Here is a 57671-nt window from a genome sequence, read left to right on the forward strand (position 1 = left end):
ATCGCGCCGCGCAGCGACCTGCGGCAGGCCGAACAGATCTTGGAAACCGCCCGCGGCGACGTCGCCGAGCAGACCGCCGCCCTTGCACAGGACGTCAACGCAATCCGCCTGCTGGTCGGCAGCAGTTTCGATCAGTCGCTCCTTCCAGCGAGCATCGCGGAAGCAGTGAGTTCGCTCGCGCCTCTGCCTGCCGGCACAAGCTCGCAAGTACTCCTGCGTCGTCCGGACGTTGTTCAGGCGGAGTACCAGCTCCGCGCTGCGAACGCCGATATTGGAGTGGCCCGGGCCCAGCTGTTTCCTTCCATAACTCTGACCGGCTTGTTCGGCTTCGCAAGCGATGCGCTGTCGAGCCTGTTCAGCGGAGATCACTTCCGCTGGTCTGCCGGTGGCAATACTTCCTGGCAGGTCTTCAATGCCGGAGGCCGCCGCGCGAATGTCGATGTCAGTGAGGCGCAGCGCAATGCTGCGCTCGCCAACTATGAACGCGCGGTGCAGATCGCATTTCGCGAGGTGTCGGATGCCCTGGCGCAGCAAGGTACGCTGGGAGAGCGTCTGCGCGCCGCCGATGCGGGCAGCAACGCTGCGGCCGATACCGCCCGACTGACAGAGGCCCGCTATCGTTTCGGCGTCGAAAACTTCCTGTCCAGTCTCGACGCCCAGCGCAGCCTCTATGCCGCCCGGCGTGCGCAAATTGCCGCGCAGTTTGCGGTCGCGAGCAATCGCGTGACTCTCTATCGTGTTCTCGGAGGGGATCAGGCGACCGCGACAGCCGCCCTGCCCCTCCCTTCCTCATCGGACTGAGCGCAAACGCGCTCGTTCTTCAGTCTCAGGAGAACGTAGGGATGATCTGCGGCAGGTCCGACGTCGTCCTGATCCCCGGTTCGGCCGCACACACGACGGGAATCGCATTCACAGGCCGGTGAGCCGTCAAACCCGGCGTGAAGGCGGCATAGTCTTCCTCGGGCACCGGGAAATGCACGTCGACCAACAAGGGCGTGTCACCCTCGGTCCGAACACGCCAGCCGGAATCGCGCAGCTGCCAGTCATCTTCGATGTCCGTCGTGACGTACCAGTTCGCACGGAAGCGAAGAACTTCGCGGCCTTTGTGCTTGCACGTGATCGTAGTGCGCATGGCACCGACCGTACCGGCCTCAATGACGCCTGCAGCAATCTCAAGCCGATTTCTTGCAGCCGACAGCTCCCCCTGCGCGTCGATTTCGTCGATCGGCAGCCCGATCGCCTCGCCGAGTTGCGACAGCGAGCTGCCGAAGTCCCCCTTCAGATGCTCCGCACGGCGCTGATCGAACGGCGCCATCGGCTGCCCGAAACCCATGATCCGAAACAGCATGTCGGGCGAATTGCGGCTTGAGCAATCCGCGTACTCATCGATGGTAAGCAGGTCGTGGCGCCGCGCTATCGAGAGAAGAGGAACGACGAAAGCCTCGGTGATGAAGCCAGGGCTCGACCCGGTGCTGTAGATCGAGGTGCTTCCAGTGCGGCAGGCTTCTTCCACGCGAGCGCGATTGCCGGCGTCCATCATCGCCGGGTAGTGAAACTCGCCCCGCGTGGTGACGATGTTCTTGCCCGAGGCGAGCAGTGCGCAGACCTCGTCCCAGTCGATCCCCTGGCGCATGTAGAGGACGCAGTCCGCATCAAGCGCGATCAACTCCTGCGCCGAATTGGTTGCTTTCACGCCGACAGGATCGGCACCGCACAACTCACCCGCGTCCTTGCCAGCCTTGGCCTCTGAGCTGACATACAGCCCCACCAGGTCCATGTCGGGGTGCTCGATCACTGCGCGCAGTGCGCGACTTCCGATGTTCCCTGTGGCCCACTGGATGACCCGGTACTTGCGCCGATCCGACATGTCTCTCTCCCTTGCTCTACGCCATGCGCATGAGGCGCCGGAGAGCCATGCCTCCGGCGCCTCATGCCTTAAGTGGAGTACAGCGTACCGGAAAGTACCCGTCTGGTAACGCCGTTCCCGTTTAGAAATTCACGCCGAGTTCGACCCCGTACGTGATCGGCTTGCTCCAGTTCGCGCCCAAGCCGAAGTTGGAATACTGGACCTGCGTCAGGTACCGGCTGTTGGTCACGTTGTCGCCGTAAGCCGCAACGTACCATCTCTCGTTGGGCTCGGTCCATTGCGCACGAAGCGAGAGAGTTTCATAGCCGCCCTGGCGAAACTGGATGCCGGATGGACCGAAGTAGAAGCTCGAAGAATAGGACAGGTTGCCCGAGAGCGAGAATCCGCCGCCACCCAGCTGCGTCGCATACCGTGCGCCAACGAAGCCGGTGAACTCCGGTGTGCGCTGCATGGTGACGTTGTCGAGATCCTGACCCAGAACCAGGAACGATATGCCGTTCGCTGCGCAGGTAGCCTGCACGGCTGGAGGCAACTGCGAGCAAGGCGTATAGATCGGCGCGTTATTGAAGTCCTTGTAACGCGCATGAACCCACGACGCACCGGCCGAAAGGTCCAGGCCCGTAACGGGACGATAACGCAGCGACCCTTCCAGTCCGTAGATCTCAGACTGAGCTGCGTTGACGATGCGCGCAGTCCCCGCCTCATAAATCGAGACCTGCAAGTCCTGGTAATCGTAGTAGAAACCGGCGCCCTCCACGGAGAAGCCGGGCGCCTCATACTTGAAGCCGATTTCATAGGCGTCGACGCTCTCCGGCCTCACCCTTGTGCAGACATAAGGCGGGTTCTGGCAGGAGCCTCCAACGTCCAGGAGCGCAGCCTTGTAACCGCGCGTGAACGAGGCGTAGATGCTGGAACGGCTGCTGGGCTTGTACCGAACGACAAGGCGGGGCGTGAAGCGGTCATCGTTGGCGAACTCGACGGCGCTGGGATCGCAAGCCCCCACATAGACTCGCCCGTTCTCAGAACTGCAGACGGTTCCATCGGGCAAAGTGAACGTGAGTGGCGCGAGGAAACGCGTGTTCCAGTACGGGTCACCGACCTTGTCATAGGCATAGCGAAGGCCCGCCGTGACGAAGAGTTGCGGCGTGACTTCGTAGGTGGCGTCCACGAATGCCGCGTAGCTCTTCACCGTGGTGCTGGAGCCACCGAAACGCAGCCGCTGGTTGGGCCCGTTACCCGCGTTGTCGAGCAACGTGATGTACTGGTCAGTGTTCTCGAAATAGAACAACCCGGCAGTCCACTGCAGGGGCGTTCCTGCCTTGGAGGACAGCAGGAATTCCTGACTCCAGGTCTCATTGTTGTTGGGCAAGCCAAGCTGGAAGCCGAGCGAGGTGGTAGGCGGAATTCCGTACGCAGCGCGCTGGGCCGGCGTCGCGACCTCGACACCTGAGTAATCCAGATCCTGCGAGGCGTTGACCTTCTCGTTTCGGTATTGCGAGTAAGAGGTGAAGTCCGCGAAACCGAGGTCGGCTGTCACCGTCGCCTGCAGGACGTCGGAGTTCGAGCGGAAGAACTCCTGGACAGTTCCGGACGCTATACGGTTCCTGGCGGTAGTATACGTTCCTGGAATGCCCCCGAACGGTGCGCCAAGGCCAATATCGTCGTCCACATATGTCGCGGCCAGCAGCGGTGAGGGGTCGTCGACGCTGCTATGTTTGTAGCGCAACAGGACGCTGACGCTGTCCGTCAATTCGCCCTTCAAGCTGACGCGGCCCGACCAGTTCTCGAACTCGCCCACACGCCGATTTCCGTTGTTGATGTCGCGCTGCCAGCCGTCACCGCGACTGTACAGACCTTCCACGCTTATACCGACGCGGTCGGACACAACGATGTTCGCGATCCCCTCGGCTCGCGCCTCGTTGAAGCGGCCGTAGCGGACTCGCCCTTCGAAGCTGTTGCGCTCTGTATTTGGCTCTCGCGTGGAGACGAGGATCGCGCCGCCCGTGGTGTTCCGGCCGAAAAGCGTCCCCTGCGGCCCCTTCAGCACCTGGATCCCCTCGACGCTGATCAGGTCGAAATCTGCCGCAAGCGGGTTGGGCGAGTAAAAGCCATCGATGTAGATGCCGACGTTGCCGCCGCCGCCAGACGTCGTCACGGCCGTTCCGATGCCGCGGATCGTGGGCTGGAAGAAGCCGCCCGCAAAGTCGAAGCGCAAAGCAGGCGTAATCTTGCCGATGTCCGCCAAGCCTTGGACATTAGCCGTTTCGAGAGTCTCCGTGCTCAAGCTGGTGATTGAGATGGGTACATCGACCTGGGCTTCTGCCCGGCGCTGCGCGGTGACGATGATGATGTCGTCATCGGCTCGCGCAGACGGCCCCGCAACCTCCTGCGCGAACGCGGCACTACTTGCGAGAGTTGTTGCGCCTGCCAGTGCTACCAAAGACGCAGACGCACGTAGTCCTTTCCTGACCATGATATCCTCCCCTAATTGTTTGCCGATATTTTATGTTATTCGGACGGCAAATCCAGCAGCTTTCTGTACACTTGTCAAATGTGCTGAATGGGAGGGTAGCTGTGCTTTTGCGCCAAGCCCTTACGGACCCATGTATCCGATCGTCTCCTGCTTCGGATCGTACGATTCCGCCTTCCAGCGAACCGATCCGAAGGGCCGTTCAAGCCTGCGCGTGACCCGCCGACCACTCCGCCCCCGATTGAAGCTGTCGGCATCCGCCTGGATCTGAAAATCGGCCTGGCTGTAACGATCGCGCATGCGCAAGTAGTCACCCCAAGTCGGGCAATGGTAGCGCTCGGTCCAGATGGCGGGATTCTCGATATCGCGGGCAAGCGACCAGTCGAAGCCGCCGATGCGCTTCCGCACGCGCTGGAGCCTCATCATCGTCGCATAGAACTCACGCGCGCGGTCGGGATCGACGTCGTATTCCACTTCGACAACGATAGGTCCGGAACGCAATGTCAGCCCGAGAGCCGCTTCGGGCTCGTAGCCGATCTCGACAATCGATGTATCGCCATCATCGTTACTGAGCGGCAGAAGAAAGCCTAGCAAGGCCGTCGCTGCAGTCGCAAAGCCGGACGCGATGAACGCCGAGGAGACATCGAACGCACCGGCGAACTCTCCCCAGGCCCAGGCGCCCACACCGATGCCAACCGTAATCGCCGAGGAGTAGAGCGAGAGGGCCCGCGCGGCGACCCAGCGCGGCGCGGAGAGCTGCACGCTCACATTCAGGATGGCCACAGTCAGGATGTTGCAGGCGCCGATTACGAAGAAGGCTGCGCAGGTGAGCACAAGATTGTAGCTCAGCCCAATCACCACGAGAGCCGCGCCCGTGCCGATGGCAAATAGCCGTACCGCCACCTCAGTGGATATCCGCCGTGTGATGTCCGAGACGAACAGCGCTCCCAGCACTGCGCCGACACCTTGTGAACCGAGCAGAATACCGAAGATGGCCGCGTCACCTTGAAGCATGTTCTTGGCGACCAGAGGCGCCAAGGCCACTGCCGTTGCAGTGCTCAGCCCGAAGATCAGAATACGGGTCAGAGCCGTGCGAATACCGGGTGAATGCAGCGCATATCGCGCGCCGCCGATCATCGCCCGGTCGATCCGCTCCGGAGGAAGGCGCGAGGGCATGTGACGCCTTCTCCAAAGGAAAAAGGCGAACAACAAGGGAAGATAAAGGAGGGAAGTCAGGCCAAACACGGCCTTGGCGCCCGCCGCCAGTACGATGACGCCGCCCAAGGCAGGACCGAAGCTGCGCGCCACGTTGTAGCTGATCGTGCCCAGCGCCACGGCCGCCGGCAAGTTCTCTCGGGAGACCTGCTCAGGGATCGAGGCTTGCCAGGAGGGCGAATACAGCGCCACTCCCGCTCCGATCAGAGCGCAGAACAACAGCAAGATCCAGGGCGTGACGAGACCGAAGTACGAGATCGCTGTGAGAGCGGCTGCAGCAATTGAGGCGAAGCCGAGACCCGACATCGCGATCTTGCGACGGTCGAACATGTCGGCGATCGCTCCTGCAGGAAGCGTCACAAACATCAGCGGTACCATCAGGGCCGTCTGAACCAGAGCGACCATCGTAGGCGAGTCGCTCAGCCGAGTCATTTCCCAAGCTGCGCCCACGCCCAGGAACAACTGGCCGAAATTGGACAGCAGGCTTGCGGTCCAGATGCGCCGGAATACCGGCTCGCGCAAAGGGGCGAATGCACCGCCGGGTGCCGCCTGCTCTCCCGCTGCCATGCTTGCCTTCCTCCCTGACTGTCTTCCCGTCTTCACGGGATAATTTCTTCCGTCAAGCTCGCTACCGAGCCTCAGCCAAAAGACAGGGGACCGAGGATGTTGCGCGAACATACTAACCTTTGAAAGCAATCGCCGAGGCGATGCCTAGCCGATTGCATTTTCACCCCCCTCCCCGCATGACCGCGACAACGAACCAAGCGCAGGAGATCCGCCATGGCAGATGCTTACATCATCGATGCCGTCCGCACGCCCAGAGGCATCGGCAAGATGGGCAAAGGCGCACTTTCGCAGATGCATCCGGAGCACCTTGCGGCAACCGTCCTGGCGGCGATCAAGGAACGCAACAACCTCAACACAGCTGACGTTGACGACGTGATCTGGGGCACATCCGGTACAATTGGCCTTCAAGGCGGCGACATCGGCCGCATGGCCGCGCTGGACGCCGGTTACGACGTTCGCGCCAGCGGTGTGAGCCTCAATCGCTTCTGCGGTTCGGGACTTACGGCAACGAACCTTGCTGCGGCCCAGATCATGTCCGGTATGGAAGACCTGGTCGTCGCCGGGGGCTCGGAACAGCTGTCTTACGTCAACCACTTCGGAATGAAGCTGCGTGAAGCAGGACTTAGCTCGGGTGGAATGGGCGTGGGCAATCCACGCCTTCAGGCCAAGCACCCGCAGACAAACCAAGGCGTTGCGGCAGACGCGATTGCCGCCCTGGAAGGCATAACACGCGAGGAACTGGAAGAGCTTGGCGCTGAGAGCCAGCGCCGGGCCGCGATCGCGCTGAAGGAAGATCGCTTCGCGAAGTCGACGATCCCGGTGAAAGATGACGACGGCAATGTCGTTCTCGATCACGAGGAGTACCCCCGTCCTGAGACGACGAAGGAAAGCCTCGCCCAGCTCAAGCCTGCATTCGAAATGTTCTTCAACATGCCGAGTGAGAAGGATGGGCCGACTTACGCCGAGCTCGTCAAAAAGAAATATCCCGACCTCGACTTCAAGCCCATTCATCATGTCGGCATCTCGTCTGGCGTCGTCGACGGAGCAGCGGCGATCCTGCTTGCATCCAAGGACTACGCGGAAAAGCATGGGCTGAAGGCACGCGCTCGCGTCGTCGCGACGGCCAATGTCGGAGACGATCCGACGCTGATGCTGAACGCGCCCGTGCCTGCAGCGCGCAAGGTCTTGGAAAAAGCCGGCCTGACCAAGGATGACATCGACGTCTTCGAGGTCAATGAAGCATTTGCGGTCGTGGTGGAGAAGTTCATCCGGGATCTCGATATTGACCGTTCCAAGGTAAACCCGAACGGCGGCGCGATTGCGCTCGGCCATCCGATCGGAGCGACCGGTGCCATCCTCATCGGCACTGCACTCGACGAACTGGAGCGGACAGGCGGTCGTTATGCGCTGATCACCATGTGTGCGGCAGGCGGCATGGCCCCGGCTATGATTATCGAGAGAGTTTGATGTTGACCAACGAGACGCCACCGGCCGATGGGAGCGCAGACGCGGAAGGGCACACATCCGGCGGGCCCTGTTCCGTCCCTCCCTCTGAGACTCGGCGGCACATTGGCCTGCGCTTCACCGTCCTAGCCCGCCTGCTGCGCAACAACTTCGATCGTGAAGTGATCAGCCTGAACGTCACACGCTCGCAGTGGGCGATGATAGCGGTCGTGTCTCGTGCGCCAGGCGCCACCCAGCGCACAATCGCCGAGGCACTGGAGATGTCGGAGGCGAGCGCTGGACGCCTGATAGACCGCCTTTGTGCAGAAGGATTGCTTGAGCGCAGGGATCGTGCGGACGACCGACGGGCACGGGCTGTTTATCTTACGCCTGCAGCTGAGCCGCTGCTAGAGAAGCTCGCATCGATTGCCCGCGAAAGCGAGCAGCGCATGTTCAAGGGCTTTAGCGACGACGAACTCTCCGCCTTGGGCGATTATCTCGACCGCATCTATGATAATGTCAGCCGAGGCTGATTGAGAACGCATCTAGAGCGTTTCCACTATGAGCGGAGACGCTCTAGATCTTCGATGCCGCATTTTCCGAGCCATTGACCCTAAACGGTCAACTTGAAAATGCTCTAGCACAGCGGATACGCCTCCGCGTGTGCCGCAAACAAAAAGGGCGGTGCGCAAGCACCGCCCTCTTCTGTTTTGGGAACCTTCGACCAAATTACTTGGCGGAAGCGATTTCCTTCTTCGTCAGCGAGGTGGTGACCTTGCCGCCCACTTCGCTGATGGTCGACGCCGGCACAGTGACCAGGCGGCCGTTCAGGATCACCTGGGGGTTACCCTCGGCGTTGACGCGGTAGATCGGTGCTACGCGGTAACCAGCGCCGCTGTAGAGCATCATGCCAGGGTTCAGCTGAACCGAAGCCTCTTCGGTGACTTCACGAACCGACTGGGTGGTCTCAGCGAAAGCAGCAGGAACGGAGAGGGTCGCAACGGTGGCGACGGCGGCGAGAGCTACGAACTTCTTCATGATCTGTTACTCCGACATTGCCGGATCGATCCGGCCTGAGGTGGTTTGCTTGCCTTACTAACCTAGGTTAGGGATGCAAGCCGCGCAAGTCAATTGCAAATGCTGCAAGTGCGAAGTAGAATTCCTCAATCGCCTCTCAAGCCTCCAGAACAGTGGGCTGGCAAGCTTTTGCCACTGCACACAGCCCCTGCAGGAGACCCGGCACTTGCGTAGATCATCGTGGCGACGATGGTCTGCGCGGTTGATCCGCCAGGGGAATACGAGCAAACCGGCGGCAGCGGCCTGTAGCAGCAGCTCGGCCAACAGAATCAGCAGGGATGAGCAGGACTATGGCGACAAAGGTGATGCAGGGCGTGCGGGTGCTGGAAGTTGCCCAATTCACTTTCACTCCCGCAGCCGGAGCAGTCCTCGCCGACTGGGGCGCGGACGTCATCAAGATCGAGCATCCGGTGCGCGGCGATACCCAGCGCGGCTTCCTTAACATGGGCGGCGTGAAGCTTGATCCGCTTCGGCACACGCTCATCGAACATCCGAATCGCGGCAAGCGCAGCGTCGGCATCGATCTGGGAACGCCTGAAGGGCAAGAACTGCTCTATGAACTGGCAAAGCAGTGCGACGTGTTCCTGACGAACTTCCTTCCCCAAGTGCGCCAGAAGAACAAGTTCGACGTGGAGCACATCCGGGCAGCCAACCCGAACATCATCTACGCACGGGGTTCGGCTCTGGGCAACAAAGGACCTGAACGAGAAGTCGGCGGCTTTGACGGCACAGTCTTCTGGTCGCGCAGCGGCATTGCAAAGGCAATGACGCCAGAGGAACTGGAAGGTCCCCTCTCGCAAGGCATCCCGGCTTTCGGCGACTCGATCGGCGGCATGTTCATTGCAGGCGGCATCTCGGCGGCTCTGTATCACAGGGAAAAGACCGGCGAGGCCACCGAAGTGGACGTGTCTCTCATGAGCACGGCATGGTGGGCATCGGGCGCGCTGATCTCGCAAGTGATGGAGACGGGCGTGCTGTCCGGCAATTCCATGCCAAAGTCGGGCGGTTCACCGGTCAACCCGTTCATGGGCAACTATCGCTGCTCGGACGGCGGAACGATCAATCTCTGCACGATCAGCCCAACCGGCCACATCCGCAGCCTCTTCGAGCATCTGGGCATACCCGAAGCAGCTGACGATCCGCGTTTCTCCGAACCGCGCGCCCTCTTCGACAACGCAGACGCTGCAAGTGCGCTGATGGTCGAAGCTTTCGCGAAGCACCCGTTCGACTATTGGCGCCAGCACCTCAAGACGTACTCCGGGCAGTGGGCTCCGATCCAGACTTTCCGTGATCTGCTGACCGACGAGCAGGCGGTCGCCAACGACATGATCATCGAGGTCGAAGGCGCTGACGGGGGAGAGCCGCTGAAGCTCGTGCGCGGCCCGGTGCAGTTCAACGGCGAAAAGCTTGAGACCACCCGCGCCCCGCAGGCGTCCGAGCACACAGAGATCGTGCTCATGGAAATGGGCATCGAGTGGGACAAGATCGAAGAGCTCAAGGCCAAAGGCGCGATCGCCTGAAGTCGAGAGACTGGGAGGCTTTGGCTGCATGAAGCAGGTGATGAAAGGCATCAAGGTCCTGGAAGTGGCCCAGTATGTCTTCGTCCCTGCGGCGGGCGCAGTTCTCGCCGAGCGGGGGTGCCGACGTCATCAAGGTGGAGCACCCCGTCCGCAGCGATCCGCAGAGGGGAATGCTCTCAGTCGGCGGCGTGCAGCTCGATCCGGTAGCCAGTCTCATGATTGAGCATCCGAACCGCGGCAAACGGTCCATCGGCATTGACCTTGCAACGTCAGAAGGACGCGACCTGCTTTACGAGCTGCCTCGAAACGCTGACGTTTTCATGACCAACTACCTGCCATCAGTGCGGCAGAACCTGCAGATCGGTGTCGAGCGTATCCGCGGGGTCAACCCGGACATCATCGATGCGCGCGGATCGGGTTTCGGAGGCAAGGGACCTAACCGCGACCGAGGCGGCTTCGATGCCATCGCGTTCTGGATACACTCTGGCGTTGCTCACGCCCTGACACCGCAGGACTTCGAAGTTCCCCTCACCGTGGGCATCGGCGGCATGGGGGATTCCCAGAGATGATCCTGCTGGAACTCGGCCTTGAATGGGACGACATCGAGCGCCTAAAGGCGAACAAAGCTATTGCCTGACAAGGCCACTACAACGAGGACGATATCATGAAGCCCGGAACCCGACTGAAAAGTGCTACCTGTGATACCGAAGTGATGGTCATCCGCACAGGCGGCGGCACCATCGAGTGCGGCGGTGCACCGATGGCAGAAGCCAAGCCCGCCGAAGCGCAGCCTCTTGCGGCAGACTTCTCGGCCGGCACCCTGATGGGCAAGCGCTACGTCGACGCTGATGGCAAGTACGAACTGCTTTGCGTCAAGCCCGGCAAGGGCTCGCTCTCGGTCGATGGTGTGGCGCTCGTCGTGAAGGACGCCAAGCCACTTCCCGCCTCCGACTAAACAACGAACCACTCCGCTCAACCGGCTCAGCCACTCCAAGGCCTTCGACACACACGATGAACATTGCTCTTCTTCTCGAGATGGCGGCCGAAGCCGCACCCGATCGCGTCGGCCTGGTCTGCGACGGCAAGCGGTGGACCTATGGGGACTTGCTGGCCGCCGCGCGCGGCGCGTTCGAGCTTATCGTAGAGAGCGATGCGCAGTACGTCGCGCTGCTTGATGAGAGCAGCGAGGCGGCGCTGATCGCGGTGTTCGGTGCAGCCTTGGCGGGAGTGCCCTATTGCCCGCTCAACTATCGCCTGCCGGACGCCGACCTCGCAGCGTTGCTCGGGCGTATCGCGCCAGCGCTGGTGATCGGTGATGAGGAGCGTGTGATTCGCATCGCTGGCGATCAGGGTCACACGATCCTCTCGCGAGAGGAGTTCACGATCAAAGTGCAGGAGGTCGTTCCTGCCGACAGTTCGCGTGAATACGATCCCGGCGAAGGCGTCGCCATTCAACTTTTCACCAGTGGCACGACGGCAGCGCCGAAGGCAGCGATCCTGCGCCACTCGAACTTGCTGGGCTACATTCTGGGCACTGTCGAGTTCGCGTCCGCGGACGAAGAGGATGCGGCGCTTGTCGTAGTGCCGCCCTATCACATCGCGGGCATTTCGGCTCTGCTCTCCTCGATCTACGCACAGCGCAAGATCGTCATGCTGCCCAACTTCACGCCCGAGAACTGGCTCAAGCTCGTGACCGATGAGCGCATTTCCAACGCGTTTGTCGTCCCGACCATGCTCGCGCGCATCGTAGATGCCATGGAGAAGGGCGCCGCTGCCGAGGTGTCGAGCCTGCGCGCCGTGGCTTACGGCGGCGGCAAAATGCCTCTGGAGGTGATTCATAAAGCGCTGGAGCTGTTTCCCACGAGCGGCTTCACCAATGCTTATGGCCTCACGGAAACCAGTTCGACCATCGCGCTCCTCGGCCCTGACGAACATCGGGCAGCTCTCGCTTCTTCCGACCCCAAGGTGCGCGCTCGCCTGACTTCGGTCGGCAAGCCGATCCCGACGGTCGAGATCGAGATCCGGGGCGAAGACGGCAGCGTGCTGCCTGTTGGCCAGGCTGGCGAGATCTACGTGCGCGGCGAGCAGGTTTCGGGCGAGTACAAGGAGAAGAGCGCACTCGACGCGCAGGGCTGGTTCCCGACGCGCGATGCCGGGTACATGGATGAGGAGGGATATCTCTTCCTTTCCGGCCGTGCAGACGACGTGATTGTGCGCGGCGGTGAGAACATGTCGCCGGGCGAGATCGAGGATGTCCTGCTCACCCACCCGGCCGTCGCCGATGCATGCGCCTGTGCGGTGCCATCGATCGAGTGGGGTGAGGCAGTAGGCATAGCCGTCGTCACGCGCGAGGGGCATGCACAACCCACTGAGGACGAGCTCAAGGAGCTTGTTCGCGGCCGCCTGCGTTCTAGCCGCGTGCCTGAGAAAGTCGCCTATGTGGCTGAGCTACCCTACAACGAGATGGGCAAACTTCTGCGCCGCAAGGTGAAGGAAATCCTTGCCGACTGAGGACCAGCCCGGCGCTCCCGCGATTCCGCTCGCAAGGTGGGCGGATCGTCGCCTTGCACACCTTGCCGCGGAGTCCGGCAGTCAGAAGCTCGCTGCGCTCGATGGAGCGACCCTTCTTGGGGAGCGCGCATCCCATGGCGGATACCGTATCAACGGCCGTGTCTCGGCAGGGCTTGGCGGCAGTCGCCTGATGCAGACTCGCGATAACGGCTGGTTCGCGCTGACGCTGATCCGGACCGAAGATCGCGATCTGCTCCCCGCGCTCTTTCAGGACGCCGACCTCGACATCGACGACAACGACGCAATCGCGCGCGCCGCAAGGCTGCACGACTGCGCGGAATTGGTAAAGCGCGGCCGCGACCTCGGTTTGCCGGTCGCTTCTGCGGATGAAACGCCGGTGTGCCGCCCGGTGGAAGTGCTTGTTCGCGGAGCGGTGCGGCATCGAGATCCGGGCCATCGCCTGCTGGTTGTGGACCTCTCCGCCATCTGGGCGGGCCCGCTAGCCGGACATCTGTTCTGGCTTGTCGGCGCCGAGGTTGTGAAGGTGGAGAGCCTTAGCCGCCCCGATCTGATCCGCCGCGACGATCCTGCGACCTTCGACCTGATCAATCAGGGCAAGGCGAACATCGTCGTTGATTTCGCCGATCCAACCCAGAAAGCCAAGCTGATCGACCTGATCCGCCGGGCTGATGTGGTGATCGAGTCGTCACGGCCTCGCGCTCTCAGACACCTGGGGATCGATGCAGAGGCGCTCGTACCCGAGCAGCCTGGACTAGTGTGGCTGTCGGTAACGGGGCACGGCGCGCGCGATGAGGCTGCAAACTGGACGGGAATCGGCAACGATTGTGCGGTTGCCGGAGGCCTAAGCCGTGCAATGGCAGACGTGACGGGCGAGATCGGCTATGTTGGCGATGCGATCGCGGATCCGTTAACCGGCATCACAACCGCTCTAGAGGGCTGGCGCGCACTTGCGACAGGAGAGGCGAGGCGAATAGGCCTCTCGATGAGCGCCATTGTTGCATCTGCCATCGCCGAAGAGCGCTTGTTCAACGAAGAGGCCCTCACCCGCGAGTTGCGCAACTGGGGCGCTGCACAAGGCAAGCTCTTCCCCGCGGTGCGCCGCCGTCCACTCCTCGCTCCAGTCCGCGAGATTGGCGCGGACAACGCTCGCTATCTCTCATGCTGATCCGAGGCGCTGACATCTATGGCAACGGGTACAGCGATCTACGCATCAGCAACGGCGTAGTAGCGGCCATCGGACAATTGGAATCGCAAGCTGGGGAACGCGTGATCGAAGCGCGCGGCGGTGCCCTCCTTCCCGGGCTCCACGATCATCATATCCATCTAGCCGCGCTCGCCGCAAAGGCCTCTTCGGTCGCCTGCGGCCCGCCTGCCGTGAACAACGCAGCCGAGCTGGAGGAAGCGCTCCTTGCTGCTCCGGGCAAGGGATGGCTGCGCGGCATCGGTTATCATGAAAGCGTAATGGACGGGCTGCCGGACGCGGCCGCGCTGGACGCGATAGCCCCCCACCGGCCCTTGCGCATTCAACACCGTTCGGGTCGCATGTGGCTGCTCAACACCATGGCGATGGAGGCGTTGATTGCCGCTGCGCCACCTCCAGCGGGAATGGAGCGCCTTGGCAGCGGCTTCACAGGCCGCCTCTTCGACGAAGATGGCTGGCTTCAGGAAGCACTTGGCAGCACGCCACCGGACTTCGGCGTGGCAAGCGCCGCCTTGGTTCGTTTCGGGATTACAGGCTTCACAGACATGTCTGTGCGTAACGATCCGGTGATCGCAGCGCACTTTGCAGCGCAGCGTCGTGCCGGAGCCTTGCGCCAACGGTGCATACTGGCGGGATCGCTGGCACTCGCCAACGCCCCAGATGACACTTGGCACCTCGGTCCTGCGAAGCTGCACCTTCATGAGGCGAACTTGCCGCCTTTCGAGGATGCGGTTCGCTTTATTGAAGCCGCGCACGAACAAGGGCGCCCGGTTGCCGTCCACTGTGTGAGCGAGGTCGAGTTGGTGTTTGCCCTCGCAGCCTTGGCAGAAGCCGGGACCAGACCCGGCGATCGGATCGAGCATGTCTCTGTCGCTTCGCTCAAGCTCGTCGAGCAGATGGCGCAGCTTGGCCTGTCCGGCTGTGTGCAGCCACAGTTCGTTGCCGAACGCGGCGATCGCTACCTTCTGGATGTCGAGGCTCGCCACCAGGGTGATCTATATCGCCTGCATTCCCTCACAAGCTTTGGTATACCCATAGCAGGAGGCAGCGATGCCCCTTACGGCAGCGCGGACCCTTGGCTGGCGATGGCCGCCGCTGTTTCCCGGCGAACCTCCAGCGGCGCCGTCGTTGGGGCGGACGAAGCGATAGGCCCGGACGAGGCGCTGCGGCTCTACCTTTCCGATCCGCTGGATTTCACTCGCAGCCGCTCCATCAGCGTGGGCGCGCCGGCTGACCTGTGCCTTCTTGCTCGCCCCTGGGCAAAGGCGCGCGTTCAACTGAGCTCAGATCATGTGGTCGCCACTCTGGTCGCAGGTGAAGTCGTTCACCACCGTGTCGATGAGTCCCCAATCATGAGCCACACGGGCACTGATGCGACGTCCACTCAGCACCATTAGCGCGGTGCGCTGTCGACCGATCCGGCGCGGCAAGGAGACGCAGCCGCCCGCGCCAGGGATGATCCCCATCGAGAGCTCCGGCAGCTGAAACCAGGAGCGGCGACTGGCAACAATCCTGTGGGAGAATGCAGCCAGTTCGAGGCCGGCACCGACGCAGGCGCCGTCGATCCGCGCCTCCAACCTGTCCGCACATTCGATAGCCGCCAGAGCCGGAAGCGTGAGACTGCGAATGCCGTGCGCCGTCGCAGGATCGCACGTAGTCCCGAACTCCTCAAGATCAGCACCAAGACTGAACGCCTTCCCGGCTCCGGACAGGCGGATGCACTCAATATCCCGATCGAGAGCCGCCATGGAGAGTGCCGCGAACAATCCGTCGCGCATGGCGCAGTCGATAGCGTTGCCCGTCGCAGCGCAATCCAGCGTCACCTCCAGAACATGATCCCTGCGATGCGCCTGCACTGCTCCAGGTGCGCTGACGGCGCGCGGCTTCCGACGCGCCAGCCAAGCCGCATGCTCCGCGCTGCCTTGGAGCATGGCATATGCCATCGATTCGACCGTCAGCGCCCGAACCGGCTCCAGCCCCCCCGTCGTGCGCAGGACCTGCACCAGCGTTGCCGCAGCATGGGGATGCGCGAGTATATTCCGGACTATGGTGTCGATCTCGGACATCTGGTCCACAACAAGATCGAAGGCCGCGGCGCGTGGATGCGCGCTCGGACCTATGCCGATGACAGGACACGGCGGCAGTCTTAGCTCCATCTCGTGCCCGGCCGTCTCAAGGGGTACGATGGCGGCAGGCCCTCGCCACGGCTCTTCTATCACGGAGAGGCGTGTTGCCGGAACAGTCAGCGCGGTGATGTTCATTCCCCACCCTCGCCCAGCGCATTGGGACTGTCACGCGCTTTCCGGGAGACGGGCGACCAGCATGGCGTGCCGACCCGGCTCGCACGAGAGCCGCATGGAGCATGTTGAGACGATTCGCCCCCTTGAGCTTCTCCTGACTCGAAGCTAAGCAAGCTAAGGAAAAAACGAACAAGTCTCATTTTTCTGTTGACGCTGCTCTCGACCGAGGCCGATGCTGGGGTTCCGCTGCAAGAACAGAAAAGGCGGGATGGAGGAGATGTTTATGCCGGCTGCGTCGTCAGGCTCCAACAAGGCGAAGATCGCCCGCCGTGTGATCGAGGTTCTCGAATACTTCGATGACGCTCACCGCGAGGCGACGGTCATGGATATCGTCAGGCGCTACAATCGCCCCCAGTCCAGTACGTCCGAGCTTCTCTCGAGCCTTGTCGAGCTAGGGCTGCTGCACAAGGACCCTTTCACGCGCTCTTACCGGCTCACGCCCCGTGCGGCACTACTTGGCAGCTGGGGCCAACCGGAAATGGTTCGGGACGGGCGGCTGGTGCGGCTTATGGACAGGCTCGCTGCTCAGACTGGCCTTTCTGTCTCACTAACAGGAATGATCGGGCTGGATTCGCAGGTCATTGCCTGGCGACACGGACCCAAGGCGCCGTCGTGTACACGCGAACTCTTCGGTGGATGCAAGGAGCCCCTCGCCCGCAATACGGCTGGCGTGCTGATGCTGTCCACGGTCTCACCCGATCGCTGCGAAGGCATGGTGCGGCGCCTCAACGCAGAGGCAGACGCCGCGTACAAGTTCTCACAGAGTGAGATGATGGCCCGGATCGAGACCTTCCGAGCCCAGTCGCATGCGTTCGGGCGAGTCGGCTTTGGCTCTGAGGCTGAGGCTCTATGCGTGCTGATACCGGATCAGCCGCAGGAGCATCCGCTTGTGATGTCGCTGGTGTACGGCCGCGATGACAAAGTGAATGCGGACGGCTTGCTACAGAGCGTCAGCGAAGCAATGCGCGCGTGCCTGCCTGATCCCGGCACTTCCAACGTGGAGCAACTGCAAAAGCAGAAGACGGCCGCCTGAGGGGCGGCCGTCTTTCCGAACCGTTCAGTTGTAGCGAAGATCAAAGGCAGCGCTTCTCGAAAGCGCTGCCTTAACCTTTGCCTTTGCCGCCGACGCCCTTGAGGTATTCTTCCATTCCCTGGATATAGGCCGGGTTGAGCATCAACGCCGAGTTGGCCATGCGCTCCACGTGGCGGCCCATATCGCGGCCGACCTCGGAGCACATTTCGATCGCGATCTTCGCCGCACCCATCTGCTCTGCATTCTGCTTTGCAAGGTGGCGTACGAAATCCATCACGTCCTGCTCGAAAGTCTCGTCGGGATAGACCTGATGGACGAGCCCCATGGTGAACGCCATGTCGGCATCCGCCTTCTTGTTGGCCATGATCAGCCAGCGCGCCCAGTGCGGGCCGCACAGGCGCGTCAGACGGGATACGCCACTCGATGCCGGCAGCACCCCGAAAAGACCCTCAGGAAAGGCGTAACCAGCACTCTTGGCTGCAAGGCGGAAGTCGCACGAGAGCGAGAGTTCAAGCCCGCCGCCCACGCAGGTGGCCTGGTGTGCGACGACAATCGGCTTTTCGATATGCTCCATCTCGTCCCACAACTGCTGCATATTGTTGAGGTTGAGACGGTGATTCTCCCGAATACCACGAGCGCTCTTCGAGTTGCCCATGGGCGAGACAATCTTCTGATTGCCCGCCTTCAGGTCAGCTCCGGCACTGAAATAGCGGCCGGTCGCCCGGATTAGCATGACCTTCAGGTCCTCGCTGTCCCGGAAGGTCAGAACGGCCTCGGTCAGCAGGTCCATCATCTCCCGAGAGATGGCGTTCAGCTTCTCCGGTCGGTTGAGTGTGCAGACAATGATCGAGCCGTCCACGATCTCCGTCAGCAGGTGCGGTGCGTCTTCGCTCATCTTTCCCTCCTCAACCACGCGTGCGGGGCAGGCCCAGCCCGCGTTCGGCAACCATCGAGCGATGCACTTCGCTGGTGCCGCCGTAGATCGTGGTTCCTGCCGCATGGCGATAGCACTGGTTCAGCAGCGCAACCGCGCCCGGGCGCTTGGACAATGAAAGCGGAGCAGTCAGGTCGAGCAAGTCGCGGCTGTCGCTAAGGAAGACCTCCGAGGAATACATCTTGGCCATGGGGCCGTAGCCGTGGTTAGGCTTCTTCTCGACGCTGGCCCACTGTGAGCGATAGGCCAGCATGTCCGAGACCCACAGGTGCGCGTAAGTGCGCGCCAGACGGCACTGCGTGCGGGTCTCTCCAAGGATGCCCATTTCTTCGCAGACTTCCTCGGCAGCCTCGATCATGCCCTTGATGGCTTTGGAGAAGCCGCCTCCATGTTCGAGTTCGAGCGCCGCGCTCATCGTCTTCACGCCGCCATCGATCTCCCCCAGACGCCAGGAATCCGGGATGGTTACGCCGTCGTAGAAGGTGATGTTGGTCCGCTCGTCCTGGAACGTGTGAACCGCCTGCACCGTCACGCCGTCCGTCTTGAGCGGCACGATGAACATCGTGAGGCCTTTGTGCTTGGGCACATTCGAGTTGGTGCGCGTCAGCATGAGGACATAGCTCGCGAGGTTCGCGCCGCTGGTCCACATCTTGGTTCCGTCGATCCGCCAGGACCCGTCTTCAAGCTGCGTCGCCTTGCACTGCGCGGCAAACACGTCGGAACCGCAGCTCGGCTCCGAATAGCCCAGCGAGCAAAGGACATCGCCGCCGATGATCTTCGGCAGGACTTCCTGCTTCAGCTCATCGCTGCCGTACTTGTCGATCATCATCGCGACCATCGACGCCACGCCAGCACCCGGCGTGTTGTAGCCCTGCCGCTCAAGTTCACCCATCGCAGCGATGCGCGCATAAGGCGTGATGTTGCGGCCTGAAATGTGTTCCGGGAGGCCGGGGAACAGCAGGTTGTGCTCGGCCAGCATCTTGTGAACTTCGGGGACGTAGCCCTCCCACGAGTAGTGGAACTTCGCCTTGGTCTCCTCCGGCACCTTGGAAAACAGCTCTGCCAGCTCGGCGCAAACAGCCCGCGCTTCGTCACCGAGATCAAAGTCGATCGGCACCTCGCCGACATCCGGCAGCGCCGGCTTTTCGCCCGCGTAGAGACGCCGGCCGGCCTCCTCCAGAACGAGTTGCGGATCGCCCATGACGAGCGGCCACGCCTTCGCGCGCAGGTTGAAGAGATGAATGTCGTACTCGACGGACAGGCCGTAACCGCCGAAAGTGTGCAGACCCTGCGCCACCGAGCGGGCCGCAGCGTCACAGGCATACCAGTAAGCCAGGCTGATGCAGGGCGCCGCCTCTTCGGACCCCTCCGACATGTCATGGATCGCCTTCCAGGCGAGGAACTTGGCGCCGTCGATGTCACACAACAAGTCTGCCAGCGGATGCGAGATCCCCTGGAAGGTACCGATCAATTGACCGAAAGCCTTGCGCTCATTGGCGTAAACCGACGCGAGCCGCAGCGCCTCCCGGCCAATGCCGGAAAGGCCGATGGACATGTAGAGTTTCCACTCCTCGATGGCCGCCTCGAAAGTGGCTGCCGCACCGGAGCCCAGAACTCGGGTCTCCAGCGCGCCCAGGTCGATCTCTGCGATGGGCGTCGTGGCGAGGTTCTCCTCCGCCTTGCGCGCGCTTTCGGGAATGGTCACGAGGACGACATCGTTACCCTTGCGGCCAACGACCGCCTGCGCGACTGCGCCTCCGGCGATCCATTGCACAGGTTTCGCCGCAAGGTCGTGCATCGCGATCGAGACCACGGCCTCGCCGCCGATCGCCTGCTCCAGAAGCTCCTCTGCGCCGCCAAGCTGCGCCAAGAGCCGCGTCGCCACCAGAGCTTCGGCCAGTGGTCCCGAAACGAGCGTGCGCCCTGCCTCTTCCATGAGCAGCGCAGCGTCGAACACGCCGAGCCCCATGCCGCCCGCATGCTCGGGGACGCGCATGGCAAAAGCGCCCAGTTCGGCCAGACCCGACCACAACTCCTGATCGAATCCGCCGGTTTCCATCGCTTTGCGCACGCGCACCGTGCTCGAATTCTCATCCAGAAAGCGCGCGAACGTATCGCGCACCATGCCCTGCTCTTCGGTAAGATCGAAATTCATGAGTTTCGCCGTTCCAGGAGTTATTGTTGTCGTTGACCGCGGGCGACAGTTCGCCCTTGCGGTAATCCTGACCATAGACCGCAAGGCTGTTCAATGCCCTTTTGGTGCTATCGCGCCTGCGATCCGAGGGAGCGAAAGGGCATCGCCACTGCGATTCGCGATGGTCTCGATTGGCCCCGCTGCCCGGCAATGATACAGTGTCGATCACCTCGCAGCCGACCTTGGAGAGATCGTGGCGCGAACCGCTAGCCCGGAGAAGAATCGGAACGGCGCCCCCACCGCCGCTCCAAAGGGCTATCGGCGACGCATACGAGTGATTCCACAGCACGGCCTCGTCACGGCTTTGCTGGAAGACGACATCCACGCGATGGCGGTGCGCCTTGCACACGACGGGCAGAAGGTGGTGCACATAGAGAGCTTTCTGGACCGCATGCCCTGGAACACCTGTCCAGGCGCGGCGGCGGTGCTCGTGGACACATTCGCCGGGTTGCCGCTGAAGGAAGTGACGCTTCGCAAGGCACGCAAAGCCAATTGCACGCACCTTCACGACTTGGCCGTCATCGCTGCCGAGCATGCTTTCGACGCCGAAGAGATCTGCTTCGACATCAGCGTAAGCGACCCTGTGGCCGGAAGGCGCGAACTCATGCTGCAGCGTAATGGAAGCTGCGCGCTGCATTGGACCGAGCAGGACGGTCAACTGGTAGCGCCGCCCGAGGTAGCCGGCCGATCCCTCCTGACGCTGCGCGATGCATTGTCTGCGATGACACCCCAGGAGGCGGAGGCCGGGCGGCTGCTGCAATGGGCGGGGCTGGTCGCACATGGGCGGACCATTCCCTTGGAGCGCCAGAACGATGCGCTGAAGATGCCGCCGAACTGCTACACATTTCAGCCCGACCGGGCGCGGGTGGCGCGGCGGATCGGGGAAGTCGTGGACTTCAGCGACAGCGAACGCACTCCAGGAGAGAAGCTCAGCCGCGAACTCAGGCTCACCTCCGGCAGCCGCGCAACCAGATCAACACAGCAAAATCATGGGAGAGAGTAGTATGGAAATGAATGACATGGTCATCATCTCGGTGGATGATCACATCAGCGAACCGCCCGACATGTTCAAGAACCACCTGTCCGGGCAGGCGCTGGAAACTGCGCCCAAAATGCTGAAGGATGAGAACGGAAAGGACGTCTGGCACTATCAGGGGCAAACCTTCGCCTCTGTGGCGCTGAATGCGGTGGTTGGTCGCCCCTTCGAGGAATACGGCATGGAGCCGACCTCGCTCGATCAGTTGCGGGAAGGCGTCTACGACGTGCACGAGCGCATCAAGGATATGGACGTCAACGGCATCGCTGCCTCACTGAACTTCGGCTCCGTTTTCGATTTTGCCGGCGGCCGTCTGCACCGCGTTCCTGACAAGAAGCTGGCAGCGACGCATATCAGTGCCTACAACGACTGGCATATCGACGAGTGGTGCGGCGCCTATCCGGGCCGGTTCATACCCTGTGCCATCCTTCCGACCTGGGACATGGACGCGACCATTGCCGAGTTGAAGCGCGTCACGGAGAAGGGTTGCCACACGGTCTCGATCAGCGAGAACCCGACGTGCCAGGGTCTGCCCAGCATCCACAACGAGTACTGGGATCCCTTCTACAAGGCGATCAACGAACTCGACATGACGATCTGCCTCCACATAGGCGGCGGAAACCCGGCACCTCATGCCTCGATGGAGACCCCGATCGAAGCATGGATTTCGACCATGCCGATGTCGATCGCCTATGCCGCTTCGGACTGGTTGCAGTTGGAAGCCCTCCACAAGTATCCGGACATGCGCATTGCGCTTTCTGAAGGCTCGATCGGCTGGGTGCCCTACTTCACGGAACGCGCCGACTTCTCGAACTCGCGTCACAAGTACTGGACCAACTCGCGATTCCAAAACCTGAAGCCGAGCGAGATGTTCAGGCGCCACTTCCTGAACTGCTTTATCGACGACGCTTTCGGACTGCAGAACATCCAGTTCATTGGCGAAGACAATATCGCGTACGAATGCGACTATCCGCACTCCGACACTCTCTGGCCAGAGGTGCCTGAGCGGCTGTGGCCGACGATCAATCACTTGACCGATGAACAGATCGACAAGATCACACACGGCAATGCGATGCGGTGGTTCCGGTTCGATCCCTTCAAGCACTACAAGCGTGAGGAGCTTACCGTCGGAGCACTGCGCGAAAAGGCAAAGGCCGCGGGCGTCGACACTTCGCCCAAGTCGTCGCTCGGCGAGCGTCCGCTGGCAGAAGGGGACGTGCGGCCCGTCACCTCAGGCGACATCATGAAGATGTTCATGCGCCATGAGGATGCAGACACCGCCTCGCGCGAGACGCAGGAAGCCTGAATAGACAAGGGCCGCGCAGCGTAACCTGCGCGGCCCTTACATCACCTGTAGGTTGCTGGTTAAGCTGCCCCCCGCATGTCGCGAATTGCCATCTCCAGCAACCGCGCGCTGCAGCCTAGATAACGCTCCTTGTCGGCGTCGAACGGCAGGCCGGTCAATTTCGGCAGCCGCTTGTCCGTCGCCAGTGTGATTGAGCGCTCAATGCCGGTCATCAGCACCGTAGCCATGGATGTCTCGGTCTTGCCGGGCTCCTCTCCACGCGTCATCTGACGTATGAGCAAGGCGATCAGCGGCCGCGTGGAATCTATGCGATGGTGCATCATGCGCAGGTCCAACTGGTCTGCCAAACTGTTGCGCAGATGAAGCAAGCCGGAATGGCGGGCCCAAAACCCGTGATAGGCGGCGATGAAAGCTTCTGTGCGCTCGGACAGCTCTGCGTCTGCCCAGTATTCCCGGGCCAGTGCCATGTAAGCTTCTTCGGCCGTTGCCATCACCGGCTCAAGCACAGCCAGCAAGAGTTCTGTCTGATCGGAAAAGTAATTGTAGAGCGAGGACATGCCGAGACCCGCCCGGCGCGCCACTCCCCCCAGGCTAAACGCCTCATCCTCGTTGGACTCGATTAACTCGAGCGCCGCAGACAGGATCCGCTCACGCGTGATGCGCCCCTTGGGGCCCAGCCGCTGACCGGCCAGGTTATGACTGACAGCAGCGCACGCGCCGCTCACAGCGGCGGCAAGTGCGGGCGGGAAGAAGGCCTTCTCCTCCCGCGCAGTTACCGCCGCTCTAGCCATTTACGATGTCAGGCTGACTCAACCTGGCGAACCGGCCAGGCAAGCATCTTGACGTCGGTGTACTCTTCGATGCCCTCTACGCCCCACTCACGGCCCATTCCGCTCGCCTTGTAGCCGCCGAAGGGAATGTCGCCAGCGATGCACATCCCGTTGTTGACGCTGACAGAGCCGGTGCGGATGCGCTTGGCAACACGCATGGCGCGCTCATGATCGCCCGAGCTGACCCCGCCGGAAAGACCGTAGTTGCTCTCGTTGGCAATGCGGATCGCGTCCTCATCATCCTCGAAGGGAATGACGACCAGGACGGGGCCGAAGATCTCCTCCTGGGCGATGCGCATGTCATTGGTCACGTCGACGAAGCAGGTCGGCTCGATGAACCAGCCGTTGCCCTTGTCCGGACGGGTGTTACCGCCGACGAGGAGCGTCGCTCCTTCTTCCTTGCCGATCTCGATGTAGCTCATCACCCGCTCCATCTGCCGCTTGGAGACCACGGGACCCATGATGTGCTGCGGGTTGACGGGATCGCCCCAGTTGTCGCCGAACTGCCCGTAAGCACCCTTGAGAATAGCCTTCGCCTCTTCGTAGCGGCTCTTCGGGACCAGCAGTCGGCTCTGTACCGCACAGCCCTGGCCGGCGTGGAACACCAGCATCGACATGCCCACTTCCATCGCGAAGTTGGGCGCATCGTCGAGCACGATCTTGGCTGACTTGCCGCCAAGCTCAAGGAAGACACGCTTCAGCGTCGCCGCACCCTGCTCCATGATGCGCTTGCCGACACCGGTCGAGCCGGTGAAGGAAATCAGGTCGACGCGCGGGTCGGTCACGAGCATTTCACCGGCGAGAGCGGGGTCCTCGCCGAACACGACGTTGATGACGCCCTTGGGGAAACCGGCTTCGTTTGCGAGCTCACCGAAGATGGCGCCCATGCCCGGGGTGTTGGGAGCCGGCTTCAGAATGACCGTGCAGCCTGCGAGAAGCGCGGCAACGACCTTGCCGATGTTGACGTAGAGAGGCACGTTCCACGGCGTGATCGCGCCCACGACACCGATTGGCTCACGCACTCCGACCCGCTTGTGGATGGAGCCGAACGCTTCCTTCTCGCCGTAATCCTTTTCCCACTCCACGCGCGGGAACACGGCCATGTAGTCGTCCCAGCCATCGAGCGCCATGTTGACGTGCGCCCGGAAAACCGCGCCCTGCGCAGCACCCGCTTCGTGCACGGCCAGGTCGGCGAGACGGTCCCGGTTTTTCTCGAACAATTCGCGGTACTTCTTGACGATCTCCAAGCGGTTCTGCCGGTTCTCATCCGAGCTCCAGTCGCTATGATCGAAGGCTTCACGCGCTGCGGCGATCGCGGCTTCCACATCCTCCTTCGAGGCATCGGCAGCCTTACCAACCGTCTCACCCGTCCAGGGGCTGGTAATGTCGTAAGTCTTGCCGCCGGCCGCGCGGCGCAGCTCGCCGTTGATAAAGAGCTTGGCTTCAGGAAGTGTGGTCATGTTCGTGTCCTTGGCGGTTCGCGTCGCTGGAGGAAGGCGTTCAGGGCTTGCAGGCGGCTACGGAAACATGTGGTAGCTGCACATCGGCAGGCAGATCGAGAATGGCTCGGAATACACCGGTGACGTTCTCGCAGTTGGACACAGGACGCGCCCGCAAGTCGAGGCCGTTGGCGACGCAGCCCTTGTAGAACTCCATGGCCGCCGCCTGATCCCAAGCCGGCGGCTCCTTGCCGATCTCGTACATCTGGCCCGCACGCACTGTGGTCACGCGAATCCCGCTTTCCTCAAGCTCCGCACGTAGCGCCTCTCCGAAGCGCTCCAAGCCCGTCTTGGTGCTCTGATAAAGGGAGAGCATGGCAAACGGCAGCCCTACCGATTCGCTGGTCACGTTGATGATCTGAGCGCCCTTGCCCATCATCGGAATGGCCGAGCGGCAGCAGTAGATCGGACCGGCAAGATTGGTGTTCACGCTGCTGGCGATCTGTTCGTCCGTCGCATCGGCGACCTTGAACGGCTCATAGACTGCTGCGTTGTTGATCAGCACGTCAATCGTCGAATGGCGCTGTGCGATTGCGGCAAACGCAGCCCGGACCGAGTCAGGCGATGCCACATCGCACTCGACGGCGAAGTGCGGCTCACCCAGTTCTTCGGCGACGGCCTGAACCTTGGAGAAGGTGCGGCCCAAAAGCACGAGCGTGTCGCCTTCTGATGCGAAGCGCCTTGCCAGCGCACGCCCCAGACCAACGCCTGCGCCAGTAATAACGATCGTCTTGCCCACGGTTCCTCCCAAATGATCTGCCAAGCTTGCGCTGGAGTTGGCACATCATATCGCCAAGACAAGAGTCTGGCTATCGCAACAGCGATGGTTCGCGAGCGTAAGAGAACAACGTTCTAGCTGCCGGGTCGAAGGCCAGCTTGCACGCGCAAAGAACGCTGCGAGCCGCGCCTCAGGCGTTGGGTCCGGGCTGGATGTCCACGATCAGTCGCGTGAGACGCTGCGAGGCGATACGCCACCCCTGCCCTGTCCGCACGTACCGCTCGTGGTAATGGCCGAAGCCTGTTAGATCGAAGGCATCCTTGATCACCCGGTCTTGCATAGCCCAAATGACATCGGCCGCGTCGGGGCCATCGAACGTCATCTGAGGACTGTGCACCTGATGGGCGGTCTTCGCCTCCGCGAGGCTCTGCCGCACTAAAGCGCCCATGGCTTTGCGCCCCTCAACCACAGAGCCGCCGCTCTCACTCGTGTCGAAGCGGCAATCCTCGGTGAAGAGCTCCTCCCAAGCATCCCACTGCTTGGTGTCCAGCAACCGGCAGTAGTCAGCCTTCACGTTGCTGATCGCCAACCAGTCGGAGAAATCGGGCATCTGCGTCATCAACCTCTCCTGCCTTATGCCTCGGCCTTAAGCCTCTCCGACGCGAGCTTGCGAAGCTCAGCCGTCTTGATCTTGGCGCTGCCAGTCGTTTCGAGATCCTCTTCGGCCACGAACAGGATCTTCCTGGGCACCTTATAGCTGGCCAGCTTTTCCTTGGCAAAGCTGCGGATCGCATCTGCCGAAGGCGACGCGCCTTCCATCGGAACGATGCACGTCACGACGACCTCGCCAAGCAGTTCATCCGGCACGCCGACCGTCTGCGAAAGCTTCACTTCCGGATGATCGCGGATCACCGCGTCGATTTCGAGGGGAGAAACGTTCGCGCCACCGGTCTTGATGATGTCGTTAAGCCGGCCCTCCCAGAACAGCCGACCCTGTTCGTCGACAAACCCGCCATCGGCGGTGCGAAGAAAGCCTTCGGTGTCCAGCGACTCATCGAGCGGAATTCCGAGGTATCCGAGCATGAGCGTCGGCCCCTTCACCGCGATCTCTCCCCGCTCTCCCACAGGCACGGTCTTGCCGGTCATCGGGTCGACAATCCTGATTGTGGAGCCGGCCGTCGGAATTCCGTGGCTGGCGCCCGCGACGTCCTGCGGAGTGCCTGACGCGAAGACGGAGATCAGTGTGAAAGTCTCGGTGTTGCCATATGCCTGACCGGGCTCGCGCCACGTTGTCTTCACTGTCGGATGTTGTCCGATCGGCATGTGCTTGTCGACATACCGTAGCGAGGAAAGATCAACGTCGAGATAGTTGGGCGCGTCGGCCAGTTGCGGCCACTGATGGGGCCAGGCAAGCGCCATCGTGCAGCGCTCCTTGTCCATCAAATCAAGAGCCTCGGCAGCGTCAAACCAACGCTGCAACAGCAATGTGCCACCGCTCGACAGTGTCCCCCCGAGCGCCATGGTAAAATTACCGGACCAGAAGAACCCGTTCGCAGACCACGTACGCGGCGGCTCCTGCGGGTCGATCGCGTACCACTTGGCCCAGCGCCAGAGCTGCAGGCAGACGGCCCTATGAGCACTGAGGATGCCCTTTGCCTTCCCGGTCGATCCCGAGGAGAACAGCAGGATGCCTGGATCGGAGGGAGCAACTGCGTCCGCAGCCGCGCGCACCAGCGCATCGTCCACGCCCTTGCCGCGAGCGAGAAAGGCGCTCCAGCCTTCGATCATGCCAAGCGGCTCTTCCTGATCGATGACCGCAGCATACCGCAGGAAGGGGAAGTTGGTCGAATGAAGCGCGCCGGGTTCGGCATCCTTGGCCCGCGGCTCCAGATCCAGCAGCATCTGCGCGAAGTCCTTCTTGAGGACCCGTCGCTCCAAGAGCAGGACCGACACGCCCGACGCCTTGAGCACCACTTCAAGCTCAGTGGGCGTGAAGAACGTACTGATCGGCGTTGCGACACCGCCGGCCAAAGCCGCACCGAAAGCACCTGCCAGGAACTCGTGCCGGTTGGTCATCAGGATGCCGACGCGCGTTCCCTTGCCGACACCAAGCGCAATCAATGACTTCGCGACTTCCATCGCTCGGTCCAGCAGGTCCTGATAGCTCCAGCGAATGACCTGATCGTTCAGATGGATCACAGCGGCTTCGCGCGGACCATAGCGCTCTGCGATCTCGCGAACCCAGCCGCCAAGAGTGAGGGCACCGATGCCCTCTTCCTCAGCCAGAGGAATGCCGCGAACTTCCGACATCCCGTCGACGATCTCAGCCAATTGCGTCATCTTTCCCCTTCCCGGTCACTACAACCACGATCCACCCTGTACGGGTCGATGGATCGTGGCCCGCTCTTGCTGGCGTAGAAGCGCGCGGGCGAGGAAGCCCCCGCCCGCGCCCGACTTCAGGCGTTCACATCTACGATGTAGCGGCCCTTGACCTCGCCCGACATGAACTTCTTGGCGGTCTCAATAGCTTCGCCAAGGCCGATCGTCTGTGCGATCGTATCGAGTGCAGCAGGGTCAAGGTCCTTCGCCAGACGATCCCACGCCTTCAGGCGCTTTGTCTTGGGCGCCATCACGCTGTCGATGCCGAGCAGCGAAACCCCGCGCAGAATGAAGGGCATCACGGTCGCCGAAAGGTCCGGACCCTGAGCCAGACCGCAAGCCGCAACAGCCCCGCCGTAGCGGGTCTGTGCAATCGCGTTGGCAAGCGTGAAGCTGCCAGCGGCGTCAACGACCCCGGCCCAGCGCTCTTTCTGCAGGGGCTTGCCCTGTTCCGCGTACTCGGCGCGATCGATTACCGTCTCGGCGCCCAGACCCTTCAGATAACCCTCTTCGCTCATCTTGCCGGTGAGCGCAGCGACACGGAAGCCGAGCTTCTTGAGCAGCACGATGGCCACCGAACCAACGCCACCGGTAGCGCCGGTGACGAGGATCTCGCCCTGTTCGGGCTTCACGCCTGCGTCGATCAGCGCATCCACGCACAGTGCGGCCGTGTAGCCAGCGGTGCCGATCGCCATAGCCTGGGCGGGCGTGAACGCGCTTGGCAGCGGGACCAACCACTCACCCTTGAGCCGCGCCTTCTGTGCAAGGCCACCCCAGTGAGTTTCACCAACGCCCCAGCCGTTGAGGACGACCGTGTCGCCAGCCTTCCAATCGCCCGAATTGCTCTCGGTAACGGTGCCAACCAGATCAATGCCGGGCACCATCGGGAACTTGCGAACGACTGGCGAGCTGCCGGTGATCGCCAGGCCGTCCTTGAAGTTGAGAGTCGAGTAGCTGACGTCGATGGTAACGTCGCCTTCCGGCAGCGCACTCTCGTCCAGTTGCTGCAGATTGACGGTCTGTCCTTCGTCGTTCTTGTCGATCACGATAGCAGAAAACATCGGATTCTCCCTGGCTGGCCGGACGGCACGGTCCGGGCGAAAATACCCGCGAGCGGGCTAATCAGAACTGTGCGCCTGCACAAGGCGCAAGTGGCTTATCCCGTCAATGACGCAAAGAACGCTCATCGCCGGTACGAATACGTCAGTTGCGGTCTGCCCCTTCGTCCGGCTGCACCCTCGCTGCAATCTCCGGGAACGCTTCGGCGCGCATCGTACCGAAGAGTGAGAAGCGAAGGATCTCATGACTGAAGCGGCGGCTGAGTTCCAGCCTCTGGCGCGGCGTTACGGCATGGGCACGCGCGAGAATGGGCCAGAAAAAGGCTCCGGCAAGATTTACGACGGAGAGCACTTCGGAATCGATGCCGGGCTCTGCCATTCTGGACTTGGCGAAGCGGGAGAAAGAGCCCGCATATTCACGCCAGAAAGGATCCTGCTGCGGCTCTGGCGACGCCAGCACCTGTTGCAGCCAGACCCGGCACAAGTCCGGATTGTCCATGGCGAAGTCGCACAGGCGCTCCGTCATCGCGGCGGGATCGACTTCCTCGATCCGGCGCTCCCCCAAAGTGTCAGGATCGCCGAAAACGGCGCGGAACAGCTTGTCGGAGACCCACTGCACCGTTGCCTCGATCAGACGCTCACGCGTTTCGAAGTGCTGGTAGGCCGTGCCGCGGTTGACCGCGGCCAGATGGGCGACCGCCGAGAGACTGATGCCTTCAGGGCCGTCCTTGGCAAGAAGATTGCTGGCCGCCTCCAGAATTGTCTCACGCGTGGCAGCAGGGTCGCGCACCCTGCGCTTCGTCCTTGCTTCCATTGTCGCTCCTGCGGCCGTCATGCGGGGAGCATAACGACCGCAGCACTATACGACAATGTTGATCACGAAGGTTTTGCAGCTTGGCCTGACAGCCTCTGTTGCTGCTGACCTACGCAGAGGCTCTTCAACCCAGCGCCGCCACTTCGGTTAAAACGCGCTCCGCGTGCTCCTTACGACAGATAAGAAGGTCGGGCATGTAGACGTCCTGCTGGTTGTAGATCAGCGGACTCCCGTCGATCCGGGAGCAATGCAGTCCCCAGCCCAAGGCAACTGCGACAGGTGCGCAACTGTCCCACTCGTACTGTCCGCCGGAGTGGAGATAGATATCCACCTCTCCGCGCAGGACAGCCATGGCCTTGGCTCCAGCCGAGCCCATGCCGACCAGTTCCGCGCCGATCCGCTGTGCGACTTCCGTCGCTTCGCGTGCGGGCCGGGTACGGCTGACGACCATCCGCAGCACGTCCGGCGCAGGCGGGATGGTGCCCGGCTGATCGGAGCGCATGACGGCGTCCAGCCCTGGCAACGCGACAGCGCCCAAAGCTGGCTTGCCACCAACGGCCATTCCAACGTGAACGGCCCAGTCCGCGCGTTCTTCGCCATATTCACGGGTACCGTCGACCGGATCGACAATCCACACGCGCTCCTTGGCCAGACGTTCGGCATTGTCCTTCTCCTCTTCGGAGAGCAGACCATCTTCGGGCCGCTGTTCGCGCAAGGCATGGACCAGGAACTGGTTGGCTGTCTGGTCGCCCGCCTTGCCCAGCGACTTACCCCCGAAAACGCCGGACGCACGCACCTGAAGCAGGATCTTGCCCGCCTGATCGGCGAGATGCGCAGCAAGATCACCATCGTTTTCGAACGCCATCATGCGTCTCCCAACAAGCGGTCGACAATAAGGTCCGCGGCTTCCTCGGGAGTGATTGCCGTCGTATCGATCCGGATCTCCGGACTACGAGGCGCTTCGTAAGGGCTGTCGATGCCGGTGAAGTTCTTGAGCTCGCCGGCACGCGCCTTCTTGTAGAGGCCCTTCACGTCGCGATTTTCCGCAACCCGCAGCGGCGTATCGATAAAGACCTCGATGAACTCGCCTTCCGGCAACATTCCCCGGACCATGTCGCGCTCTGCCTGGAAGGGCGAGATGAACGCGGTGATCACAATCAGGCCGGAATCCGTCATCAGCTTGGCCACTTCGCCCACGCGACGGATGTTCTCGATCCGATCTGCCTCGGTGAAGCCCAGGTCCTTGTTAAGGCCGTGCCGCACGTTGTCGCCGTCGAGCAGGAACGTGTGCCGGTTCATCCGGAACAGCTTCTTGTCGACAAGGTTCGCGATCGTCGACTTGCCCGAGCCCGAGAGCCCAGTGAACCAGAGGACAGCGGGCTTCTGGTTCTTGAGATCGGCGCGCTGCTTGCGGCCGATATCGAGCGCCTGCCAATGCACGTTCTGTGAGCGCCGCAATGAGAAGTTGATCATGCCCGCACCGACAGTGGCGTTCGTCATCTTGTCGATCAGGATGAAGCCGCCGAGAGTGCGGTTCTCCGCGTAAGGCTCGAACACAATGGCCTTGTCGGTCGTCAATTCGGCCACGCCGATGGCGTTCAACTCCAGCGTCTTGGCCGCCATGTGCTCCATGGTGTTCACGTTGACCGTGTACTTCGGCTCCTGCACCGTGACCGAGGCCGTCTGGGTGCCAAGCTTGAGCCAATAAGCACGGCCCGGCACCATGGCTTCGTCAGCCATCCACACAAAGGTCGCCTCGAACTGGTCGGCGGTCTGGGGAGGGTTGTCAGCGGTGGCAATCACCGAACCGCGCGAGCAATCGATCTCGTCGGCGAAGGTGACCGTAACGGACTGGCCCGCAACGGCCTCTTCCAGATCGCCATCGAAAGCGACGACGCGTGTGATCGTGCTGGTCTTGCCCGAAGGCAGAACGCGGATCTTGTCGCCGGGCTTCACTGCGCCGGTCGCGATCAGGCCCGAGAATCCCCGGAAATCCAGATTGGGGCGGTTCACCCACTGCACGGGCAGCCGGAACGGCTTGTCAGCGTCGACCGAACTCAGCACTTCCACCGTCTCGAGGTGCTCGACGAGCGTGGGCCCCTCGTACCATGGCGTGTGGGCCGAGAGCGTCGTGATGTTATCGCCCTTGAAGCCGGAAATCGGCATCGCGGTGAAGCTGTCGATGCCGATGCTCTGCGCAAAATCGCTGTATTCACCGACGATCGTCTCGAAGATCTCCTGGCTGTAGTCCACCAGATCCATCTTGTTTACGGCCAGCACGATGTTGCGAATGCCGATGAGGTGGCAAAGATAGGAGTGCCGCCGCGTCTGAGTCAGCACGCCCTTGCGCGCGTCGATCAGGATCACAGCCAGATCGGCGGTCGAGGCGCCGGTGACCATGTTGCGCGTGTACTGCTCGTGTCCCGGGCAGTCCGCGACGATGAACTTGCGCTTCTCGGTGTTGAAGAACCGGTACGCGACGTCAATCGTGATGCCCTGCTCGCGCTCGGCAGCGAGGCCATCGACCAGAAGCGCGAAGTCGATCTCCTGCCCCTGCGTTCCGACTTTCCTGGAATCACTCTCCAGTGCGGCAAGCTGGTCCTCGAAGATCATCTTCGAATCGTACAACAGCCGGCCAATCAGCGTTGATTTGCCGTCATCGACGCTGCCGCAGGTGATGAAGCGCAGCATCGTCTTATGTTCATGGCTTTCGAGGTAGGCGTTGATATCCTCGGCGATGAGCTTGTCGGTGACGTACACCGCGTCCTTGTTCTGGGTGTCGGACATCAGAAGTACCCCTGCTGCTTCTTGACTTCCATGCCAGCGCCGCCGGCATCCTTGTCGATCACGCGGCCCTGCCGCTCGGACGTGGTCGTCAGCAGCGTCTCCTGGATCACCTCCTCCAGCGTCTTGGCCTCACTCTCGACCGCGCCGGTCAGCGGGAAGCAACCGAGCGTGCGGAAGCGGATCGAGCGTTCGGTGATCTCGGGGCGCTTGCCCAGGACCTTCTCCAGCCGCTCGATATCGTCGGCCATGAACAGCTTCCCTTCCCACTCGAAGGTTGGGCGCTTGTCAGCGAAATACAGCGGCACGATCGGAATGTCGTTGAGGTGGATGTACTGCCAGATGTCGAGTTCGGTCCAATTCGAGATCGGGAAGACACGGATCGACTCTCCCTTGCTCTTGCGGGCGTTGTAGAGGTTCCACAACTCGGGCCTCTGGTTCTTCGGGTCCCAGCCGTGCGAGGATGTGCGGAACGAGAAAATCCGCTCCTTGGCGCGGCTCTTCTCCTCATCGCGTCGCGCGCCACCAAAGGCCGCATCGAAGCCATACTTGTCCAGCGCCTGCTTCAGCCCTTCCGTCTTCCACATATCGGTGTGGAGAGAGCCGTGATCGAACGGATTGATACCCTTCTCGGTCGCCTCGGGATTCTGATAGACGAGCAGTTCCATACCGCTCTCACGCGCCATGCGGTCCCGCAGTTCGTACATGGCTTTGAACTTCCATGTCGTATCGACGTGTAGCAGCGGAAATGGCGGGGGTGACGGGTAGAAGGCCTTCCGGGCCAGATGCAGCATGACTGCACTGTCCTTACCGACAGAGTAAAGCATCACCGGCTTTTGAGCCTCGGCGGCAACTTCGCGGATAATGTGGATCGACTCAGCTTCGAGCCGCTCGAGGTGCGTGAGTGTCTTCATGAGCCCTCTCCGTTTGTCGGGTGCGACCAACGATACAGAGGTGACTCGATCAAAAACCTCCCATATGGGAGGACCATGGCACTTACGAGCAATGACGAGACAGACTTGTTGCTGCCACTCTTTGCCGGAGCGGCCGAGAAGCCCCCATTCCAGCAGTTTCTTGAACGCCTGCGGAGACGAGCCGCCGCAACCTTTGTCAGTTTTCTTATCCGGCCGGGAGAAGGCAGCGACGTCATTCAGCTTTTCGTCGGACCGGACATTCCGCGGCTAGCTCGCGAGCTCAATCTGGACGAGCTTCATCTGGCTGACCGGATCCAGTACGACCGCCTGCGGCCTGGGCGCGTCTACAGCGCGGACGAGTTCGACGATCATGATCCAGTCCTGAAAGCGCGCCGTGCGCGCGACATGCGCAGGCTTGGCCTCGCCGACGAGCGTGCGGTGCGCCTTCTGGATGAAAAGGGCGCGAGCGCTTGGCTGGTCATCGCCAGCGAGCGGGCGTGCACAGCGGCCGACAGTGCGCTGCTATCGAAGCTGGCGCCCTATGCGGCCATCGCGGTAAGCACCTTTCTCGCGGCAGAGCGCCAGAGACTTTCCGATGCGGCAAACGAGGATACCCTCCTGCGTGCGGGATCGGGCTGGATCGTGTTCGACAAAGCGGCCCGAGTTCTGGCGATGGCGCCTGCCACCATGGATCTGTTTGTGCGCGCGTTCGGCCGATCGCCATCCCAAGGCCAGCGACTGCGGGAACTTGGCCTCGTGGTTGAGCGCGCCTTGACAGACGCAGCCTCGTCTTACGCCGAAGGGCCCGGCGGCCTTCCCCGGACTCTCGTACTGCTCGAGAGTCCTCGCATCGAAGCCATCCTTTCGCCTGCGCGCCAAGTCGAAGGCATCATTCACGATGGCGCAACGATGATCGCAACTTGCCGTCAGGTCCGCATTCCATCTCCTTCGCGAGCAGAACACCTGGCGCAGATCCACAATCTTCCGCGCCGGGAGGCGGAGCTGGCGATCCTGCTCGCAGACGGCTTTTCCTTGGCGGAAGCTGGCAGCGCCATGGGCCTGACGATCGAGACCACACGCAATTACTCGAAGCGACTCTTCGCCAAAGTCGGCGTGCGGGGACAGGCGGAGCTGGTTCGGGCGGTCTATGAAAGCTGCGCGATCTTGGCCTAACGTCGGGCACCCAGCGAGCCTCAATGTCCCGCTGCAGGAGAAGGACCCCGGCGTGAAGGTGCTTTGCGGGCTGGAGCGCGGGCGAAGCTCCACCCTCCGGCATTCGGTCGCACGACCAAAGCGCCAATCGAAGCCGGCTGTCCGGCAACAAGCGCATCAAACAGCCGCGCAACGGCGCTGCCGCGCGGCTCCGCACCGTCAAGTTCTGCGATGATCCGGGCAAGCACGCGCAGCGCAATCGCGCGCGGTGCGTACGGGCGGTAGATCATCCCGAATGGCTCACGCTTCACGCGCGCGCGGTATTCCAGATCGGCCGACCAAGTGAGCGCTGCATCCGCGTCGGCAAGATGCAGCGCGCTCTGCGCCACTGCGGGAACATCGAGCCAATCGGCTTGCGCGAGTACCTTGCGCAGGCGAGCGCGATCAAACCGGTCATCGCTGTTGCTGGCGTCTTGCACGGGAACAACCTCTGCCTGCGACACGATCTCGGCAAGCTGATTGCGCCTCAATCCCAATAAGGGCCTGAGCAGCGGTAGAGTGCTATCGGGCAGGTTTCCTCGGGGTCGGGTACCTGCAAGACCTGCAACGCCGCTGGCCCGGTTGAGGCGCATGATCAGCGTCTCGGCTTGATCATCAGCATGGTGCCCGGTCGCGATAGCGTCCAGATTGCGCAGCTTCGCCCAATCAGCAAGAGCGGCATAGCGCGCCCGGCGTGCCGCATCCTGCAGGTTGCCGGCCTCAAGCTGGACCGGCAATGTAGCATGAGGCACACCAAGATCTGCGCAGAGCTGCGCGACAAACATCGCTTCATCCGCACTTTCCGGCCGCAGACCGTGATCGACCGTAGCAGCCTCCACCCGGCCCCGCAGGGTCGAGGCCGCCAGGAGAAGCAATGCCGTGCTGTCCGGCCCACCGGACACAGCTAGACCGAGGCGCAGACCTGCAGTGCCCTCGCCTCCCTCACTGCCCAGATCTCCTTCCGGCCAGATCGCCAAGAGCGCAGCCTGGAATTGAGCAAGCGCCTCCGCGGAGGGTTTCAGCTGATCACGCGCTGCAGTTGAGTCCATTGCGCACCGAGTCATACGTACTCTTCAGCCTTCCCGCAGCCTCGCTGGCGTACGTCGTGCTGAACTCAGACAGCGCGATGCAAGCCCGCTTGGTGTCCTTGAGCTGCTTCATCGCCGAAGCCAGGTACAACAGGCTATCGGGCGCACGGGCGCCATTCTTGTCTGCCTGATAGTTCTGGACGAACCACTTGGCAGCTTCCAGAGCGTTGCCGTCGTCGAGATAGGCACGGCCGAGCAAATTGCGTGCCCAGCTGGCGCGCGTATGCTTGGGGTACTTTTCCAGGAAAAGCTTCAGCTGTTGCTGCGCTTCGGGATAGAACTTGGCATCCCACAGACGGAAGCCATAGCTGTACTCGTCCTCTCCGGCATCGCCGGTGCTCGGCTTCACGACAGCGCTTACCGCCTCGATCCTGGACGAGGAAGGCGGAGTAGCCGGCCTTGCGGACGCGGCCGGAGCAGGCGTAGGCGTAGGCGTAGGCGTGGCGGCGGCGGACGCACCACCCGTCATTGCTGCGAGGTTCGTCTGAGACGCGGCAGGCGCGGACGGCGCGATTTCTCCGCCAGCCGGCGCGCTACTCGTGCCCGCGAATGCCATCCTCGCCTCGAGCTGCGTGATGCGATTGGTATTCTGCTCCACCTGCCCGGTCAGCCGCGCGAGCTGTGCTTCCAGTGCTTCCATGCGCGTCAACACGTCCGTCAGAGCACTCGTCGACGGCGGCGGCCCGGACGATGGAGACGGAGTCGCTGAAATCTCCGGGGCAAAATACTTGTCCCCGCCGCCGGGAAATACTTTGCGCTGCAAAGCACGAACCTCAGCCTCAACCTTGTTCAGGCGGATCTCGGTATTGCTATTCTGTGCAAGAGCCGGTGCAGCGCCCGTGACGAGCGCGAGCGCGAGTACGATCCGCGCAGCTTCTCGCAACATGATGGGCCGCGATGGCGAACGTAGCATTGCCAAACTGTCTCCTCCTCGGAACGCCGCGCCGTCACTTCTGGTGCCCGGCGGAACGGGGGATCAACAACCCCCATCCAAGGCTCGATTTGCCCCAAGCTTCGTGTGCTGTCGAGCGAGCGTTACTGCTGAGCGGTGGATAGCGGACTCTACCGAGCCTGCGCCGGTTCCGACGATGGCGAGGGACGCGAAGTTACGGCCGCAGGGGGCGGCGGCACCGCCACGCTCTGCGCTGGCGATGCCTGCGAACTTTCCAGCAGCGCAGATGGCGTCAAAAGAACCCCGCTGATCACCTGCGGCTCGTCGCTGAGGGGAGGCACCGGCCTTCCGCCAACGGTAATTTGCAGCACATCGGGCCTCCCGGTTCGCAGTTGCGGCGCCTCGACTTCAGCCGGTACCGTGTAGGTCTCTCCTTGCGCCAGTTCCTTTTGGAACACCTGGTTGCCGGCTGCATCGGTGATCCTGACCCATACCGCAGGCGCCATTGCCGTGAGCACGACCGGGCCGGTCGTTTGCGGAGGTGGAGGCGCCGGAACAGCGGGCTGCGCCACTACGCGCGGCTTAACAGCCTGGCTTTCCGCAGGCGCAAGATCCGGCAACTCGGCCTGGGGCGAAAGAAGATCGCTCCAATAGACGAGAGCGGACACCACCAGCACAACTGCCACAATGCCAGCCGCCCAAGCGAACAGGGACGGCGGCACCCGCGCCGGGTCGCCCGGTTCGAAGCTGGGGACTGTCGGAGGCTTGTTATACGCCTCGGCATCGATCTGCTTGCGCACTCTCCTGGCGATATCCGCGTCGTCGAGGCCCACCGCACGGGCATAGGCGCGCGAGAAACCTACCGCGTAAGTGGGCGCAACCAGATCGGAGAAGTGGCCCTCCTCGATCGCAATCAGATGACGCTCTGCGACACGTGTCTGCGCGGCGATGTCAGCGCGGCTAAGCCCCTGCTGCTCACGCGCTGCACGCAACTGCTCACCGACGCCAAGGGGCGACGATGGTATGCTCTGGTTATTATCTTGGTCTTCCATTCCGCTCCCGCCGGAAGGGTTGATACGGCGCACTTGCACGAAACAACGCGTTAGCCGGGACGAAGTCAACCGTGTCGCCCACTCTGACGGGCGGATTATCAGTGGTTAAGTTTGCAAATGAGGTTTGTCAGTCCTGCTGAACCAAACCTCAGGCCGCTAATCGAGTGCAATCCCGCGCTCGGTTGCCCAGTCCGCAAGCGACTGACGCAGGTTCGCCGGTGGAGAGGCAAGCCAATCCGTCATCGCGGCGCGGATCGCGCCCACGTCGAGCTTGCCGATCAGCTCCTTGATGGGACCGACCGAGGCAGGCGTGATCGACAGACGTTCAATCCCAACGCCCATCAGAGCCAAGGCCTCGAGCTGCCTTCCGCCCATCTCTCCGCAAACCGTGATGTCGATCGGCTGCCCTTCCAAAGTGCACACCACACGCCGCAGGAACCGGAGGATGGCCGGGCTAAGCCAGTCGTAACGCTCTGCCAGCTTGGGGTTTGAGCGGTCAGCAGCGAAAAGGAACTGAGTGAGGTCGTTAGTGCCAATCGACATAAACTGTATCTTCGGCGCGATCAGGTCGAGTTGTTCAGCCAGAGCCGGCACTTCCAGCATCACTCCGTACCGTATCGCCTCGGGAACGCGCTTTTTCCGGCTCCGGAGAAATGCCAACTGCCCGTCGAAGACTGCCTTGGCAGCATCGAACTCCCATGGCTCGCTCACCATCGGGAACATGACGTTGAGCGTACGGTCGGCAGCGGCCTCCAGCAGGGCGCGCGCCTGAGCCTTCAGCAGCCCGTCTCGTTCCAGCGCGACCCGCAAGGCCCGCCATCCCATCGCGGGGTTTTCCTCTCCGTCGCCGTCGTCTTGGCGCAGATAGGGCAGCGTCTTGTCACCGCCGATGTCCACGGTGCGGAAAAGGACCGGCTTGTTTCCCGCCGCCTCCAGGACATCGCGGTAGAGCCGCGTCTGGCGCTCACGGGCGGGGAGCGTCGCGGAAACCAGGAACTGGAATTCCGTGCGGAACAGGCCGATCCCATCGGCTCCGGTAAGACTGAGGTTCGCAAGATCATCGCGAAGTCCGGCGTTGATCATCACCGAGATCCGCCTGCCGTCGGCGCTGACCGGCACCACGTCGCGCAAGGCCGCATAAACGGCCTGCCTCTCGCGATTACGGGCAAACCGCCCTTCGAACGCCTCGATCAGACCGGGCGCCGGGCGCACGGTGACAGTCGCCTGATCGCTGTCCAGCAAGAGCAGGTCGCCATCGCGCACCTTGCCCCTGAGCCCTCTTACACGTCCCAGGACCGGCACACCCATCGCGCGGGCAACAATCACCACGTGGCTGGTCAGCGAGCCTTCTTCCAGGATAACACCTTTGAGGCGGCGGCGATCATATTCAAGCAGTTCGGCCGGCCCCAGATTGCGGGCGATGAGGATCGCATCATTCCTGAGCCCCATGGTCGCCGCTGTGCCCAGCTGGCCTGAGACCATCCGCAAGAGCCGGTTCGACAAGTCCTCAAGGTCGTGCATGCGATCGGCCAGCAGCGGATCGTCAATCTGCCGCATTCGCATCCGGGTCCGCTGCTGCACCCGCTCAATGGCTGCCTCTGCGGTAAGGCCTGAATCGATGGCCTCGTTGATCCGCCGGGTCCAACCTTCGTCATAGGCGAACATCTTGTAGGTCGCGAGGACCTCCTCATGTTCTCCCCCGACGCCGAACTCGGCCTGACTGGCCATGCGCTCAATCTGCTCGCGCATCTTGTCGAAGGCCAGAATCACCCGCTGGCGTTCCGCCTCGGTGTCCTCGGCAACGACGTGCTCGATGGTGATGCGTGGCTGGTGGTAGACCGCGACGCCGCTGGCGAGTCCCTTGACCAGAGTAAGCCCGCGCAACTGCTCTGGCCCGGTCTGGGTGCCGTTCAGCGAGAGGACGTCCACCTCATCGATAAGATCGGCATTGGTGATGAGTTCGGACAGCACCATCGCCACCGTCTGCAGCGCCTCGACCTCGACGTCTTCGTAACGTCGGGGCTCCACGTGCTGGACGCACAGGACCCCCACCGCACGCTCGCGCCGTACGATCGGGACTCCGGCAAAAGAGTGGAACTTTTCTTCGCCCGTCTCCGGCCGATACGAGAAGTCAGGGTGCGCTGTTGCTTCGGCGAGGTTGAGGCTCTCGATATCCTCGGCGATCGTGCCGACCAGACCCTCCCCAACAGCCATGCGCGTGACGTGCACAGCCTCTTGCGCAAGACCACGGGTGGCGAAGAGTTCCAGCATGCCTTCGCGCAGAAGATAGATCGAGCACACCTCGCTATCGAGGCACTCGCCAATCACCTCAACGACGGTGTTGAGCTTTGCTTGGGCGTGACTGCGCGACGCCATCACGTCATGCAAACGCGTGAGGATATTACGGGCTGCTTCGACGGCTCCGATGCTCATGTGTTTCCGCGTACCCCAAAGAAAGCGCGTTGGGAACGCAAAGGAGCCGCCGAAGCTCCTGGATTATCTTGGTTGCTGCAAGTTTATCTTGGTTGATCGAAGAGCGCGCCGGTCAGTGCCGCGCGATCTCTTCCTTGATTCGAAGCTTTCGCTTCTTCAGAGCCTGTACCAACACTTCGTCAGGCATCGGGCGGCTCATCTCCTCGTGGATCTGCCGTTCGATCCCGGCGTGCTTGAGCTGCAGGGCGCTGACGTGCGAAGTCTCCATGGATGGTCCTCCTCTCATCGGTCGACCCATGACCGCCGACTCGGCATCATGCGGGCGCGACACAATTGTGATCGAACCATAACGAGGGGCTCTTGCGAAGCGGCTTGTAGCCCCATATCGGTGAGCCGTCGCCCGGCTGCGCCGAGCCGGATGGGGGCTCTGAACGATATCGGCGAAAGGAATGGCGTGACCGAAGAGGAAATGCGCAAGCGCCTCGAAGTGCTGAGGACCGAGCACCGCGATTTGGACGCGGCGATCGAAGCGCTGGCCGCTGCAGGTTCGACAGACCAGCTCCAGATCGCAAGACTGAAGAAGCGCAAGCTGCGCCTCAAGGATCAGATCAGCATGATCGAGGACTACCTCATTCCCGATATCATCGCCTGAACTCTGGCCCTGCCCACCTTTCGCGACTCGTGCGAATCTGCGGCTGTGCCCTTTTCGGACATGCCTTAAAGGGACGAAGAAAAAGGCCGTGTGACCGTTGCCCCGGCAAGGTGATCGGCCATATCAGACAAGCATGGGTCAGGCTGTCACGATCAACTCTCGCATTCTCGAGGGACTGTACTGCGAGGCGCTCGTGCTGTCGGACGAGGTGCGTCATACGTTCACGCTCTCGACCCGCCAGGATGCCAGTGAGGGCCACGTTGGATGCGAAGACGATCGCGTCCGCGTTGCGCTCTCATGCGAAGGTCTGCGCACGACGACCCGAATGATGCACGCAGTGGCCTGGCTGCTCAATCACCGCGCCTACTTCATGGGCGAGCTTTCCGAGTTTCAACTGCGCCGGCACGGCAGACTTATGGCAGAAATGTGCCGTTCCGACCCGGAGCAACTGCAACTGCTCACCGCCGAGACGCAAGCGCTGGTGAAAACGACGTTGCGCTTTTACAATCGCCTTCTGAGGCTTGATCGAAGCTGGCGCGAGGCAGGCGAGGAGGCTCCCAGCGCCATCGCAAGCTTGCGCGAAAGGTTGGAGCAGCGCCTCGCAGGATGAAGCGCACGGGTCGACAGCATTCCCTCAAGACCCCATATCGCCCGAGATGGAAGCGCCGAACGATCCTCGCCCCTACGCGATTGCAGAGCCGGTAGACCCGCTGGTCCGGCGCATGCTCGCTCGCAACCCTTCGCCGTTCACATTCACCGGAACGCAGAGCTATATAGTCGGTGGCGGAGATGAAGTGGCTGTCATCGATCCGGGTCCGGACGAGCCCGAACACATCGCAGCACTGATCGACGCTATTGGGAGCGCACGCGTTGTTGCAATTTGCTGCACGCATACTCACCGTGACCACTCCCCGGCGGCAGCCCCTCTCGCGGAGAGAACGGGGGCACCGGTGATCGGCTGCGCGCCGCTGACGATGGCGGATGAGGGCCCGCGTGCGGATGCAGCGTTCGACCCTTCGTACCAGCCGGACCGGGTACTCGCGGATGGCGAAGCGCTGTCCGGAGACGGATGGACCTTGATCGCCGTAGCAACGCCGGGACACACATCGAACCACTTGTGCTTTGCACTACCGGAGAGCGGTATTCTGTTTACCGGCGATCACGTGATGGGCTGGTCAACGAGCGTGGTGTCGCCGCCGGACGGAGACATGACCGACTACATGGCCAGCCTGCAGAAGCTCTATGAAAGAGACGACCGGATCTACTTCCCCGCACACGGCCCGGCGGTTGAGAAGCCCCGCCAGCTCGTCCGCGGCATGATGGGCCACCGGCGGCACCGTGAACGACAGATCCTCCGCCAGATCGGTGAAGGCCATACGCGCATAGGGCAGATGGTCACCCGTATGTACAAGGGCCTGGACGAACGCCTCTGGCCAGCAGCCGGACGGTCTGTTCATGCGCATCTCATCGATCTCGCTCAGCGGGGGCTGGTGGCGCAATCCGGCGAAGACTGGACCCTCGCGGCCTGAACCCACCTGGCATAGCCGCAGCGATCGCCGGCGACGGAACAGCACCGCTGTTCGCCGCGTTTCAGCGGGATGACCACGGCCCCCCGCAAGACGCCAGACGAACTAGCCAGCTCAAGCCGTGCCCCACAGGAGCGTCAGCGAGCGCTTGCACGAACGCAGGCACTTCCCTGGCTGTTGTTCATCCTGGTGCTGGCGGTGGCTGCCTGGTTAGCCTACCGCGCCTTTTGGCCAAAGTCGCCCGGCGACCCTGTCGGCACTACCATCGTGGCCTTCGAGAAGCAGAACCGGCTAACGGTCTTCAGCGCGCAGCTCGCGCCTGTGGTCGCCGCCGAAGACAGCCGCCTGCTGGGGCTGGTAAAGTCCCGCCAGGTGGCAGTCATACCGGCTCGCGTCGACTATACCCTCGACCTCTCCAAGATGGACCGCAACCGGCTGATCTGGAACGGTCAAACGAAGACCCTGGACGTGTTGCTGCCGCCGCTGGCGGTGGGGAAACCGAACCTCGACGAGGCGCGGGCGCAGTATCTGCGCGAAGGCATTTGGATAACCCGCGAAGCGCAGGACTCTCTCAGCCGCGCCAACACCCGGCTGGCCGAGCAGCAGGCTACACAGCAGGCCTCCAACGCAGTGCTGGTCAACCTCGCGCGCTCTGCTGCCAAAGATGCGATCCGCCAGAACCTGACGATCCCGTTGCAAGTGGCTGGATTCGGGGATGTAACCGTCAATCCTCGGTTTGAAGGTGAGACACCGACTGCGAAGGATACCCCGCAGTGACAGATTAACGGCGTGGCATAACAGTCCTCTTCCCTCCCTGTTCCTCAGGGTAATTCGGGCGCTCGCCCCTTCAGCATCTCACTGGTCCGCGTCCCGCTGGAACTTTTCACAGGCGTTCGCGCGGATGTCCGTTTGCGGATGACGCAAAAACACTTGGGGTGCGGGCGCTCTATACCTACATGTGCGGCCAAAGATCCCAGGGGATAACCATGACCGCATTGCCCACGAACCTGACCGGCCTCGATCTGCGGGCCGAAATCGATCGGCTGCGCCGCGAGCGCAACGCGGTCATCCTTGCGCACTATTATCAGAAACCAGAATTGCAGGATCTCGCCGATTTTGTCGGGGACTCGCTCGAACTCAGCCGGAAAGCCGCTGAGACGGATGCGGATGTCATAGCCTTTTGCGGCGTGAAGTTCATGGCAGACACTGCCAAGATCCTCTCACCGAACAAAATCGTCGTCCTCCCCGACATGGATGCCGGGTGCAGTCTGGAAGACTCCTGCCCACCGGAGAAGTTCAAGGCGTTTCGCGAGGCACACCCCGATCACATCGCGTTGACGTACATCAACTGCTCCACCGAAGTGAAAGCCCTTTCAGACGTGATCGTCACCAGTTCCAGTGCGGAGACGATCCTGCAGCAGATCCCGAAGGATCAGCCCATCATCTTCGGCCCCGACCGGCATCTGGGTGGCTACCTCAACCGCAAGTTCGGGCGAGACATGCTGCTGTGGCCGGGCGTGTGCATCGTTCACGAGGCTTTCAGCGAGACAGAGTTGCTGAAACTTCAGGCACAGCATCCGGGCGCTCCTGTCGCTGCGCACCCTGAGTGCCCGCCGCACATCGTCGATCACGCAGATTATGTGGGCTCGACAAGCGGAATTCTGCAGTACGCCAAGACAATGGAAGGCGACACGCTGATCGTGGCGACCGAGCCGCACATCATCCACCAGATGCAGTTGGCACTGCCGCAGAAGACCTTCATCGGCGCCCCCGGTGCGGACGGAAACTGCAACTGCAACATCTGCCCCTACATGGCTCTCAACACGATGGAGAAGCTCTACGTCGCCTTGCGCGATCTGGAACCTCGCATCGAAATCGAGGAAGGCCTTCGCTTGGCAGCAAAGAAGAGCCTGGACCGGATGCTGGAACTGGCAAGCGGCACGATCGGAAAAGGCGACCTCGGAGCGCGCTGAACGCGCGAGCTGGCCCCGCAAAGGGCACGCCAAGCGCTGCCCGCTTGTGCCGCTGTCTACGCAGGCTTGTCGCCCGCTCTTGCCATCGCAAGAGCGGCGGCAAGCAGTACCATTCCGAATACATCGCCAGCGCTAAGCACTTCACCGAAGGCAAGCCAGCCGGTTAGTGCGGAGATGGCGGGCTGCGTCAGGAGAGCGAGGCCAATGACGAGCGGCGGAAAGTTCTTGAGCGAGTAGATCAGCAGCCCCTGCCCGATCACCTGGCTGCTCATCGCGAGGACGACAAGCGGACGCCAGTCCTGGGGCAGGACCGTCTCCCCCAGCATGGCTGCAACAGCGAGCAGGATTGGCGCTCCTGTTAGTGTCGACCACAGCAGCAGCGAGTACTGGCCAAGCCGCTCGCGCGCGGGGCGCAGCATCAAGATATAGAACGCGTAGAAGAACCCCGCGAGGAGGCAGAACAGGTCTCCCACGAAGCTGGCGTGGCTGACTTCCAGCGAGCCTCCCATCAACAGTGCCGCTCCCACCAGAGCGGAGACGATAGCGGCCACTTCGAGCGATCTTGGTGCCCGGCGGGCGGCAATCAGCCCCCAGGCCATCAGGATCACGCTGCCTGAGTTGCCGAAAAGCGAAGCGTTGCCTAGCTTCGTCGTCGCGATCCCGACGTGCCAGCTCGCCAGGTCGAGTGCAAAGAAGACGCCTGCCCCCGCCACCAACGCGAGGGTTCCCCCGGCAACGCGGCGCCTGTCCGCTGGCTCTCGCATCGAGAGCACAAGGATTACGGGCAAGGCGAGACTCAGGCGCCAGAACCCGGCGGCGACCGGCCCCGTATCCGCCAAGCGTACAAGCAACGGCCCAAGCGCGAGCGCCAGGTTAGCTCCCAGCAGAGCCGCCAGATGTGCCGGACTCCACCGGCGCTTTGCACGAATGTTGGTTTCTGCCTCGAGGGGAACGCCGGTCATCCCGGCCCAGTAGCTTGACCGCTGCGGCCTTGCACGCGCAAAGCCACAGCGGCAATCTGGGTCAAGGCAGCGGACGCGTGCTCTTGGCCCGGGTCTTCCACATTGACCAGGCCACTCCGCCGGCGATCAGCGCCACCGTCACACCCAAGCTGGCGAGCGGTGGGAACTTGGCACCGCCCAGCACGAAATCGGCCACCAGGATTTTGGCGCCGATGAAGACCAGCACCAGCGCCAGCGCATACTTCAGATAGTAGAAGCGATGCACCATCGCAGCGAGCGCGAAGTACAGCGCGCGCAGCCCCAGGATGGCCATAATGTTGGACGTGTAGACGATGAAAGTGTCGGTCGTGATCGAGAAGATCGCCGGAACCGAGTCGATCGCGAAGACCAGATCGGCCAGGTTGATGACCACCAGCGCGAGGAACAGCGGCGTTGCCGCCCAAGCCAGTTTGCCGGTCGCATCCGTTACCCTCACAAAGAAGTGGCTGCCGTGATGCTCTTGCGTCACGCGCATATGCCGCGATATCCAGCGGACCACCGGATTGTTGCCTATGTCCGGATCATGGTCGCTCGTGAACATCATCTTCAGTCCGCTGAAGACGAGGAACGCGGCGAACAGCCACATCACCCACTCCGCCTCGGCCACCAGTGCGGCACCGCCAGCGATCATCAAGCCGCGCAGGACAATGACGGCCAGGATACCCCACAGCAGAGCGCGATACTGGTATTTCGGCGCGATCGCGAAGAAGCCGAAGATCATCGATATGACAAAGACGTTGTCTATCGAGAGCGCCTTCTCGATGAAGTACCCGGTGAAGTACTCCATGCCGGCAGTGCCGCCTTTGGCGAACCACACCCAGCCGCCGAAAGCCATGGCTATGGCGATGTAGAAGACCGACAGACGAAGGGATTCCCCCACGCCCATGGCCCGGTCGTCCTTGTGCAGGACGCCCAGGTCAAAGGCGGTCAGGATCAGAACGATGGCGGCAAAGGCAAGCCAGAACCAGGCCGGCGTGCCCAGCCAGTCAGCTGTCAGAAATTCCATGTAAGCGTCCCTTTCACGCGGGGCGCAGGACGGAGCGCTTCATCAGAGACGCCAGCCGCTCGCGTAGCGAGTGCTTTAAGGCTCGCAGGCGAGCGATCTCCAGCGGATCGGCGTTGCGCCGCGACTGCGCCAGGCGCAGCATCGCATCGAGCTTCTGCTGACGCTCGAGCAATAGGAAAAAACGAGTATTCATAGTGGAAGTCCCTATCGAACAGATGTTGGTTCGATCGGGTGAGCCAATGCCCGCGCCAGAGCCCAGGAAAATGGGGGACGAAGGCCCCGGACCCAAGCATCGGTCTCACCCGATGCGGTCCGACATCACGAAGCATTCCGAAGAACGCCGCGCCAGAGGGGCCCGGTCCGCAAGTCGTATCTACAGATGGAAGACACCGGATACAAGCGTAACCGGCCGCCTGAAACGATTTGTCACGCATGCCCATCCCCTCACCTGAACGCCCAGCGCAATGTCTGCGCGACACCGAAAGTGCCCACACGCACGAACGGGCGCTCCAGTGGCGAAAGCCTGCGCCCGTGCATCGCCCTTGCCCATGGCGGCAGCAGATCGACGGCAGCCTGCATGGCCAGCTTGCGAGGCATTTCGGTCAGCCCTGAAGTGACGCGTCCCTTCAGGATGAGATCGGCAACCTCACGCGTGCGTGCGTCCACTCTCAGCTCAGGTTTTGTCGCTGCGATAATCCGCTGCGCCTCAGCCCGGGTTCGCGGAACGGGCGCGGCACCCAGCGCCTCACCAATCAACGCGATCTGTGCGAAGTAGCGATCCTGATCCGCCCGGGACATCAGCGGCTCACTGTAACGGATCCAGGCGTCCAGAAAGCTGCTCGCTTCAGTGACATGCACCCAGGCGAGCAGGTGGGGATCGTTCGCGTGGTACGGCTTGCCCTCGGGAAGCTGCCCGCTCACGTGTTCGTGCACGCGCCTCACAGTCGTTATCGCGGCCTCGGCTTCGTCGCGCTCTGCATAAGTCGTTTTCGCGATAAAGCGGGCTGTCCGGCGCAAGCGGCCATGCATATCCGCTCGAAAGTTCGAATGGTCCCACACACCCGCAAGAACGGAGGGATGGAGCATTTGCATCAGCAGGCTTGCAATCCCGCCCACCATCATCGTGCCCACGTCTCCATGCACGCGCCAAATCACGGATCCACGAGGAAACAGCGCGTGATCGCTGCGAATAACCGGCTTTTCTCCGCGGTCCACGTCATTGAACAGCGATACCACCTGATGGCTGATCGCGGCCTTGAGACGTCCCGGAAGGAAACGAGTGCCCTGCATGGGCAGGGAAACGAACGAGAACACTTTCGGTGCCGCGCTGCTCTTGCGTCGCAACTCACCGGCCTGCGCTGGCTTGCCTGCGATGCAGCTACAGAAGATGCCCCGTGCGATCCCGCTTGGTTGCAAGATATCGCTCGTTGTGCGGATTGGGCGGCAACTGGTGAGGCACCCGCTCGGCGATATGGACGCCTACCGCTTCCAGTGCTCTCACTTTCGCCGGATTATTGGTCATGAGCCGGACCGCATGCACCCCGAGCAATTTCAGCATCCGGGCCGCAACAGGGAAATCCCTAGCTTCTGTGGGAAGACCCAGGCGATTGTTGGCGTCTACTGTGTCGAAACCCTGATCCTGCAATCGGTATGCGCGCAGCTTGTTCACCAGTCCGATGCCGCGCCCCTCCTGCCGCAGGTAAAGGAGTACGCCCCAGCCACCCTGCTCTGCCTCATGTGCCATGGCACGTAGAGCAGCGTTCAGCTGAGGTCCGCAGTCGCACTTGAGCGAACCGAGTATGTCCCCGGTCAGGCATTCGGAGTGCAACCGCACCAGAGGGGCCCGCTCTCCACTTTGCTCGCCTATGACCAGCGCGACATGCTCGCGCAGGTCGTCACGCGAGCGGAAGGCAACGATTTCAGCGTCCTCGCAGACAGTCACCGGCAGATGCGCACGAGAGGCAATCGCCAGGTGCGCCGGATCTTTCCAGTGCGCAAGATCGGCCGAACGAACGGCCTGCGCCTCCTCCTCGATCGCAGGAGCAAACAGGAAGGCCGGCAGGATCCCAGCCAACCGCGCGATTTCCATCGCGGTACAAGCGGACTCCAGCGCGTCGATGTGCTCGGCCATGAAGGGCCCCTTCATGGGGTAGACGAGGTCTAGCGCTGGATCGGCAACGGCGCGCGCGCCAGCCAGGGCGAACGGCTCCGCAGCGCGGATCAAAACGGGCGCTTCGGGCGCGGCAGCCTCTCGCTGGTTCGCGAGCTTCAGAGTCATGGCCCTCGCCGATGAGATAAGCATGCACGGCGCCGTTACCCCCGGCGCGAACCCCGTCTCCGCCGGCAGCAGGGTGAAGACATCGTCCACCCGGATCGGCCAGCCGTGCCGAAGGGCGTCGATTGCCAGCGCGACGCGCCGGGCGGCCGGGGAGAAGACGCCCTCACTCAGAGCGCGAACTCCGTGATGAGAGGCACGTGGTCACTCGGCTTCTCCCAGCGACGGGTCTCTTCCACGAACCGGTGGGCACGGGCCTGCGGCGCAAGGGAGGGCGAAGCCCACATGTGGTCGAGCCGACGACCCTGGTCCTTCTGGCGCCAGTAGCTGCGGTACGACCACCAGGAGTAGTTACGTTCCGGTGCGGGAATAAACTGCCGTCCCAAGTCCACCCATCCGTGAGCGTCGCGAAAGGTGTCAAGCGTCTCGACTTCGATCGGTGTATGACTCACCACCTTGAGCAGCGCCTTGTGATCGTAGACGTCGCACTCAAGCGGCGCCACGTTGAAGTCGCCCACAATCAGCGTCGGCCTCTCGATCGACTCCGCCCAAAGGGTCATGCGGCCGAGGAAGTCGAGCTTCTGACCGAACTTCGCATTCTGCTCACGGTCCGGAATGTCACCGCCAGCAGGGATGTAGACGTTCTCGATAATCACGCCGCCGCCGGGCCCAAGCAGTTCGACGCCAATGTGGCGGGCCTCACCGTTGTCCTGCCAGTCATGCTTCGAAAAGTCGCGAAAGGGGATGCGGCTGACGGTCGCGACGCCGTGATATCCCTTTTGGCCGTGCACGGCGCGATGGATGTACCCCGCCCTCTCGAAAGCTTCGTGCGGGAACAGATGCTCCGCACACTTGATCTCTTGCAGGCAGAGCACATCCGGCGCTTGCTCCGCCAGAAACCGCTCTACCTGATCGATGCGCAGGCGGACCGAATTGATGTTCCAGGTGGCGACGCTGATCATGGAGGGCCTTTAGAAGCGAGGATCCCGAAATGCCAGTGGCCGCGTCAAAAGCCCATCGAGCGGCAGAGGACAATCGCTGATCCCGAAAATGGAAAACCCTCGAGCCGGGGGCAGAGGCTCGAGGGTTCCATTTGAGCGTTCGTCACGCTTATCAGCTAGCTCACCAGGAGGCGTGGGCAACAGGGGGGAAACCCGCCTCAAGCCTTGCTGACAGCCCCTATGTAGGACGCGTTGCATTGCTGCCAAGTGAACGACTGACAGGATCTTGTCGCAACTTGTCGCACGCGCACAACTCGTGGCGACCAGTGGTTTTCCTTCATCGACGAGTGCGCGGACGTGGGTCCGTCCAGCGGAATTCGGCATCCGAAACCGGCATCCCATAGCGCTGGTTGCTGAGCTTCACAGTCGTGCGCTTATTCTGCGAATCGAGAGTAACCCAGTGGCTGAGTTCAAGCCCGCCCGGGGCCGACGCCTTGCGCAAAAAGATGAGGGTGATCACCCCATATTCGGGATGAGAGCGATCGCGCACTTCGACGCTCACGACGTCTGGATTGCCGGTCGGCTTGATCGTACCGAACTTCGCGACATCACGCCGCGGGTCCAACAGGGCTCCCAGCGGACTGTTACTGATCGGCCAGCGCTGAACCTGACGCACCTCGTAATCGATCAGAGTGAGCGACTTGCCGTCACCCACGATCAGCATCGGCACGCCCTTCTGGTACTGAAAGCGGATGCGTCCCGGCCGCTTGAGCGTCAACTCACCGCTGACGGTTTGCCCCGAACGGTCGGTTTGCGTGAAGTCAGCCTTTAAGGTGCTGATTCCGCGCAGAGCTTCCACCACCTGCCCAAGCGAATCTTGCGACTGGGCATAAGCGGGAGCCGAAAACCCTGGGACAGGCGCAAGTGCAGGAACGCAAAGCGCGGCTGCAGCAGCCGCGCCCGCAAGAGTGCGTAGGGTATTGACGGTATGGTTCATGGCTTCCCCTGTGGGATCACAGCCTTGAACCAGCCGTGAACCCTTACTTGATCTTGGCTTCCTTGAACTCAACGTGCTTGCGCACGACGGGATCGTACTTCTTGAAAACCATTTTCTCAGTCGTGTTCCGCGGATTCTTCTTCGTGACGTAGAAGAATCCGGTGTCGGCGGTGGAGACCAGCCGGATCTTGACGGTTGCGGGCTTCGCCATGGCGCTTGTCCTGTTCCTTTTCAGCCGCGCCCTGGCGGCCGCTCAATCTGGTTTGCAAACGATGAGGGCGGCCCATACACGCCGCCCCGCAAGGCTGCGGCCCATGACGCAAGCTGCTCGAGAAGTCAAGCTGCAGGCCGTCCTTCACTCCTCCGGATAATCCGGTATCGGGCGCAAGACGCCGAACTCCTCACGCACAGGGGGATGGCCAAGCGGAGGAAATTCGATCGCAGGTGGCTCCAGTGCCGTTTCGGGCAGCCGATCCAGCAGGTCGCGAATCAGAGTAAGTCGCCCCAGCCGCTGATCGTTGAAATCGACGAGCGTCCAGGGAGCATGCGGAGTGTGTGTCGCCGCCAGCATGGCCTCTCGCGCTGCAGTGTAGGCCGTGTATTTCTCGCGCGCCGCCAGATCGACCGGTGAGAGCTTCCAGCGCTTCAAAGGGTCGCACAGGCGTTCTTGCAGCCGCTCCTCCTGCATCGCCTGGTCGCAGGTGAGCCAGTACTTGAACAGCAGAATCCCGTCGTCCACCAGCAGCTTCTCGAAGGCGGGCGCATGCGCAAGGAAAGTCTCAACCTCTGCGGGCGTGGCGTAGCCCATGACCCGCTCCACACCCGCGCGGTTGTACCAGCTGCGGTCGAACAGAACGATCTCACCGCGGGTGGGCAGATGCTCCACATAGCGCTGAAAGTACCACTGCCCCCGCTCGCGGTCGCTGGGTGCCGAAAGCGCCACAGTTCGGCACTGGCGGGGATTCAACACGTGGGAAATGGCGCCGATCGCACCGCCCTTCCCTGCCGTGTCCCGCCCTTCGAACAGCACGACAATACGTGCTCCGGTCGCGGCAGCCCAACGGGCCATCGAGACGAGCTCAAGCTCAAGCGGCTCCAGCGCGGCCTGATACTCCCGGCGCTTGAGCTTGCCTGGGGTCGGCATCAGGTGCTCAAGAGATAGATGGCCAAGACACCGGCGACGATACGGTACCACGCGAAAGGCGCGAAACCGGATCGGCTCACGAAGGCCATGAAGGCTTTGATGACCACCAGCGCGACTACGAACGAGACAAAAAAGCCGATCGCGATTTCGCTCCAACCCACTGCCCCGGTTCCTGCGGCAAGCGCCTCCCGCGAATCAAGCAGCTCCAGCGTTGTCGCGCCCATCATCGTCGGAACGGCAAGGAAGAAGCTGAATTCGGCTGCGGTGCGCCGCTCGATGCCCATTGCCAGAGCGCCCATGATCGTGGCGCCCGACCGGCTCACTCCGGGCACCATCGCAAGGCATTGGGCTATACCGACGCCGAGACATTGCTTGGCAGGCAGCTCCGCGACTCCCGTCAGCGGCCCGGGCTTGGCGACCTTTTCAATCGCGAGAATGGCAATGCCGCCCAGCACGAGAGCGTAACCGACGATCACCGGAGCGCCCAGCATCACATCGATATAGTCCTTGAGTGCGAGACCCAGGACCGCAGACGGGATGAACGCCAGCAGCACATTGCGCACGAAGCGCACGCTGACGGGGTTAAGTGTCAACAGACCAGCACCGACCGCCCAGAACGTGCGCCAGAACTGCACCACGACAGCCAAGATGGCACCCAGCTGGATGACGATGTTGAACACCTTCCAGGTTCCCGCGTCGTAACCGAACAGCTCCGATGCGAGAATAAGGTGGCCGGTAGAGGATACCGGAAGGAACTCTGTGAGGCCCTCGACGATACCGAGGAGGATAGCGGTGAGGGTCAGGTTCATCGGCGCAAAGACATGCCGTGCCGTCCCGCCAAGTCAACCGTTCAAATGCCGCAGCGCACAACATTGCTGTGGGTGGCCGGCCTTTCGCACGAAAAGCCGGCCACGCTGCTACGCCTTACCAGATGCGGACACGTTCGGCGGGAGCGAGATAGAGCGCGTCGTCCGGCTTCACATCAAACGCGCGGTACCACTCGTCGAAATTGCGCACGACCCCGTTCACGCGCACATCGTTCGGTGAGTGCGGATCGGTGATGAGATACTGCCGCGCCTGCTGATCGCGGATCTTCTGACGCCAGACTTGCGCCCAGGCCATGAAGAAGCGCTGATCGCCCGTCATGCCATCGATGACCGGTGCTTCCTTGCCGTTGAGCGACAGCTTGTACGCGCGATAAGCGAGGCTAAGGCCCCCGACGTCGCCGATGTTTTCACCCATGGTGAGGCGACCGTTGACGCAGGTCTTCCCCTCGTCGAACGGGCAGAAGCTGTCGTACTGGGCGGCCAGCTTGTCCTGCAGCTTCTGGAAGTTGGCCTTGTCCTGAGGCGTCCACCAGTCGCGCAAGTTACCTTCGCCGTCGGACTTCGCACCCTGATCGTCGAAGCCGTGACCCATTTCGTGGCCGATTACCGCTCCGATAGCGCCATAATTCACAGCCGGGTCGGCGGAGAGATTGAAGAATGGCGGCTGAAGGATCGCAGCCGGGAACACGATCTCGTTCATAGGCGGATTGTAGTAGGCGTTGACCGTCTGTGGCAGCATGAACCACTCGCTTCGGTCCACCGGCTTGCCGATGCGGCGCATCTGGTCCTGCTGCTGCCAAGCCGCGGCAGCCAGGGCATTGCCCAGAGCGTCGTTCGCAGAGACCTCAAGCCCCTCATAGGTCTTGTACTCCTCGGGCGCGCCGATCTTCGTCACGAACGAGTCGAGCTTGGCCTGCGCCTCCTTTCGGGTGTCCGCTCCCATCCAGGAGAGGTCCTGCAGATTGGCCGCCATCGCCTTGCGCAAGTTTGCGACGAGATCCTCCATCGCCGCCTTCTCCTGCGGGGGATAGTACCGGGCCGCATAGATCTTGCCGAGGAGTTCACCCAGCTGGTCTTCCACAGCCGAGATGCCGCGCTTCCAGCGCGGACGCTGCTCCGGCTGCCCGCTTAGAACCTTGCCGTAGAAGGCAAAACTTGCCTCGTCGATCTCGGTTGGCAGGTACGAAGCGTGACCCATGACGAAGCGCGCCGCGAGCCAGGCCTGCCACGTAGCGACCGGAACCTGATCCACGAGCTTCAGAGTCGCGGGCAAACCGCCGCCGAACAGCGCGGGCGCCTCTGCGGGACTGATGCCCGCTTCCTTCAGCTCGTCCGCCGTCGGAGGAATCTGATAGCCGATCACGTAATCGGGAGAGACACCGAGCGACTGCAAGAAAGCCCTCATTTCGCCGGGCTGGGCCAGCGCCTCGGCTTCCTGAAGGGATAGTTTGTTATACGTGAGGTCGCGATTACGCTGGGCGGCCCGGTCCCACTTCGCCTGCGCCATTCGGGTTTCGAGTGCCATGACCGACTGCGCCGCAGCCGCAGGGTCGGCATAGTTCAGCTTGCCGAGGACGAAAGTCAGGTAATCGAGGTACTTGGCGCGGATCGCCTTGGATTGATCGTCCTGCTTCAGATAGTAGTCCCGGTCGGGAAGGCCCAGTCCGCCCTGCTTCAAGTAGAGCGCGTAGATCTCGCTCTGCTTTGAATCGGCATCCACCTCGACGCTTAAAGGCGAGGCGTAGCCGGGCTGCGCGAAGAGCGACATCAGCTTGGTAGGCGTGTCGGCCGCGTAGATCTTCGCGAGGTGCGGCTGAAGCGGTGCAAGGCCCTTGGCGTTGATCGCCTCGACGTTGGTGAAGGCCTTGTAGGCGTCAGCGAGCCGCGCTTCGTCATGTCCGGCAGTCGCCCGCTTCGCGCTCAGTTCATCAAGGATCCCGCGAGTCCTTTCGATCGAGAGATCGTCGAGGATGATGAAGGAGCCATAGCGCGCCTTGTCGGCAGGAATTTCTGCCTCTGCCAGCCACTTGCCATTGACGTACTGGTTGAAGTCATCCCCCGGCTTGACGCTCGGATCGACGTAGCGGGTCTGAACGCCGAAGGCGCCCCAGTCGCCTTCGGCAGTCGCGGTGTTCTTAGCGGCCTCTTGAGAGGACGGCGTCTGCTGCGCGGAGAGCGGCGCTGCGGTGAGGGCAAGCGCGGAAAGCGAGACGGCCGCCAGGAGTGATTGAAAACGAATAGCCAAGACCAAGGTCCTTCTTTTCGGCGGAAGCGGAAAAATCGAAGTCACGCCACACGCTTGGGCGTCAATACCCTTCACTTAGGCGCAATAACGCCACAATCCAGTCCCCCGCATGCGTTGCCTGAGGCGCGAAGAGATCAGGAGATGGTGGACACCTGCGGCGCGTCGAACTGCAGCGCCGCGAGGCGCGCATAGAGGCCGCCAGCTTGGCTAAGCTGCTCGTGAGAGCCCTCCTCGACGATGCGACCTTCATCCATCACGATGATGCGGTCGGCCTTGCGCACGGTGGCGAGGCGGTGGGCAATGACCAGCGTGGTGCGGTTCTCCATCAGCCGCTCAAGCGCGTCCTGAACCAGCCTTTCGCTCTCCGCGTCGAGAGCGCTGGTAGCTTCGTCGAGGAGCAGGATGGGCGCATCGCGCAGGATGGCACGCGCAATCGCAATGCGCTGTCGCTGACCGCCAGACAAGCGTGCGCCACTCTCGCCAAGAAAGGTGTCGAGACCGTCAGGCAAGTCGCGCAGGAACGCTTCCGCATTCGCCATCCTTGCTGCGTCCCAGATCGCCTCATCGCTGGCGTCCCACTCACCGTACCGCAGGTTATCGCGCGCGCTCGCTGCAAAGAGAACGCCTTCCTGAGGCACAAGCGCCATGCGCCGGCGAATATCAGCAGGGTCTGCGGAGGTCAGAGGCACTCCGTCGATCTTGATGGTGCCGCTCTGAGGATCGTAGAATCTCTCCGCCAACAGGAACAAGGTCGATTTGCCCGCACCCGAAGGCCCCACAATGGCGACCGTCTCACCCGGCTCTACCACGAGCGAAAACTCGCGAATCGATGCCTGCTGTGGGCGGGTTGGATAGCGGAACGTCACGCGCTCGAACGCCAGTTGCCCCCGCGGAGGATGCGGCAGCACCTGGGGACGCGGCGGTGGCGCGATGACGGGTTGCTCTTGCAGCAACTCCGCGAGCCGGCTCGCCGCGCCGGCGCCACGAACGAGATCGCCGTAGACCTCGGTCAGCGACCCGAATGCGCCCGCCACGATGCCGCCAGTCACCACGAAAGCGGCGATCGTGCCGCCTGTAATGGTTCCGTTGGCAACATCGATCGCCCCCCGCCACATCAGCAGCGTAATCGAGCCGAAGATGAGAAACATGATGACCGCGGTCATGATGGCCCGGATCATGATGCGCCGCTTGGCTGTGTCGAAAGTCCTCTCCACTGCCACGCCAAAGCGCCGGGTTTCGCGCCCTTCCTGGTTGAAGGCCTGAACGACGCGAAGGGCGCCGAGGACCTCGGATACCAGAGCGCCGATGTCTGCCACGCGATCCTGGCTGACGCGGGACACCGCGCGCAAACGCCGCCCGAAAAAGGCAATCGGCAAGATAACCACAGGTATGGCGACGATCAGGCCCAGCGTCAGCTGAGGCGCCAGCGCAAAGAGGTAGATCACGCCTCCGAACGCCATGATCACGTTGCGGAGCGCCACCGAAACCGTGGAGCCCACCACCTGCTCCACAATGGCGGTGTCCGAAGTGAGCCGGGAGGATATCTCCTTGGGGCTGTTCTCCTCGAAAAAGCTGGGCGACAGGCGCAGGAGGTTGGACTGCACGGCCAATCGCAGATCAGCCACTACTCGCTCCGCAAGCCATGAGACGCTGTAGAAGCGCACGGCCGTGCCGACTGCCAGCACCACCACGATCATCAGCAGATACTGAAACCACCGCCCGATGTCGTCCGCCCCACCGCCTTCTGAAAAGCCGCGGTCGATCACGAGGCGAAAGCCAGCAGGTATCGCCAGAGTCGCGGTGGCTGTTACGACCAGCGCAACGCCCGCAGCGGCCAGGCGGCCAGGGTACTGTAATAGCTGTCGCCACACCATCGATAGCGGAGACAGGCTGCGTCGGCGCGGCTCGCCGGTTGTGGCCACACCTGTTGTTTCGCCCTCTGCGGGCGCGGTCTTGCCCGCGGCAGCTCTCATGAGCAGGCGCCTTACAGGCTCGAGTGAGCAAGGGAAAGCCCCGGATACACCCGACATCTGCCTGCCTTACGGGCACTCTGCGCGGCATCTCGCATATGCCGCATTGCACAAAATCTAAACCCGTCCCACATTATGTTCCTGTGTGGCCGGAAATCCGGCCAAGGAGATTTCGAACGTGCTTTATAATGCCTACGAACTTCAACGCACCATGCTAAGCGGGGCGGCAGCTTGGGCGTCTATAGGGGCCGAGGTGCTTTCCAATCCGGCACTTCCGGTGGGCTATTTCGGCTTCGGACCTGTCGTGGCTTCGGCACTCGATGTGTTCGCACATGCAGCAACACCCCGCGGCAAACCGACGTTCGACATCCAGGAAGTCACTGTCGACGAAAGCACGTGGGGCGTCACGGAGTCGATCGTGCTGCATCGCCCGTTCGGCAACTTGCTGCGTTTCGAGCACGAGGGCTTGCCCGAGAATGCGCCGAACCTGCTGATCGTTGCGCCTATGAGCGGACACTACGCTACCCTCCTGCGCGGCACCGTCGCTCGCATGGTGGAGTCCAGCCGCGTATACGTGACGGACTGGGCCGATGCGAAGATGGTGCCGGTGGAAGCGGGCAGCTTCGATCTGGACGACTATATCGATTACCTGATCGGCTTCCTGGAGCACATCGGACCCGGCACCCATGTGCTCGCCGTCTGTCAGCCGTCCGTTCCCGCGCTCGCCGCGACGGCGGTCATGTCGGCAGACGACCATGCCTGCCGAC

At 62.2% G+C, this 57671-nt stretch carries 53 protein-coding genes (2 of these 53 cut by a window edge); 19 read left to right on the forward strand and 34 right to left on the reverse strand.

Annotated features, from left to right (window positions below):
- Positions 1–801, forward strand: the 3' portion of a protein-coding gene (locus ABUH87_RS03930) for an efflux transporter outer membrane subunit (protein ID WP_367769826.1). Its footprint begins 669 nt before the window's first position; the window shows 801 of its 1470 coding nt (coding positions 670–1470); its start codon lies beyond the left edge, outside the window; its stop codon occupies positions 799–801.
- 25 nt (positions 802–826) lie between these two features.
- On the opposite strand, the gene ABUH87_RS03935 is transcribed toward ABUH87_RS03930, so the two are convergent.
- The 3 genes from ABUH87_RS03935 to ABUH87_RS03945 all read right to left on the reverse strand — a co-directional run bounded on the left by ABUH87_RS03935 (position 827) and on the right by ABUH87_RS03945 (position 6119).
- The gene (locus ABUH87_RS03935; RefSeq protein ID WP_367769830.1) at positions 827–1867 is read right to left on the reverse strand and encodes an NAD(P)H-dependent amine dehydrogenase family protein; all 1041 of its coding nucleotides are present in this window, start codon (positions 1865–1867) and stop codon (positions 827–829) included.
- A gap of 121 nt (positions 1868–1988) precedes the next feature.
- A complete protein-coding gene (locus ABUH87_RS03940; RefSeq protein ID WP_367769834.1) occupies positions 1989–4340 on the reverse strand; it encodes a TonB-dependent receptor domain-containing protein in 2352 nt (783 codons plus the stop codon).
- Positions 4341–4460: 120 nt separating this feature from the next.
- Complete coding sequence (locus tag ABUH87_RS03945) at positions 4461–6119, reverse strand: MFS transporter (protein ID WP_367769838.1); 1659 nt, start codon at positions 6117–6119, stop codon at positions 4461–4463.
- 213 nt (positions 6120–6332) lie between these two features.
- On the opposite strand from ABUH87_RS03945, the gene ABUH87_RS03950 reads away from it, so the two are divergent.
- Both ABUH87_RS03950 and ABUH87_RS03955 read left to right on the forward strand, forming a co-directional pair.
- Positions 6333–7586, forward strand: coding sequence for an acetyl-CoA C-acetyltransferase (locus tag ABUH87_RS03950; RefSeq protein ID WP_367769841.1), 1254 nt, complete (start codon positions 6333–6335; stop codon positions 7584–7586).
- Positions 7586–8095, forward strand: a complete 510-nt coding sequence (locus tag ABUH87_RS03955; protein WP_367769844.1) for a MarR family winged helix-turn-helix transcriptional regulator — start codon at positions 7586–7588, stop codon at positions 8093–8095. Before ABUH87_RS03950 ends, ABUH87_RS03955 begins: the two co-directional genes overlap by 1 nt.
- 196 nt (positions 8096–8291) lie before the next feature.
- Here the strand turns inward: ABUH87_RS03955 and ABUH87_RS03960 are convergent, their stop codons facing one another.
- Positions 8292–8600 carry a hypothetical protein gene (locus tag ABUH87_RS03960; RefSeq protein WP_367769847.1) on the reverse strand — a complete coding sequence of 103 codons (309 nt, stop codon included), beginning with the start codon at positions 8598–8600 and terminating at the stop codon, positions 8292–8294.
- A 317-nt stretch (positions 8601–8917) separates the two neighbouring features.
- On the opposite strand from ABUH87_RS03960, the gene ABUH87_RS03965 reads away from it, so the two are divergent.
- The 6 genes from ABUH87_RS03965 (at position 8918) to ABUH87_RS03990 (ending at position 15289) form a co-directional block, all read left to right on the forward strand.
- A complete protein-coding gene (locus ABUH87_RS03965) occupies positions 8918–10159 on the forward strand; it encodes a CaiB/BaiF CoA transferase family protein (protein ID WP_367769851.1) in 1242 nt (413 codons plus the stop codon).
- Between the two features lie 74 nt (positions 10160–10233).
- The gene (locus ABUH87_RS03970) at positions 10234–10728 is read left to right on the forward strand and encodes a CoA transferase (protein ID WP_367769854.1); all 495 of its coding nucleotides are present in this window, start codon (positions 10234–10236) and stop codon (positions 10726–10728) included.
- A 95-nt stretch (positions 10729–10823) separates the two neighbouring features.
- On the forward strand, positions 10824–11114 hold the full coding sequence (locus ABUH87_RS03975; protein WP_367769857.1) for a hypothetical protein: 291 nt from the start codon (positions 10824–10826) through the stop codon (positions 11112–11114).
- A gap of 56 nt (positions 11115–11170) precedes the next feature.
- Entirely contained in the window at positions 11171–12670 is a 1500-nt protein-coding gene (locus ABUH87_RS03980; RefSeq protein WP_367769860.1) for a class I adenylate-forming enzyme family protein, read from the forward strand.
- Entirely contained in the window at positions 12660–13856 is a 1197-nt protein-coding gene (locus ABUH87_RS03985) for a CoA transferase (protein ID WP_367769863.1), read from the forward strand. The genes ABUH87_RS03980 and ABUH87_RS03985 overlap by 11 nt, the downstream gene beginning before the upstream one ends.
- Complete coding sequence (locus tag ABUH87_RS03990; RefSeq protein WP_367769866.1) at positions 13850–15289, forward strand: amidohydrolase family protein; 1440 nt, start codon at positions 13850–13852, stop codon at positions 15287–15289. Before ABUH87_RS03985 ends, ABUH87_RS03990 begins: the two co-directional genes overlap by 7 nt.
- Here ABUH87_RS03990 and ABUH87_RS03995 read toward each other — a convergent pair.
- The gene (locus tag ABUH87_RS03995; protein WP_367769869.1) at positions 15176–16153 is read right to left on the reverse strand and encodes an enoyl-CoA hydratase/isomerase family protein; all 978 of its coding nucleotides are present in this window, start codon (positions 16151–16153) and stop codon (positions 15176–15178) included. The genes ABUH87_RS03990 and ABUH87_RS03995 overlap by 114 nt on opposite strands.
- A 262-nt stretch (positions 16154–16415) precedes the next feature.
- Between ABUH87_RS03995 and ABUH87_RS04000 the strand changes: the two genes are divergently transcribed.
- A complete protein-coding gene (locus ABUH87_RS04000; protein WP_367769877.1) occupies positions 16416–17225 on the forward strand; it encodes a helix-turn-helix domain-containing protein in 810 nt (269 codons plus the stop codon).
- Positions 17226–17295: 70 nt separating this feature from the next.
- Here ABUH87_RS04000 and ABUH87_RS04005 read toward each other — a convergent pair whose 3' ends face one another.
- Both ABUH87_RS04005 and ABUH87_RS04010 read right to left on the reverse strand, forming a co-directional pair.
- On the reverse strand, positions 17296–18120 hold the full coding sequence (locus tag ABUH87_RS04005) for an enoyl-CoA hydratase/isomerase family protein (RefSeq protein ID WP_367769880.1): 825 nt from the start codon (positions 18118–18120) through the stop codon (positions 17296–17298).
- A gap of 10 nt (positions 18121–18130) precedes the next feature.
- On the reverse strand, positions 18131–20314 hold the full coding sequence (locus tag ABUH87_RS04010) for an acyl-CoA dehydrogenase family protein (RefSeq protein WP_367769883.1): 2184 nt from the start codon (positions 20312–20314) through the stop codon (positions 18131–18133).
- 232 nt (positions 20315–20546) lie between these two features.
- Here ABUH87_RS04010 and ABUH87_RS04015 point away from each other — a divergent pair, with 232 nt between their 5' ends.
- The gene (locus ABUH87_RS04015) at positions 20547–21356 is read left to right on the forward strand and encodes a DUF2889 domain-containing protein (protein ID WP_367769886.1); all 810 of its coding nucleotides are present in this window, start codon (positions 20547–20549) and stop codon (positions 21354–21356) included.
- Between the two features lies 1 nt (position 21357).
- Positions 21358–22695 (forward strand): amidohydrolase family protein, encoded by a 1338-nt coding sequence (locus tag ABUH87_RS04020; protein WP_367769889.1) that lies wholly within the window; start codon positions 21358–21360, stop codon positions 22693–22695.
- A gap of 59 nt (positions 22696–22754) precedes the next feature.
- Here ABUH87_RS04020 and ABUH87_RS04025 read toward each other — a convergent pair whose 3' ends face one another.
- From ABUH87_RS04025 to cysD, 10 genes are all read right to left on the reverse strand, one after another.
- Positions 22755–23486 (reverse strand): TetR/AcrR family transcriptional regulator, encoded by a 732-nt coding sequence (locus ABUH87_RS04025; protein ID WP_367769892.1) that lies wholly within the window; start codon positions 23484–23486, stop codon positions 22755–22757.
- 8 nt (positions 23487–23494) lie between these two features.
- Positions 23495–24985, reverse strand: a complete 1491-nt coding sequence (locus ABUH87_RS04030; RefSeq protein WP_367769900.1) for an aldehyde dehydrogenase family protein — start codon at positions 24983–24985, stop codon at positions 23495–23497.
- A 40-nt stretch (positions 24986–25025) separates the two neighbouring features.
- A complete protein-coding gene (locus ABUH87_RS04035) occupies positions 25026–25763 on the reverse strand; it encodes an SDR family oxidoreductase (protein WP_367769903.1) in 738 nt (245 codons plus the stop codon).
- Between the two features lie 169 nt (positions 25764–25932).
- Positions 25933–26361 carry a nuclear transport factor 2 family protein gene (locus ABUH87_RS04040; protein WP_367769906.1) on the reverse strand — a complete coding sequence of 143 codons (429 nt, stop codon included), beginning with the start codon at positions 26359–26361 and terminating at the stop codon, positions 25933–25935.
- Positions 26362–26375: 14 nt separating this feature from the next.
- Positions 26376–28082, reverse strand: a complete 1707-nt coding sequence (locus tag ABUH87_RS04045) for a class I adenylate-forming enzyme family protein (protein WP_367769909.1) — start codon at positions 28080–28082, stop codon at positions 26376–26378.
- 116 nt (positions 28083–28198) lie between these two features.
- The gene (gene acuI / locus ABUH87_RS04050; RefSeq protein ID WP_367769912.1) at positions 28199–29182 is read right to left on the reverse strand and encodes an acrylyl-CoA reductase (NADPH); all 984 of its coding nucleotides are present in this window, start codon (positions 29180–29182) and stop codon (positions 28199–28201) included.
- A gap of 142 nt (positions 29183–29324) precedes the next feature.
- On the reverse strand, positions 29325–29993 hold the full coding sequence (locus ABUH87_RS04055) for a TetR/AcrR family transcriptional regulator (protein ID WP_367769915.1): 669 nt from the start codon (positions 29991–29993) through the stop codon (positions 29325–29327).
- Between the two features lie 124 nt (positions 29994–30117).
- A complete protein-coding gene (locus ABUH87_RS04060) occupies positions 30118–30861 on the reverse strand; it encodes a 3'(2'),5'-bisphosphate nucleotidase CysQ (RefSeq protein ID WP_419956660.1) in 744 nt (247 codons plus the stop codon).
- Positions 30858–32780: a sulfate adenylyltransferase subunit CysN gene (gene cysN / locus ABUH87_RS04065; RefSeq protein WP_367769918.1), complete on the reverse strand. Its 1923-nt coding sequence runs from the start codon at positions 32778–32780 to the stop codon at positions 30858–30860. The genes ABUH87_RS04060 and cysN overlap by 4 nt, the downstream gene beginning before the upstream one ends.
- Positions 32780–33691 (reverse strand): sulfate adenylyltransferase subunit CysD, encoded by a 912-nt coding sequence (gene cysD, locus ABUH87_RS04070; protein ID WP_367769921.1) that lies wholly within the window; start codon positions 33689–33691, stop codon positions 32780–32782. The genes cysN and cysD overlap by 1 nt, the downstream gene beginning before the upstream one ends.
- Before the next feature lie 75 nt (positions 33692–33766).
- Between cysD and ABUH87_RS04075 the strand changes: the two genes are divergently transcribed.
- A complete protein-coding gene (locus ABUH87_RS04075) occupies positions 33767–34864 on the forward strand; it encodes a helix-turn-helix transcriptional regulator (protein ID WP_367769924.1) in 1098 nt (365 codons plus the stop codon).
- 20 nt (positions 34865–34884) lie between these two features.
- On the opposite strand, the gene tilS is transcribed toward ABUH87_RS04075, so the two are convergent.
- The 5 genes from tilS to ABUH87_RS04100 all read right to left on the reverse strand — a co-directional run bounded on the left by tilS (position 34885) and on the right by ABUH87_RS04100 (position 40615).
- Entirely contained in the window at positions 34885–35946 is a 1062-nt protein-coding gene (tilS, locus tag ABUH87_RS04080; protein ID WP_367769927.1) for a tRNA lysidine(34) synthetase TilS, read from the reverse strand.
- Positions 35909–36883, reverse strand: a complete 975-nt coding sequence (locus ABUH87_RS04085) for a tetratricopeptide repeat protein (protein WP_367769930.1) — start codon at positions 36881–36883, stop codon at positions 35909–35911. Before ABUH87_RS04085 ends, tilS begins: the two co-directional genes overlap by 38 nt.
- A gap of 149 nt (positions 36884–37032) precedes the next feature.
- On the reverse strand, positions 37033–37914 hold the full coding sequence (locus ABUH87_RS04090) for a helix-turn-helix domain-containing protein (protein WP_367769933.1): 882 nt from the start codon (positions 37912–37914) through the stop codon (positions 37033–37035).
- Between the two features lie 156 nt (positions 37915–38070).
- Positions 38071–40347 carry a phosphoenolpyruvate--protein phosphotransferase gene (gene ptsP, locus ABUH87_RS04095; RefSeq protein WP_367769937.1) on the reverse strand — a complete coding sequence of 759 codons (2277 nt, stop codon included), beginning with the start codon at positions 40345–40347 and terminating at the stop codon, positions 38071–38073.
- 112 nt (positions 40348–40459) lie between these two features.
- Positions 40460–40615, reverse strand: coding sequence for a YdcH family protein (locus ABUH87_RS04100; protein WP_367769940.1), 156 nt, complete (start codon positions 40613–40615; stop codon positions 40460–40462).
- Positions 40616–40801: 186 nt separating this feature from the next.
- On the opposite strand from ABUH87_RS04100, the gene ABUH87_RS04105 reads away from it, so the two are divergent.
- From ABUH87_RS04105 to nadA, 5 genes are all read left to right on the forward strand, one after another.
- On the forward strand, positions 40802–40999 hold the full coding sequence (locus ABUH87_RS04105) for a YdcH family protein (protein ID WP_367769942.1): 198 nt from the start codon (positions 40802–40804) through the stop codon (positions 40997–40999).
- Between the two features lie 133 nt (positions 41000–41132).
- On the forward strand, positions 41133–41609 hold the full coding sequence (locus ABUH87_RS04110) for a DUF1465 family protein (protein ID WP_367769945.1): 477 nt from the start codon (positions 41133–41135) through the stop codon (positions 41607–41609).
- Between the two features lie 46 nt (positions 41610–41655).
- Positions 41656–42528: an MBL fold metallo-hydrolase gene (locus ABUH87_RS04115; RefSeq protein WP_367769948.1), complete on the forward strand. Its 873-nt coding sequence runs from the start codon at positions 41656–41658 to the stop codon at positions 42526–42528.
- A 69-nt stretch (positions 42529–42597) separates the two neighbouring features.
- Entirely contained in the window at positions 42598–43302 is a 705-nt protein-coding gene (locus ABUH87_RS04120; RefSeq protein WP_367769951.1) for a DUF4230 domain-containing protein, read from the forward strand.
- Positions 43303–43511: 209 nt separating this feature from the next.
- Complete coding sequence (nadA, locus tag ABUH87_RS04125; protein ID WP_367769955.1) at positions 43512–44498, forward strand: quinolinate synthase NadA; 987 nt, start codon at positions 43512–43514, stop codon at positions 44496–44498.
- 56 nt (positions 44499–44554) lie between these two features.
- On the opposite strand, the gene ABUH87_RS04130 is transcribed toward nadA, so the two are convergent.
- The 12 genes from ABUH87_RS04130 to ABUH87_RS04185 form a co-directional block, all read right to left on the reverse strand.
- Positions 44555–45460, reverse strand: coding sequence for a DMT family transporter (locus ABUH87_RS04130; protein ID WP_367769960.1), 906 nt, complete (start codon positions 45458–45460; stop codon positions 44555–44557).
- Positions 45461–45521: 61 nt separating this feature from the next.
- The gene (locus tag ABUH87_RS04135) at positions 45522–46505 is read right to left on the reverse strand and encodes a TerC family protein (protein WP_367769966.1); all 984 of its coding nucleotides are present in this window, start codon (positions 46503–46505) and stop codon (positions 45522–45524) included.
- A gap of 13 nt (positions 46506–46518) precedes the next feature.
- A complete protein-coding gene (locus ABUH87_RS04140; protein ID WP_367769970.1) occupies positions 46519–46698 on the reverse strand; it encodes a DUF465 domain-containing protein in 180 nt (59 codons plus the stop codon).
- Between the two features lie 251 nt (positions 46699–46949).
- Positions 46950–47795, reverse strand: coding sequence for an oxygenase MpaB family protein (locus ABUH87_RS04145; protein WP_367770341.1), 846 nt, complete (start codon positions 47793–47795; stop codon positions 46950–46952).
- Between the two features lie 88 nt (positions 47796–47883).
- Positions 47884–48906, reverse strand: a complete 1023-nt coding sequence (ribA, locus tag ABUH87_RS04150; RefSeq protein ID WP_367770344.1) for a GTP cyclohydrolase II — start codon at positions 48904–48906, stop codon at positions 47884–47886.
- Positions 48907–48950: 44 nt separating this feature from the next.
- On the reverse strand, positions 48951–49742 hold the full coding sequence (locus ABUH87_RS04155; protein ID WP_367769974.1) for an exodeoxyribonuclease III: 792 nt from the start codon (positions 49740–49742) through the stop codon (positions 48951–48953).
- 316 nt (positions 49743–50058) lie between these two features.
- Complete coding sequence (locus ABUH87_RS04160; RefSeq protein ID WP_367769977.1) at positions 50059–50718, reverse strand: LolA family protein; 660 nt, start codon at positions 50716–50718, stop codon at positions 50059–50061.
- 43 nt (positions 50719–50761) lie between these two features.
- Positions 50762–50929: a 50S ribosomal protein L33 gene (rpmG, locus tag ABUH87_RS04165; RefSeq protein WP_147089455.1), complete on the reverse strand. Its 168-nt coding sequence runs from the start codon at positions 50927–50929 to the stop codon at positions 50762–50764.
- A 144-nt stretch (positions 50930–51073) separates the two neighbouring features.
- Positions 51074–51862 (reverse strand): polyphosphate kinase 2, encoded by a 789-nt coding sequence (ppk2, locus tag ABUH87_RS04170; protein ID WP_367769980.1) that lies wholly within the window; start codon positions 51860–51862, stop codon positions 51074–51076.
- Positions 51862–52671, reverse strand: coding sequence for an undecaprenyl-diphosphate phosphatase (locus ABUH87_RS04175; RefSeq protein ID WP_367769983.1), 810 nt, complete (start codon positions 52669–52671; stop codon positions 51862–51864). The genes ppk2 and ABUH87_RS04175 overlap by 1 nt, the downstream gene beginning before the upstream one ends.
- A gap of 115 nt (positions 52672–52786) precedes the next feature.
- Positions 52787–54934, reverse strand: a complete 2148-nt coding sequence (locus ABUH87_RS04180) for a M13 family metallopeptidase (RefSeq protein WP_367769986.1) — start codon at positions 54932–54934, stop codon at positions 52787–52789.
- Positions 54935–55068: 134 nt separating this feature from the next.
- Positions 55069–56907: an ABC transporter transmembrane domain-containing protein gene (locus ABUH87_RS04185; RefSeq protein WP_367769992.1), complete on the reverse strand. Its 1839-nt coding sequence runs from the start codon at positions 56905–56907 to the stop codon at positions 55069–55071.
- Positions 56908–57082: 175 nt separating this feature from the next.
- On the opposite strand from ABUH87_RS04185, the gene ABUH87_RS04190 reads away from it, so the two are divergent.
- Positions 57083–57671: the 5' end (the start) of a polyhydroxyalkanoate depolymerase gene (locus ABUH87_RS04190; protein ID WP_367769995.1), read on the forward strand. The gene runs 656 nt beyond the window's last position; the window shows 589 of its 1245 coding nt (coding positions 1–589); its start codon is at positions 57083–57085; its stop codon lies off the right edge, out of view.

The organism is Novosphingobium rhizovicinum (genome assembly GCF_040813635.1).
Lineage (GTDB): Bacteria > Pseudomonadota > Alphaproteobacteria > Sphingomonadales > Sphingomonadaceae > Novosphingobium > Novosphingobium rhizovicinum.

Coding starts and splice junctions, on each gene's coding strand:
- ABUH87_RS03970 (WP_367769854.1), top strand. CDS start 10,234: ATGTCTTCGTCCCTGCGGCGGGCGCAGTTCTCGCCGAGCGGGGGTGCC.
- ABUH87_RS04130 (WP_367769960.1), bottom strand. CDS start 45,460: ATGACCGGCGTTCCCCTCGAGGCAGAAACCAACATTCGTGCAAAGCGC.
- ABUH87_RS03960 (WP_367769847.1), bottom strand. CDS start 8,600: ATGAAGAAGTTCGTAGCTCTCGCCGCCGTCGCCACCGTTGCGACCCTC.
- tilS (WP_367769927.1), bottom strand. CDS start 35,946: ATGACTCGGTGCGCAATGGACTCAACTGCAGCGCGTGATCAGCTGAAA.
- ABUH87_RS04140 (WP_367769970.1), bottom strand. CDS start 46,698: ATGAATACTCGTTTTTTCCTATTGCTCGAGCGTCAGCAGAAGCTCGAT.
- ABUH87_RS04020 (WP_367769889.1), top strand. CDS start 21,358: ATGGAAATGAATGACATGGTCATCATCTCGGTGGATGATCACATCAGC.
- ABUH87_RS04055 (WP_367769915.1), bottom strand. CDS start 29,993: ATGGAAGCAAGGACGAAGCGCAGGGTGCGCGACCCTGCTGCCACGCGT.
- cysD (WP_367769921.1), bottom strand. CDS start 33,691: ATGAAGACACTCACGCACCTCGAGCGGCTCGAAGCTGAGTCGATCCAC.
- ABUH87_RS03965 (WP_367769851.1), top strand. CDS start 8,918: ATGAGCAGGACTATGGCGACAAAGGTGATGCAGGGCGTGCGGGTGCTG.
- ABUH87_RS04085 (WP_367769930.1), bottom strand. CDS start 36,883: ATGCTACGTTCGCCATCGCGGCCCATCATGTTGCGAGAAGCTGCGCGG.
- ABUH87_RS03935 (WP_367769830.1), bottom strand. CDS start 1,867: ATGTCGGATCGGCGCAAGTACCGGGTCATCCAGTGGGCCACAGGGAAC.
- nadA (WP_367769955.1), top strand. CDS start 43,512: ATGACCGCATTGCCCACGAACCTGACCGGCCTCGATCTGCGGGCCGAA.
- ABUH87_RS04025 (WP_367769892.1), bottom strand. CDS start 23,486: ATGGCTAGAGCGGCGGTAACTGCGCGGGAGGAGAAGGCCTTCTTCCCG.
- ABUH87_RS04115 (WP_367769948.1), top strand. CDS start 41,656: ATGGAAGCGCCGAACGATCCTCGCCCCTACGCGATTGCAGAGCCGGTA.
- ABUH87_RS04155 (WP_367769974.1), bottom strand. CDS start 49,742: ATGATCAGCGTCGCCACCTGGAACATCAATTCGGTCCGCCTGCGCATC.
- ABUH87_RS04040 (WP_367769906.1), bottom strand. CDS start 26,361: ATGACGCAGATGCCCGATTTCTCCGACTGGTTGGCGATCAGCAACGTG.
- ABUH87_RS04145 (WP_367770341.1), bottom strand. CDS start 47,795: ATGCAGGGCACTCGTTTCCTTCCGGGACGTCTCAAGGCCGCGATCAGC.
- ppk2 (WP_367769980.1), bottom strand. CDS start 51,862: ATGCCGACCCCAGGCAAGCTCAAGCGCCGGGAGTATCAGGCCGCGCTG.
- ABUH87_RS03955 (WP_367769844.1), top strand. CDS start 7,586: ATGTTGACCAACGAGACGCCACCGGCCGATGGGAGCGCAGACGCGGAA.
- ABUH87_RS04120 (WP_367769951.1), top strand. CDS start 42,598: ATGACCACGGCCCCCCGCAAGACGCCAGACGAACTAGCCAGCTCAAGC.
- ABUH87_RS04000 (WP_367769877.1), top strand. CDS start 16,416: ATGCCGGCTGCGTCGTCAGGCTCCAACAAGGCGAAGATCGCCCGCCGT.
- ABUH87_RS04175 (WP_367769983.1), bottom strand. CDS start 52,671: ATGAACCTGACCCTCACCGCTATCCTCCTCGGTATCGTCGAGGGCCTC.
- ABUH87_RS04090 (WP_367769933.1), bottom strand. CDS start 37,914: ATGGAAGACCAAGATAATAACCAGAGCATACCATCGTCGCCCCTTGGC.
- rpmG (WP_147089455.1), bottom strand. CDS start 50,929: ATGGCGAAGCCCGCAACCGTCAAGATCCGGCTGGTCTCCACCGCCGAC.
- ABUH87_RS04135 (WP_367769966.1), bottom strand. CDS start 46,505: ATGGAATTTCTGACAGCTGACTGGCTGGGCACGCCGGCCTGGTTCTGG.
- acuI (WP_367769912.1), bottom strand. CDS start 29,182: ATGTTTTCTGCTATCGTGATCGACAAGAACGACGAAGGACAGACCGTC.
- ABUH87_RS04060 (WP_419956660.1), bottom strand. CDS start 30,861: ATGATGGCGTTCGAAAACGATGGTGATCTTGCTGCGCATCTCGCCGAT.
- ABUH87_RS03975 (WP_367769857.1), top strand. CDS start 10,824: ATGAAGCCCGGAACCCGACTGAAAAGTGCTACCTGTGATACCGAAGTG.
- ABUH87_RS04075 (WP_367769924.1), top strand. CDS start 33,767: ATGGCACTTACGAGCAATGACGAGACAGACTTGTTGCTGCCACTCTTT.
- ABUH87_RS04030 (WP_367769900.1), bottom strand. CDS start 24,985: ATGACCACACTTCCTGAAGCCAAGCTCTTTATCAACGGCGAGCTGCGC.
- ABUH87_RS04045 (WP_367769909.1), bottom strand. CDS start 28,082: ATGACGCAATTGGCTGAGATCGTCGACGGGATGTCGGAAGTTCGCGGC.
- ABUH87_RS03950 (WP_367769841.1), top strand. CDS start 6,333: ATGGCAGATGCTTACATCATCGATGCCGTCCGCACGCCCAGAGGCATC.
- ABUH87_RS03980 (WP_367769860.1), top strand. CDS start 11,171: ATGAACATTGCTCTTCTTCTCGAGATGGCGGCCGAAGCCGCACCCGAT.
- ABUH87_RS04110 (WP_367769945.1), top strand. CDS start 41,133: ATGGGTCAGGCTGTCACGATCAACTCTCGCATTCTCGAGGGACTGTAC.
- cysN (WP_367769918.1), bottom strand. CDS start 32,780: ATGTCCGACACCCAGAACAAGGACGCGGTGTACGTCACCGACAAGCTC.
- ABUH87_RS04100 (WP_367769940.1), bottom strand. CDS start 40,615: ATGGAGACTTCGCACGTCAGCGCCCTGCAGCTCAAGCACGCCGGGATC.
- ABUH87_RS04005 (WP_367769880.1), bottom strand. CDS start 18,120: ATGAGCGAAGACGCACCGCACCTGCTGACGGAGATCGTGGACGGCTCG.
- ABUH87_RS03990 (WP_367769866.1), top strand. CDS start 13,850: ATGCTGATCCGAGGCGCTGACATCTATGGCAACGGGTACAGCGATCTA.
- ABUH87_RS04185 (WP_367769992.1), bottom strand. CDS start 56,907: ATGAGAGCTGCCGCGGGCAAGACCGCGCCCGCAGAGGGCGAAACAACA.
- ABUH87_RS03945 (WP_367769838.1), bottom strand. CDS start 6,119: ATGGCAGCGGGAGAGCAGGCGGCACCCGGCGGTGCATTCGCCCCTTTG.
- ABUH87_RS04010 (WP_367769883.1), bottom strand. CDS start 20,314: ATGAATTTCGATCTTACCGAAGAGCAGGGCATGGTGCGCGATACGTTC.
- ABUH87_RS04160 (WP_367769977.1), bottom strand. CDS start 50,718: ATGAACCATACCGTCAATACCCTACGCACTCTTGCGGGCGCGGCTGCT.
- ptsP (WP_367769937.1), bottom strand. CDS start 40,347: ATGAGCATCGGAGCCGTCGAAGCAGCCCGTAATATCCTCACGCGTTTG.
- ABUH87_RS03995 (WP_367769869.1), bottom strand. CDS start 16,153: ATGAACATCACCGCGCTGACTGTTCCGGCAACACGCCTCTCCGTGATA.
- ABUH87_RS03940 (WP_367769834.1), bottom strand. CDS start 4,340: ATGGTCAGGAAAGGACTACGTGCGTCTGCGTCTTTGGTAGCACTGGCA.